The organism is Spongiimicrobium salis (genome assembly GCF_043678055.1).
Taxonomy (GTDB): domain Bacteria; phylum Bacteroidota; class Bacteroidia; order Flavobacteriales; family Flavobacteriaceae; genus Spongiimicrobium; species Spongiimicrobium salis.
On the sequence record NZ_JBHEQA010000006.1, the window covers coordinates 1 to 57,671 of the forward strand.

The window sequence follows — 57,671 nt, forward strand, 5'->3', positions numbered from 1 at the left end:
CTAAAAGATTAAAAATTGTAATTTTTGCTCTCATTTTTACTAAAATAATTAAGATTAAAAAATATTGCTGGTAACGGCTTCGGCTATGATTAGTACGGGAATTAAAAGTAGTGAACTTTTGATCGGGTACTGAGCCAAAACTTTTTGTTTATTTTTAGTTTTTATTTCAAAAGCCAAATCCAAAAGGTTTGGCGGTGTTTGTTGATATTCTAGCATTATAAATTAAGCAGCCTAACCCTTATTAATTATAGGCATTGTTAGCCTTTCGTTATTTTCTCAGTTATTCCAAGTATTAAATAATACCAACCTCAAACAAAGTAATTATTGTTGCAAAAGTTACCCAAGGAATGATTGGAAAAATTAGCCAAGCCGCAGTTTTCGATTTTTTGAGGACTCGGAAAAAAACATATGATGAAAGAAAAATGGCAAAAACGTTTCCGATAAAGCCTCCAATTACACTTCCAATAGCTAAAGAATAAAACGGATAACACAGACAAGAAATAATCAGAATATCAATTAATACGAGATTAGAATTTAGTTTATAGTTTTCCGATTTTCCAATAATCCATCGAGATATGGCCAGAAATGTAAACCAGATTGTCCAGACGAGGCCAACAACCCACCCTGGAGGAGTAAATGAAGGAGTTTCAACAATTTTTTCTGGAGAACGAGTACTCCATTCTAGGCTGAAAATTAAGCCGTTTATTAAAATGACACCTCCGACTACTAAAAGTAGATTGAAAATAAGAGACTGCCTGTTAGGTTTGTTGAATAGTATAGTCATAGTTTTCTTGAGTTAAATATAAGTTACTTTTATTTAGTCCTTTCTAAAATTTAATTTATTCGTTTCTCAATGAAGGCTAACGGTCTCGGCTATGATTAGTATGGGGCCTAAAAGTAATGAACTTTTGATTTAGCACTAAGCCAAAACTTTTTGTTTGTTTTTAATTTTTTGTTTCAAAAGCCAAATCCAAAAGATTTGGCGATGATAGCTGATGTTTCAAATTTATAGATTAAGCGCCAAAACCTGTATTAATTATAGGCATTGTTAGCTACAGTTTTTATTTTTAATCCCCTTCGCCTTCCGGGACAATCACAAAAGCCCATTCCGCTTCATCTGGAACTCCGTATTTCTCTAAAAATTCTCCTCCAAGTCCGCTAACTTGAGATTTTTCATCCTCTATTTCAAGTCCGTAGGTTTCTCCGAACATGAATTTTATGCCATTGTTTAATTCAAGTGTATCAGTGTCCACTAAATTAAAAACTTTAAATTCGTTCGGTTGTATTTTCAGTTTTTCTGAAACTTGAATTCCCTTCGATGTCTCATTGAAAATAAACACCTTGTAGGTTTTTCCAGTTTTCTCGTATTTAGCTGGAATTATTGAAACTTCATTTCCTTTTTGGATAAAGACATTTCCGTGTTCATCTGTCCATCTTTCTTCTTTTTCCATTTCCACTGGGTCAAATCCGTACATAAATTTATTCAACTGTCCATTCGAGCTTTCCAGTCCAACTATGTCCATTAATTGCTCAATATAAACACAAATCATTTCTCGGTTTTCCGTATCTAATTCCAGATAGTTTTCTCTAAATCTTGAAATTCCAATTCCAATCTGTTCTTGATATTCTTTGTCAGTTGGATTTTCCGATTCTGCAACGTTTTTAAAGTCAGATGCAATTTGATTGATTTTCTCTGTGAAAATTGATCGCATTTTTTCATCTGCTATTCCTGGATAATAATTTGGATAGGGTTGAGCAACAAATTTTTTCTTTGCAATGAATTCCGCAAATTGCTCATTAGCATTTTCAAGTGTTTTCACTTCAATTGCTTTTTGTCCGCAAGCAAATAAGGTTAAAAAAAGTATGAAAATTTGAATGTGTTTCGTAATTTCTCAAATTGTAGGTAACGGTCTCGTATAAGAATAGTAGCAGATTTACAAGCAATAACTTTTCGGCTAACACAGACCTTTTTTATATTTACTTACTTTCGTTTCAGCGATTAAACCGCTATTATTTTTATACATTGTTGGCAACTGGCTTTTTTCCGTAGTTAGCTCTGTCAACCTTTTCTTTATACATTTTTAGTCCAGCAATTTGTTCCGCCGTTTTATTTTCAGGCGATTCCAATTTTGCTACGAAAGATTTAGGTAATTTCAAATGATTATTCATTGGATGAAGTCCTGTAATATTTGGATTTCTAGAGTAATTTGTTTTCTTGTGGCTAATTTTATAATCGTTCGTGATAATTTCTAAAATCTGTGGAATTTTGTTCTTAAAATCTTTTGCAGAGGAAAAAGTCATATCATCAACGAATGATGTAAAAGTTGCATTGTTTTCTTTTGCAAACTCTTGTAATATATCTCCAGTTTTGATAAAAACTAAATTAGCCAAAGTTGAAGAAGTTGGTGCTCCTTGTGGAATTCTGCCTTTATAGGTCGTTAACTTTGTTAGAAGGCTTGAAACCTCTGGTGAAAACCCTTGACTTACGAACATTTTGAAAACAGCTTTATTAGTTATAGATGGAAAAAAATCTTTTAAATCTGTTGTGAATTTATATTTTTTTCCTTGGTGCTGTTTGGCGTTTGCGACGTTGTCTTTTCCTTTTACAGCACCAAACGCATAACTAGGCATTTCAATTTTGTTCAGAATGTTTCTGTGTATTCTAGTCTGAATTATTTTTAATCTTTTTGTGCTTGGATTTATTATCCTTTTTTTAGGTTCTCCTTTTGCATCTAATTTTGGTTTACCAAACTTATCTTTTTTAATTTCAATTTTCTCTCTGTAGAAATTGTCGACATTATTGAGAATTGAATTTATCTCTTTGATATCCACTTTTAAAGTAAAGGCTAGATGCTTTGGTGTGTTAATCATTGAGTAGTAAAAAATTGATTTATCAATGATTTTACCGAAGGTGCAATTATGTTGAAAGCATCTTCTTTTTCTGGACTAATATCGTCACTATCTATTGATAGGAAAAATAGAATAGGCAAAGGTGTTTCTAATTTATTCGATATTGTTTTTAAAGTCGAAAGGTTAGGTTCCTTGTTGTTATTCTCAATCTGTGATAAATAGGCTTGGGTAATATCGCAGAGTTTCGCAAACTGGTTTTGTTTTAAACCTTTTTGTTTTCTAATTGATTTTATTGCTAATCCTAAATCCATATGTTATGTATTTGAAAAAATTTATGGGGTGTCAGATCAGAAAATGTTCGGGAAATCATCAAAATTGGTAATTACTCGGTTGAGTAAATCAATTCCTTTGAAAACTAAACTCCAATCTATAGGCTTTTTATCGCTTTCTTTTTTAGAGTTTTCTAAATATCTAATTGCATTAGATAAATGAACTTTTTCTTCATCCGAGAATGAACAACGGTTCTCAGAAAGGATAGTCCTTATACCAAGTATAAGACCATCAACGTGTTGATAATTGTGTTTTTTACGCATATCTTTTATGTATTTAATTAAAGGCAATATCGCCTTGCTACATTTGCAATACGCTTGTAATTAAATCCAATATGCGTTGTTCACATTATCACCCCAAAATTATTCCTTGCTACTTAAAATAAATGTGTCATAAAGACTTTTAGCAAGTTATCAGTTTTATTCATTTCAGGTTGACTTCAAGCGTTTTTAGGGGTTTTCCTAAATGCATCTTTCCAGCTTTCCTTATTGAATGACTTCGTGTTTTCAGCGTTTGCCTAAACCGAGTTTCATCGTCGTTCTCTTTTCAGAGCGCTACGTGTCGTCGCCAATAGAACCATAATTGGTTGTGTAACTTAATACACTTTAGTAGTTTGGATATTAATTACTACAATTTTCAATACTCTTTCAAAGAACTTATGATGCAAAGATAAAAGTTATTTTGGATTCTCCAAAGAAAATTAGAAAAAATATTACTGTGAGTATATAAAAATAATGAAATAATATTCTTTAGGAAATAAATAGTTTGTGATTAGTTACGATTTTCAGCTTGTTGCCAACTTGTTTATATAGATGTAAAATACATCGATATACACCCCAAATGGGTATGTAACTGATGAAAATACATATTTTTTATTTTATAGCTCAAAATCGTCAAATGGATTTTTAATGTTATCTAGATTTGTACTACTCACATGCGTATAGATCATTGTAGTTTTTGGGCTATTATGGCCTAAGAGTTCTTGTATATATCTAATATCTGTGCCATTCTCCAATAAATGGGTGGCATAACTATGTCGTAGTGTATGTAAAGTAACACTCTTTTTTATACCAACTTTAACAAGAGCACGCTTTAATACCTGTCTAGCGCTTATGGCGGAATATTTTACGTTATTCACACCTTTAAAAAGATAGTCATCTGGTTTGTACGCTTCAATATAACGAATCAACAAAATTTGCATACGTCTAGGAATGGGGACATATCTGTCTTTTTTCCCTTTTCCTGATTTTATATGGGTAAATCCCCTTTCGAGATTTAAATCCTTGACCCTGATGTTCAAAGTTTCGCCAATACGTAAACCACAAGAATACAACATGCATAGAAGGGCCTTGTGCTTTAAGTTGGATATGGAAGCTAAAATGTCCTGAATTTCCCTTATACTAAGCACAATAGGTAATTTTGATTGCTTTTTAGGACGTTCTAATTTGCCAGGGAGTATAGTTGCCATGTCATAGTAGCTATACAAGAGTTTTAAAGCACTTATGGTTTGATTCTGATAGGTATGTGAAAAATCATTGGCAAGGATATAGCGCGTATTATAATCCTCAACTTCTGCAATGGAAATATCTTCAATAGATTTGTTGTTGTGAAAACCAAAAAATAGTAAAAGCATACTTTCATAAGTCTTAATGGTATTGATACTATATCGTTTTTGATACATCCATTTTTTCAAGACATTAATATGGTGTATTACATCTGGTCTTGGGTTTTCTTTAATTTTTATTTTTTTGGACCTGTGAACTTTGTTCACATTGGATTTCTGTTCAAATAAGGCGCTATAATCTACAAAGTATTTTCTCTTTCTCAAATAAAGGAATAGCTTGTTGGTGGTTTGTTTCGAAAATGGAATATAAAAAGACTTCAATACGGTACTCCATCGGATACCTTGAAAGTTTTTTACATATTCTTTGACCTCAGGATGATACGGAAAGTTAATCAGGAGTAACTCTTGATGTTTAAAATTGATTTTGGATAATGTAATTGTGATATTCATTTATATAGTAAATATACGAAATAAATAAACATGAAATCGCTTATATTCGTTAATCATCAAAAAGTGTTTTAGGCGGGGAGAACAGGAATACCGTATTCCGGCAATGAAGAATAAACCTTTTAAAAACAAAAAATCCTAACCATAGTTATGATTAGGATCTTGTACTCGAGATGGGACTTGAACCCATACGGACTAATGTCCATTGGATTTTAAGTCCAACGTGTCTACCAATTCCACCACTCGAGCCCATTACTGCTAGCTGGAGCAGTCGTAAACTAATGAGCGAAAAAAGGGATTCGAACCCTCGACCTCCACCTTGGCAAGGTGATGCTCTACCCCTGAGCTACTTTCGCCTGTCTTCTGAACGTGCATCTTTAACAGATGCGGATGCAAATTTAATACAATTCTAGAAAGTGCAAAAGGATTTTTCAAGGAAAAGAAGAAAACTTTTTGCCTTTAGGAACTTGCTTTTTTAGTATTACTGATTAATCTTTTGATCTCATTCAACTTCATTAAGGCCTCTACAGGCGTTAAGGTGTTGATGTCCAAATAGGTAATCTCTTCCCGAATTTGCTCTAATAAAGGATCGTCCAAATTAAAGAAACTCAATTGCATCTCGTTTTGTGCTACCTGCAATTTATCCGTCAGCTCCTCACTGGAATGCGATTTTTCCAATTTCTTAAGGATCTTATTGGCTTTTTGGATGACTTGCTGTGGCATTCCCGCCATTTTGGCCACATGGATCCCAAAACTATGCTCACTGCCACCGGGGGTCAATTTCCGAAGGAAGAGTACTTTGTCTTTCAATTCTTTTACGGAAACATTGTAATTTTTAATCCGTTCAAAGGTGGTGGCCATTTCATTGATTTCGTGATAGTGCGTCGCGAATAGAGTTTTGGCCCTGGCCGGATGCTCGTGCAAGTACTCGGAAATGGCCCAGGCAATGGAAATCCCATCATAAGTGCTGGTACCCCGCCCAATTTCATCCAATAGCACCAAGCTGCGCTCGGAGAGATTGTTCAGGATAGAAGCGGTTTCGTTCATCTCCACCATAAAGGTAGATTCTCCCATGGAAATATTATCACTGGCACCCACTCGGGTAAAAATCTTATCCACAAAACCAATGGTGGCCGATTCTGCAGGCACAAAACTTCCCATCTGTGCCAAGAGCACAATAAGGGCAGTCTGTCGTAAAATGGCCGACTTACCACTCATATTAGGGCCGGTAATCATAATAATTTGCTGTTCCTCACGGTTCAGAACAAGGTCATTGGCAATATAAGTTTCCCCTAGGGGCAATTGTTTTTCAATGACCGGATGCCTCCCGTTTTTAATAGTGATGGCCGTGGAATCGTTCAATACTGGGGCCACATAATTGTTTTCTTTTGCCAATTGGGTGAAACCACAGAGGCAGTCCAATTGGGCAATGCCCTGGGCATTTTGCTGTACGGCCGTAATATGCTCCTGCATCCATACGATCAATTGCGCAAAAAGCTGTTGCTCCAAACTCAGTATACGTTCTTCGGCGCCCAATATCTTGGCTTCGTACTCTTTTAATTCTTCCGTGATATAGCGCTCGGCACTCACTAAGGTCTGCTTGCGGATCCATTCCTCGGGTACTTTGTCCTTATGGGTATTGCGAACTTCAATATAGTAGCCAAATACATTGTTAGAAGCTATTTTTAAGGAACTGATTCCCGTTCTGGTTGTTTCCCGCTCTAGCATTTTGTTGAGGTAGTCCTTGCCAGAAAAGGCCAAGCCCCGCAACTCATCCAGCTCTGCAGAATAACCTTCGGCAATGGTACTGCCTTTAAGAATATTTACAGGCGCTTCCTCGCTGATCATTTCCTTGATTTTGGAACGCAAGGCTTCACAGGAATGCAATTGCTCCCCAATACCTTGCAAGGCAGGGTCTGTACTCTGTACCGCCAATTGTTTTATGGGCACCACGGCTTCCAATGAATTTTTCAACTGCACTACTTCTTTTGGACTTATTTTTCCCGTGGCCACTTTGGAAATCAGCCGCTCCAAATCCCCGATCTGTTTGATCCAATGCTGTAATTTTTCCAAATGCTCTTCCTCGGTCATTAAGTGGGCAATGACCTTATGCCGTTCCTGTATTTTTTCCAAATGTTTTAGGGGGAGGGCCAACCAACGCTTTAAGAGGCGTCCGCCCATAGGGGAAATTGTCTTATCGATGACATCGATAAGGGTTACGGCATTGGGATTCGTGGAGTGATAGAGTTCCAGATTTTTAATGGTAAAGCGATCCATCCAGATATAATCCTCATCGGCAATACGCTCAATGCGATTAATATGTTGCAACTGCTTGTGCTGGGTCTCTGCAATATAGTGCAATGCGACTCCGGCAGCTATGGTCCCCTGTTTTAAATGGGCTACACCAAATCCTTTTAAGGTAGTGGTCTTAAAATGTCCGGTAAGCATTTCCAAGGTATAGTCTTCCTGAAATACCCAGTCTTCCATAAAGAAGGTGTGGAACTGAGATCCAAAGACCGCTAAAAATTCTTTTTTATGAACCTTGGACAACAAGACTTCGTTGGGCGCAAAGTTTTGTAATAATTTGTCGATTTGCTCAGCGGTTCCCTCCGCTACTAAAAATTCCCCAGTGGATATATCCAAAAAGGAAACCCCTATTAATTTTCTTCCAAAATGAACGGCACAAAGAAAATTGTTGCGCTTGGAATGTAAAATGTCATCGTTTAAGGAAACCCCGGGAGTGACCAATTCGGTAACACCACGCTTTACAATGGTCTTGGTCTGTTTTGGGTCTTCCAACTGATCGCAAATGGCCACCCGTTGTCCGGCCTTTACCAATTTGGGCAAATAAGTGTTGATGGAATGATGCGGAAAACCGGCCAATTCCGTCTTTTCGCTGCCATTGTTCCGATGCGTTAGGATAATACCTAATATTTTGGAAGCCTTTATAGCATCCTCGCCAAAAGTTTCGTAAAAATCCCCAACGCGAAACAAGAGCATAGCATCAGGATATTTGGTCTTGATGGTATTGTACTGTTGCATTAAAGGGGTAACCTTCTTTGTCTTTTCTTTTTTTGCCAAAATAATATACTATTGCGATTCCATAACTTCCGTGTATTTTTGCCCAGAAATTATCTTAAAACGAATGTAATATTTTCTGAAAACGCATCAAACTGTTGTTGATATTTGAGGATAACTTTGTGTGCTTTACCGCCAGGGAATAGAAAAGGAAAAGGAGTCATGCGAAAATTAAAGAATGCCGAATTGGATCGCTTAACCGTTGAGGAATTTAAGGCCGTGGAAAAAACGCCTTTGGTTTTGGTGTTGGATAATATCCGTAGCTTAAACAATATTGGGTCTGTTTTTCGTACGGCCGATGCCTTTCGCGTTGAAAGAATATACCTTTGCGGTATTACGGCGACCCCTCCGCATAAAGACATTCATAAGACGGCTTTAGGGGCAACGGACAGTGTTTCCTGGGAATACCGCGAAAGTACCTTGGAATTAATTCAAGAACTCAAGGCTTCGGGATACACCACATTGGCAGTAGAACAGGCAGAAAACGCCCAAATGCTGCATGATTTTCAAGTAGCAAGAAAACAAAAGTATGTATTGGTCTTTGGAAATGAGGTCAAGGGCGTGGCCCAAGAAGTGGTCTCCGCATGTGGGCAAGTACTGGAAATTCCGCAACAAGGTACCAAACACTCTTTGAACATTTCGGTAAGTGCCGGGGTAGTGGTCTGGGATCTTTGGTCCAAGCTGCAACGGCAAGGATAACCATAAAAAAACCCAACCGAAGTTGGGTCAACAAGTATAGTCTGAATTTGGTTGGTTTGTCTATTTACCAAGGGGAGCGCCTCAACATCACACCACATGATGTCTCGAAATACGGAAACGAAAATGCTCGTTTCTACAATGCAATAAAGAGATTATTTTTGATAGAAACAAAGAAAAATGCTAAAATTTTGTTAATGTGGAAGGTTGACGGCAAATTCCAGTAGCTTATCGAGAATAAAATTATAGTCCTTTTCGTGGGCCACAAAATCCAATTCACTGATGTCGATCACCAAATTATTCTTTTCGGGATAACTCTTGATAAAGTCAAAATACCCTCGGTTAATTTTTTCTAGATAGTCAGGAGCAATATTCTGTTCGTACTCCCTTCCCCTTTTTTTAATGTTGTCCAACAATCGTGCGGTATTCTGGTAGAGGTATACGTAAATCTTTGGTTTTTTTACCTCTTTGTACATCAGATTGAACAGTTTTCTATAGAGGGCAAACTCCTCATCCTGTAAGGTGATCTTGGCAAAAATCAAGGACTTGTAAATATCATAGTCGCTGACCATAAAGCTCTTAAAGAGATCGTACTGACTGGTGTCGTCCGAAAACTGTTGGTAGCGATCGGCGAGAAAGGCCATTTCCAAAGGAAAAGCATACCGCCCGGGGTCTTCGTAAAACTTCGGCAAAAATGCATTGTCGGCAAAACGCTCCAATACTAATTTTGCATTAAATTCTTCAGCGATCTTTTTCGCCAAAGTAGTTTTTCCAGCACCGATATTTCCTTCTATGGCAATAAAGTTCAAGTGCGAAAATAATTCGCCCGAATTACGGAATAACTGGTGTTCCGTACGTTCCAATACGCTCTTGTCGCGGCATTCCTGGATGAGGTTTCTTGTGTCTTTTGCCAATATAGGATGATAGAATTGTGGGGCAATATCGGATAAGGGCTTCAACACAAATTTCCGATACTGTAACTCGGGATGGGGAATGACCAGATGGTCCGATATCACTACTTCATGGGCATAATAGAGAATATCAATATCAATGGTCCTGGGTTGGTAACCTTCTTCCTCATAACGAATGCGTCCCAACTCCTTTTCTATGCGCAATACCTCTTCCAATAAGCGTTGCGGCGATAGTGTGGTTTCCAAAGAAAGACAAGCATTGTAAAAATCTTCCCCTTCAAATCCAAATGCGGGCGTCTGGTATATGTGGGATAAACGCATCACCTCCCCAAGGCGATCATGGATAAGGAATACGGCCTTCTGTAAGTTGTTCAGCTTATTGCCAAGATTGCTCCCGAGGGATAAATATACCATGCTAAAAATTCTTCTTATATTGAAGAAACAAAATAAGTAAAAGAATTTCACATTAGTTATCTTTACCTCTTAATAATAATCAAAAATTAGAATGAAATTTCTTGGAAATGTATTGGCCTCTATTTTAGGGGTGCTCATTGCTTTTGGAATCCTGTTTTTTATGTTTCTGATCTTTGTTTCCCTATTGGGGAGCCCAGATGATAGTGCAGTAATCAATAGGAACTCGGTCTTGGAGCTGCGGGTTGAAGATGCGGTCAATGATTATGTGGGCAATGCTACAGATGATCCTTTCTCTGGATTTTTTGATGACTCACAGGGATTGGATGAGATCATACATGCCATTCAGATTGCAAAAGAGGATACGAAGATCAAAGGGATAAGCATCAATAACAATTTCCTGATTGCCGGCTTGGCACAGACACAGGCCATAAGAAATGCTTTGAAAGATTTTAAGGAGAGTGGTAAGTTTATCTATGTCTATGGCGATATCTACACGCAAAAAGATTACTATCTGGCCAGTGTTGCCGATCAAATCTATATCAATCCGGTAGGCGGAATGGATTTTAAAGGATTGGCTTCGGAAGTATTGTTTTTTAAGGATTTACAGGAGAAGACAGGGGTTAAGATGGAAGTGATTCGTCATGGCAAATATAAAAGTGCCGTAGAACCTTATTTGGCCAATGAGATCAGTGAAGCCAATAGAACCCAAATTAAAGAACTTATTGGTTCCTTATGGAATTCGATGTTGGAAGATATTTCGGAAGATAGAGATCTTAGTATTGCAGATTTAAATGGAATTGCCGATACCTTGGGTGGAAGGACCCCGGAATTGGCGAAGGCCTCGGGCTTGATAGATGATATTGTCTTCTATGACGAATATGAAGCCAAGATCAAAAAAGCGATGGATGTGGACGAGACTGATGCCATAAGCTATACCAGCCTTAAGGATTATATTTCCTATGCCAATACCAAGAAGGTCTATAGTGGTAGGGATAAAATCGCTATTGTATATGCCCAGGGAGAGATTTTGTATGGGGAAGGAGGCCCCAATACCATTGGGCAGGGGATTATTAATCGCGCCTTGATCAAAGCGCGGGAAGACGATCGGGTCAAAGCGGTAGTGCTGCGGGTGAATTCCCCAGGGGGGAGCGCCTTGGTGTCCGATGTGATCTGGAGGGAAGTAGCCTTGACCAAAACCGTAAAACCTGTAGTGGTTTCCATGGGCGATGTGGCGGCCTCGGGAGGCTATTATATTGCCGTGGGTGCCGATAAGATATTTGCGGAGCCAACCACCATTACCGGGTCCATTGGGGTGTTTGGTACCATTCCCAATATGAGCGAATTGGCCGGAAGAATAGGGGTGAATGCAGAACAGATAGGAACCAATAAGAATGCGGTGGACTATTCCTTGTTTGACCCCATGACCGATAATTTCCGGGCCTTGATCCAAGAGGGAATCGAGGAGACCTATCAAACTTTTTTAAATCGTGTGGCCCAAGGTCGTAATATTACTGTAGAAGAGGCAGATGAGGTGGCTCAGGGACGGGTATGGAGCGGCGTAGATGCCCAGCGCTTAGGCTTGGTCGATGAATTAGGGAGTTTGGATGATGCCATTGCCGAAGCTGCGAATATGGCCGGGTTGGATACCTACGGCATCCGAAGCTATCCAAAATACAAATCGGCCTTCGATGAATTTATGGAAGATTTTGCAGGAGCCAGTGTAAAAACAAAAGAGCGTTTCATTGAAGAAGAAATAGGGTCTGAACTCTATGGAATCCTAAAAGACATGAAAGCGGCCATGAATCAAAAAGGAGTTCAGGCCAGAATGCCATTTAGCTTGAGAATTCAATAAATTTGGGGATGACGGATAAAGATAAGCGTTTGGCCCATAAAATATACTTGTATTTAGGGGCTTTGTTCATCACCTCCTTGGTTGTGGGCAATCTTATCTTTCAAAAGTTTATTTATTGGCAGCCTTTTGGAGATATCTCGGTCCTTGGAGCTCCCTTATTCGAGGTCTCTGTGGGCATATTGCCTTATCCCATTACTTTTTTGATTACCGATTTGATTTCTGAGATTTTTGGGAAGAAAAAGGCCAATCAGATCGTAACTGCTGGGATTTTTGCGTCTTTCTTTTCCATGGGGATCATTCTATTGGGCGATTTGGCCCCGGCTATAGCTAACTCTCCGGTAGATGATGCGATTTTTAGTAAAGTATTTGCCTTGTCCCCAATAGCGGTATTGGCTTCCATGATCGCCTATCTTTTGGCGCAATACGTAGATATAGCGGTCTATCATTTTTGGAAACGCCTTACCAAAGGGAAGCATTTATGGTTGCGAAATAACGGATCTACCTTTTTATCACAGTTTATAGACACCTTTACGGTAGTACTGCTTTTATGCACCTTTAAGGTGTTGCCCTGGAGTCTTTTTTATGGATTGGTGGTCAGCGGTTTTATTTTTAAGATTTTTATAGCATTTCTGGACACCCCTTTTCTGTATTTGTGCGTATATATCATAAGAAAACGATTTCATTTGGAAATTGGAGAGGAAATCGATTTGGAAGCATAATAATCGCATCCTTTTTTTAGTTCTTATCAAACACACACAACAGCAACAACATGAAAAAGAAAAAAAAGAAGAAAAAGAAACTCCTAAAGCGTATCGGTATAGGGGTTGTACTGTTTTTGATCGTATTGATTTCAATCCCCCTTTTCTTTAGCTCCAAGATTGCCGATATCGTTAAAAATAAAGTGAACAATAGCGTTCATGCCAGTTTCGATTTTAGTGCTGCGGATGTCAGCTTATTGTCCAATTTTCCACAGGCCACATTGACTTTGGAAGACATTTCTTTGATCAATAAGGCTCCCTTTGCAGGAGATACCTTATTTGCGGCAAAACAGGTAGAATTGAAACTCTCCATAGGTGAACTGTTCAAGGGAGCCGATGACCCTATCGCCATTAAAAGCCTGAATGTGGACGCTGCTGTACTTTCTATATTGGTCAATGAAGAAGGCAGTGCCAATTACGATATTGCCAAAGATGAGGGAACGGCAACAGAAATCACTGAGGAAGATAGTGCATCGGGGAATTTTATCTTTTCCATGGAATCCTATGCGATTAGTGATGCTACCATACGATATGAGGATGCGGCTTCTAAATTGGTCTTTGAGCTATTGGAAATGCAACATACAGGAACTGGAGATCTATCTTTGGAGAAATCGGAGTTGGATACCCAAACGGAAGCCCTGATTTCTTTTGAAATGGATAGCACCAATTATTTGAATAAACATAAAATACAATTGGATGCCCTGATAGGAGTCGATTTGGCCGAGAGCAAATATTCCTTTTTAAAGAATGAAGCCTTGGTGAATCAACTGCCCTTGGTTTTTGACGGTTTCATACAACTCCATGAGGATCATCAGGAAGTGGACATTCGTTTTAAAACACCTTCTACAGATTTCAAAAATTTTCTGGGGGTAATTCCAGAGGCTTACTCCCAAAATATAGATAATGTGGAGACTACGGGCAATTTTGCAGTGAATGGCAATTTCAATGGCATTGTGGACGACACCCATATTCCGAAATTCAATATTAAGATTAAATCTGACAACGCCTCCTTTAAATATCCCGATTTGCCCAAGGCGGTACGGAGTGTATATATCGATACCGATATTGTAAATGCTACGGGAATTACGGAAGATACGTATGTGGATATGAAGCGCTTATCGTTTAAAATTGACGAGGACCACTTTAATATGACTTCCAGAATCGCCAATCTTTTGGGGAATACCCAGGTAAATGCACATGTGGATGCGATCATGAATTTGGCCAAGCTTTCCCAAGCCTATCCCATGCCCGAAGATTTAGGGTTAAAAGGGATTCTAAATGCCGATGTGACCACTAGTTTTGACATGAATTCGTTGGAACAAAAGGCCTATGGAAATACAAAGGTAGAAGGGCAGTTGGGATTGAAGGATTTTGAGTATGCTACGGAAGAATTACTGCATCCGGTACAAATCAATACTACTTCGGTGAGCTTTACGCCACAACGGGTAAGTTTGAATGAGTTTGATGGGAAAACGGGACAAACCGATTTTCAAGCAAAAGGAACCATTGATAACCTCTTAGGGTTTTTATTCAATGATGAGAAGGTGGAAGGGAACTTTGATTTACGTTCGGATACTTTTGCCCTGGCCGACTTTATGGTGGAAGAGGATGCGACTGCGACTACGGAAAGCGAAACTTCCCAAGATACTGAAACGACCACAGCTCCTTTGGAAAGTATAAAAATACCTTCATTTTTGGATTGCACCATTAAAGCTTCGGCCAATAAGGTGTTGTACGATAATTTAACCTTGGAAAACGTTAGTGGTAATCTTGTGATCAAAGATGAAAAAGCGGTCTTGTCCAATATGACTTCCGCAATTTTTGATGGGAAGCTTTCCTTTGGAGGCGAGGTATCCACTAAAAAGGAAACGCCCACTTTTGCCATGAAATTGGGGATGGACGATTTTAAAATTGGGGAGACCTTCAAGGCCTTGGCTTTGTTCGATGCTTTGGCACCTATTGCCAATGCCTTAAGAGGCAGATTGGATTCTGATATTGAAATCTCGGGAAATTTAAAGGATGATTTAACACCCGATTTGGGTTCTATCTCTGGAAATGTCCTGGCAGAACTCTTAGGGGCCAGTGTAGATGCGGATAAGGCAAAAGTGCTTGCGGGCCTGAGCAGTAAATTAAGCTTTATTGAACCGGAAAAGCTAAATCTAAAGACCTTGAAAACCATATTTTCTTTTTCGGATGGGCAAGTAAAGGTGAACCCTTTTACGGTAAATTATCAAGATATCGCTATCAATGTATCCGGAAGCCATTCTTTTGATAAACAATTGAACTATGAAATGGTCTTGGATGTTCCTGCAAAATATCTGGGATCCGAAATAAACGGACTCATTGCCAAGATAGATGATAAGGATTTGGATAAGCTTACGGTACCCGTTAAAGCAAATATTGGAGGTGGGTATACCAATCCAATGGTACAAACAGATCTTACTTCGGGCGTAAAGAATTTAACGGCACAGCTCGTGGAAATTCAGAAGCAAAAATTACTGAACAAAGGAAAAGACAAAGCAACGGATCTGATCACAGGTATCTTGGGCGGAAATAAAAAGGATAGTACTGCAACCGAGGGCAAGAACGAGGTAAAAGAGACCCTAAAAGGCCTGCTGGGAGGCGGAAAAAAGAAAGATACTGCAGAGAAAGAAGAAGGTGCCGCAAAAAAGATCATTGGAAATCTCTTTGGAAAGAAAAAGAAGAAGAAAGATACGGTACAGTAGACCATAAAATCCTAGAAGGGAGTCTTGATGGTATTTAGACGAAATCCTTAGAAATTGTACGGGACTTAGAAGATGAAATTGTATTTTAGAAGTCAATTGCAAAGCGTGGAACTAGATGAGTTTTTTAGCTAAACTTTTTATCAATAATAGAGTGATCAATGTGCTGGATACCAATATACAGTTTTATCAGCAGGTAGATTATAGTACGTTGCAACCAGAATCTATCCCCAATGGTGGCTTGTTTACCATAACGATAGAAGCGGATGGCGCTGCGGATCTTCTGGGCTTGGCCCTATCCCCAGATACGATGAGCCGGGGGTATATCCGTTTTTATAAGCGTGATGGTTTCTCTAAATTAACGGACTATGAATTTTTTGATACCTATGTGGTGCAGTACGAACGCCATTTCAGAGCTTTTTCCGGAACACCCGCTACAGATACGTTTACCTTCTCTCCCGGAATTTTGCGCATAGGTGATATGGTCTTCGAAAAATCATGGAAAGTAACCGATTTAAACAATTATGCAGCACCCACTGCTCTAGAACCTGAGATGGAATCCGAGAAAAGCCCTAGGATTGTAGACTATTATATTACGGATAATATGAACAATCGGATCGAAAAGGCAGAAATAGGGGAGACCATTTTTCTCAATATTAAGACCAAAGATATGATCGGAGAAGATATGACCATCAGCCTTAACGATCAAACGGTAGATTTTAAGTATCAAGGAGAACTGCTTGCCGACGATACGCTTCGAAATATTCAAGTGAAAAAGGATATGGAGAAAATTGAACTGGAAGTAGTAGCGCAACAGAAAGAAGACCTCTGAGTCTACCTATTTTAGGGCATCCGCAATGAAGTAGATGCATTGAATGAGTAAAATACCCACAACGCCTCGAAGAACACCCAAAAGAATAAGTGGCCGTACCTTGCGTCGGATAAAAAAATAATCCAGCAATATAAAAAGAGGAATGGCGATCAAGCCAACAATACTACCTACCCATAGCGCAATTTCGTCCCAATCAATGTAGTAGCGAATCAAGAGTATAGAGGTGATTAAAATCACCATACTCCATAAACAATAGGTGAGCCAGGTCTTCATCGTTGATATCCGGGATTTTTACCAGAACCAAAGGCGGCTCTGAGCTGAGATTCTACATCAGAATACAACATTTTGTGACTCAAACTATGGGAAACCGTTGCCAAATACGGAAGACTCCCGGGTTTCGGGTCAAGTTTTTCATTTTCTTGATCCGCCGTGGTGACCAGGTCCGCATGAAATTCTTGCATCAATCGCCGGTATACGACGAAATTTCGCTTTAAGGCTTTTGCCTGCCGGTCCGTCTCCTTGGTAATTACCCATTCCAATTTATTGATTCCATCAATAATGGGAGTAAGGGTGTCCGGTGGGGCAAGTTGACTAAGCAACCGCATAAGCAGTTCTCTTATGGCATCGGGTCTATTTTCTTTGACACAGTTTTCAATACCGGAAATAAACTGGTCGTATTCCGCTTTTTTGTTTCTACTATCATAGGCGTCATGTGTAAAAATAGGAACCGGGATAATTTCACGTGCCCCATTGACCTGATTTTCGGGAGTCCAGCTCGTATCATCGATACGATCGGTAATCCCTGTGCCCCCAGGGCTTGAGATACGGTCCAAAAGGCCAAGGAGATAGCTGTCCTCAACACCATTTTCTATGGCAAAAAATCGATTCGCAATTCGTAAGACACCCAGAAAATCAAAATCCTCAAAAAAGGCATCACGATCATATCCTCCTGCACGATTGGCGCGATTCCGCTGGAAGATAGGCCTTTGTGTACTGGCCCATCCTAGAATTTCACCAAGACGTGCCAACAATTCTGCTTTCTGGTTGGATAACACCCCGGTATCTTCAAGTTGGTTTACATAGGCAATGATCTTTTCAAAAAGTGCTTCGATGCCTTCCAGCAGATTTGCTGTTTGGGTCCATAGGGGAGGGCCTTCGGTGGTATTGTCCAACCGGCCCCTAAAGGTTCCCAAGGCTGAGAAAACGTCAAAATCCGTAGCCTGGATGGTCTCAATGGCATTTTTAAAATCACTGCTCTTGAAATTAGAAAGCAAAACCTCTAAGTTTTTCAAGCTAAAATCGGCCACAAAACGTTGCGTAATGTCATATTCATTATGCACATTGATAATTTTACAATCAGGATGCAGTTTGTTAAGATTCAATTGATGTTGTTCCTGAAAAAAAGGAGTTGACAAGTAGGTAATACTTTTTACGGACCACTGTTGGGGGAAGTTTTCTGCAGTCGCAATGATCTCTGTAAATTGATTAATGACATTGCCACCATGGGAATGCCCTATGAGGTGCAGAAACACTTCTTTGTCGGTCCATCCGCTATACACCCTTAGAAAAAGATCCAATAACCTTTCTGCGGCCCGAGTTCTGGCTTCATGATTGTTATCTCCAGACCAACTAAAAAAACTATCTTCAATATGGAGGTCCAAATATTGTGGTTTTAATGCCTTAACCTGGCTCCACAGATTGTTAAGATCTCCATTTTCTCCTTGCCAGTAGGTTTTATTGGCTTGATGATTTGCAGGCACCGTATTAATGGGGTCCGTTGTACCCGCAACGAACATTACAATATCTTTTACCTCTAAAATGTCTACACTGGCCGATCGCTCCTGGCCCGCAAGCTGTAATTTAAACGTATGTTTACCCATAGCCTTATAAATATACAGCTATTTTAAATGGAAAAATAGGTGGGATTAAATTATTCGTTAAACCGTAAAAGGTTTTGAAGGAAGCTTTTAGGTTAAGCCTATGCCAACATATAAGCCTTCGTTTGCCCTAATGTTAAATACGGTATTGTCTTCAAAAATGAGGTATTGCCCCTTTATTCCTTTTAATATACCTGCATACTCCTGTGCTTTGACCAAGTTTAAACTTTTAACTTTTTCCGGATATTGCAAGACCGGAAAATCTAAATGGGTTTCTCCATTTTCCTCAATAAAATAGGCCTTTGCTTCTTCTGGGATATACGCTTTTAGGGTGTTTCGCCAAGTGATGAGGTCGGCATCTTCTATGGAATTGGTCAACATTTTGCGCCAATTGGTCTTGTCGCTTACATGTTCTTTTAGGGCAACTTCGGTGATGCCGGCCAAATATCTATTGGGGACTTCCACAATTTCAATGGCCTCATGTGCGCCTTGATCGATCCAACGTGTAGGCACCTGGGTTTTACGGGTTACCCCCACTTTAATATTACTGGAATTGGCCAAATACACAATATGGGGTTGCAATTGCACTTTTTTTTCGTAGGCCAGATCACGATCTTCCTTGTCCAAATGCGCCGTGCTCAGTTCTGGTCTCATGATCCAATCGCCGGCAGAGGGAATTTCAAAAAAACAACTTTTACAAAAACCTTGTCGGTAAATAGGGCGTTCCCTTCCACAATTTAAGCATTGGTATTTTATAAAATGCAGCTTTAACTCCTTATTCAATAGTTGGTTCATATGTAAAAAATCTTGCTCAAAAACCAAATAATACTGAATGGGAGAACCCATTTCACTCTGCATTTTACGTAAAACACCTTCGAACTGCATAAAAGCTTTATATTTATTAATGAATCAATTTGAAAATGATAACTTTTAAAACTATTTTTAGCTAAACAAATCCAACTTTAAAAACCTGTATAAAACAGGGTAAAGATACCTAAAATGCCAATACCATTATTCAATTCAATAGCTTCTTGGCTGTTAAAAAAGCGCTATCACCAAATAGAACTTTTTTTAAAGTATCCTGCTGAGGTACAGGAAGAGGTATTGCATCAATTGGTTTCCACAGCCAAGGATACGGAAATGGGAAAGCGTTATGAATTTGATACCATCAACAATTATCGCATGTTTGCGGATAGGGTTCCCATTCAGAATTATGAGGAAGTGGAATCCATGATCGAAAGGAGTAGAAGGGGAGAGCAGAATATTTTTTGGCCTACGGGTATAAAGTGGTTCGCTAAGAGTAGTGGTACCACCAATGCTAAAAGCAAGTTTATCCCTGTAAGTTCCGAAGCTTTGGAAGATTGTCATTATAAATCGGGGAAGGACTTATTGTGTCTTTACTTAAATAATAATGAAAACTCACAATTATTTACGGGAAAGAGCTTACGCTTGGGGGGAAGTAAGGAACTCTATAAGGACAACGGAACTTTCTTTGGCGATCTTTCCGCAATATTGATAGACAATATGCCTTTTTGGGCAGAATTGAGCAGTACCCCGAGCAATAAGGTATCCTTGATGAGTGAATGGGAGATTAAAATGAAGGCCATCATCCGGGAAAGTATACAGGAAAATGTCACCAGTCTTGCCGGAGTACCTTCCTGGATGTTGGTACTTTTAAACAATGTCCTGGAAGAAACGGGTAAAGAGCATCTATTTGAAGTTTGGGAAAACCTGGAAGTGTATTTTCATGGGGGAGTAAATTTTGCACCTTATAAGGGGCAGTATGAAAAATTGCTTCCCAGAAAGAACTTCAATTATTATGAAATCTACAATGCGTCCGAAGGCTTTTTTGCGATCCAGGATAGAAACAATGCAGATGATTTGTTGTTGATGTTGGACTATGGCATTTTCTATGAGTTTATTCCTATGGATAGTTATGGTACGCTAAAACAACAGGCCATTCCTTTGTGGGAAGTGGAAATTGGAAAAAACTACGCCATAGTCATTACTACGAATGCCGGGCTCTGGAGGTATAAGATAGGAGATACCGTACGTTTTACGTCTACGGCTCCTTATCGCATTAAGATTACAGGAAGAACAAAACATCATATCAATGCCTTTGGGGAAGAATTGATCATTGAAAATGCGGAAGAAGCCCTTAAAAATATCTGTGTAAAGACCGGAGCGGAAATAAAGGACTATACGGCAGCACCTATTTTTATGTCGGGCAAAGAAAAAGGAGCACATGAATGGATCATAGAATTTAGAAAACCTCCTGAAGAATTGGCCTATTTTACGGAATTCTTGGATAATGCGCTCAAATCATTGAACTCCGATTACGAGGCAAAACGCTACAATAACATGACCCTCAAAATGCCCATGGTACATATTGCCCGGGAAAATTTATTCTACGATTGGTTGAAATCCAAAAACAAATTGGGAGGGCAACATAAAATCCCCAGATTGTCCAATGAACGGGAGTATGTCGAAGAATTACTTCGGATGAACAAATAAAATTGAAAATTTCACGTTTTATCTACATATTGAACCGTAGCTTAACCAGAACCAACTTATAATTATTTATTATGGCAGAAAGATTAGTGGTAATCTCCGATATGTGGGGAGCCAAAAAAGGTTTGTGGATTACTTCATACTTAGGGTATCTGCAACAGTATTTTGATATTGTTTTTTATGATTGTCAACAATTGGCAAATATCAATATCACCGTAGATTCCGCAGAGAATTTACATCAAGAGTTTGTGAATGGCGGTATTGATACGGCTGTGGCACACCTCCTAAAAAAAGAAACAGAACCCAGTCATTATTTGGCTTTTAGTACTGGAGGAACTATTGCTTGGAAAGCAAGTCTTCGGGGATTGCCTATGAAGTCCTTGTACAATGTTTCGGCTACGAGATTGCGAATGGAGGAAGAGTTGATCAAAACCCCCGTGACCTTGATGTATGGAGAGAACGATAGCAATAGGCCAACCCAAGAATGGGCAGATAATCTGGAAACATCAATGGAACTCATTCCAAATTTTGGGCATGAACTCTATACGGATGAAAAAATCATCCAGAAAGTATGTAAAGATTTACTAAGTAGAGTCTTTAACATACAATACCAGAGCTAAGACGCATCTATTAATGTCCTATAAAAAATAGGCCCGTATTTCTATGCAAATACGGGCCTTTATATTTTAATTGTTCGTTATGGTACTACTTTAAGAAACGGCTTTCAGTTTCTTAATGGTATCATAGGATAATTTTTCTTCAGCATAGGCTTTCGATACTTTGAACACTTTATCGTCACTACTGGGCAATTCAAACATCGCATCGGTAAAAATGGCTTCACAAAGAGATCGCAATCCTCTTGCGCCTAATTTATATTCCACCGCCTTCTCTACAATATAATCCAAAGCCTGATCGGTGATACTAAAAGCGATATCATCCATGGCAAACAGTTTTTCGTACTGCTTAATAATGGCATTTTTAGGTTCAGTAAGTATAGCACGCAAGGTTTTCTTGTCCAACGGATTCATATGCGTTAATACAGGAAGACGCCCAATGATTTCCGGAATTAAACCAAATTCTTTTAAATCTTTGGGAATGATATATTGTAAAAGATTGGTGTTGTCCATGGCATCTTCCGCTTTGGAAGCACTATAACCCACCGCTTGCATATTGAGACGCTTATTGATAATGCGTTCAATACCATCAAAGGCGCCACCGGCAATAAATAAAATATTTTCTGTGTTGACCTCTATGAATTTCTGGTCTGGATGCTTTCTTCCTCCTTTCGGGGGAACATTGACCACTGTACCTTCCAATAACTTTAAAAGACCCTGTTGTACCCCTTCACCTGAGACATCTCTGGTAATGGAGGGATTATCACTTTTCCGGGCAATTTTATCGATTTCATCAATGAAAACAATACCGCGTTCCGCTTTTTCCAAATTATAGTCGGCGGCCTGTAGCAAACGGGTAAGAATGCTCTCTACATCTTCGCCAACATATCCGGCTTCGGTCAATACCGTAGCATCAACAATGGCTAAAGGTACATTTAGCATCCTTGCAATAGTTTTGGCCATAAGGGTCTTTCCGGTTCCGGTTTGACCCACCATCACAATATTACTTTTTTGAATTTCAATATCGTCCTCCTTGGAATGTGGCTGAAGCAATCTTTTGTAATGATTGTATACTGCCACGGACATCACCTTTTTAGTCCGCTCCTGTCCAATAATAAAAGTATCTAGGAAACTCTTGATATCCAAGGGCTTTTTTAAGACCAATTCTGAAGAAAGATCCTGACTTTTGGACTGTTTGGATTCTTCGGCAACAATGCCATGTGCTTGCTCAATACATCGATCACAAATATGTGCATCCAAGCCTGCAATCAAGAGATTGGTTTCCGGCTTTTTCCTTCCACAAAAGGAGCATTCTAAATTTTCCTTGGCCATACTGTAGCAATTACTAAGTGCTGTATCAACGGAACTATTCCCGTCTTACTTTTTAAGGTGTATTGCAATAACACCCCTACCTTAACGTAGATTTGTCGAAATTAGTTCTTTTCCCTTACTAAAATCTCATCGATCATGCCATATTCCTTGGCTTGGTCGGCTTTCATCCAATAATCCCGATCACTGTCTTCACTCACTTTTTCAAAACTTTGTCCGGAATGATTGGAGATAATTTGATAAAGTTCATCCTTTAGTTTTAGGATTTCCCGGGCTGTTATCTCAATATCACTGGCCTGTCCTTGGGCACCTCCTAAAGGTTGGTGGATCATAACACGGGAATGGGGAAGTCCACTTCGTTTTCCTTTTTCACCCGCGCATAGCAATACAGCTCCCATAGAAGCTGCCATTCCTGTACAGATGGTAGCCACATTGGGCTTGATGAACTGCATGGTATCATAGATTCCCAATCCGGCATATACACTGCCTCCGGGGGAATTGATGTAAATTTGGATGTCTTTGTTGGCATCTGCACTTTCCAAAAATAACAATTGCGCCTGTACGATATTGGCCACTTGATCATTAATGCCCGTACCTAGAAAGATAATGCGATCCATCATCAATCTCGAAAAAACATCAAATATGGCAATGTTCATCTGGCGTTCTTCAATAATATTGGGCGTCATGTTCGTAGGGTACATGCTGCTCATTATTTTATCGTAGTAGGTGCTGCTTATGCCTTGGTCCTTTATAGCAAATTTCTTGAACTCTTTTCCGTAATCCATAGGTTTTTGTCAAATTTTTGATAAAAAAAAGGTGCTAAAAAACAACCGTTTTAAAGCACCGTAAATATACTTATTTTATTTTGGAAAACTTACCCATATACTTCTTTCACGAAATCCTCGTAAGTAACTTCCTTTAATTTTAAGTTTGCTTTTTCCTTGTACAATGTAATAAGTTTTTGACTCATTAATTGTTCCGATAAGCGTTTCACCTCATCTTGATTGGAAAGTACTCTGGTAGCAATGTTATCCAATTCCTCCTCTTGAGGATTTAATTGGCCGTATTGTGCCATTTGCGATTTAATAAAGCCTTTGGCGAATTCTTTCAATTCATCAAACTGTACCTGTAAATCGTGCTCTTGAATAATTTTGCCTTCGATCAATTGGTAGCGAAGTCCTTTTTCGGATTTTTCAAACTCTTCATTGGCTTCTTCCTCGGAAAGTGGATTTTCCCCGGTCATCTGAATCCATTTTTTTAGGAACTCTGTGGGAAGGTCAAATTTGGTATGCTCAATGAAATACTCGGTGATATCATTGAGTAATTTTTGATCGGATTGCTGTACAAACTGACTTTCCGAATCTTCTTTGATTTTTTCCTGCAATTCTTTTTTGGAAGTAACCGTATCTTTTCCGAACAATTTATCGAACAACTCCTGGTCCAATGCGGCAGGTTCTCTTTCATTGATTTCTTCAATAGTAAAAGAAACTTCAATATTCTTTACATCGTCCTCTTTATCTTTGGAAACACCTAAAGCGGCCGTAAGCATGAAATCTTCTTTAAAAAGCCCTTTTGTTTTTAAGGTCACTACATCGCCCACTTTTTTTCCAACAAGACTGTCCAACGATTTTTTGCTCTTGATCTTATCCAGTTCTACCGTAGTTTTATGGCTGATCTCTTGATCTTCATGGGCAAAAGTCCCTGTTAACTCATCTTTTTTGCCGGCTTCCGTTTTGTTGACCAATTTGCCATATTGCTTCTGGATACGGTCAATTTGCTCGTTCACCATTTTGTCATCCGCAATAATCTTGTAATGCGTAATGGCTTTCTTGGATTTAAGGGCAACTTCAAAATCAGGGGCCAAGCCTAATTCAAACTCAAAAGCAAATTCTTCAGAGTCCCAATCAAAATCATCACGCTGTTTTGGAAGGGGATTTCCAAGAACGTCCAATTTTTCCTCGGTAAGGTATTTATTGAGATTATCTTGTAAAAGCTTGTTTACTTCATCGACCAAGATCGCCTTTCCATATTGTTTTTTAATCAGTCCCATGGGAACTTGACCTTTTCTGAAACCAGGAATATTGGCCTGTTTTCTGTAATCTTTTAAAATGGAATCTACCTTTTCTTGATAGTCATCCTTTGTAATGGCGACTTTTACAACAGCATTTAATTCGTCAATCTGCTCTTTTGTGATATTCATCTCTATAACTAAATTAGTAAAATGGGATGCAAAAGTAGCATATTTTATGAAGTTCGGCAAGTTTTTAGAGGACAGGAACTTAAAAGAATAGCTTACTTCTTTTTATCCTCTTTAAGTAGGGAAAACAAAATGGATTGTAAAAACGATAATGCCAAGCTAAAAAGTAAGGCCCAAAGAATACCGTCTACCTGAAAACCTCGAATAAAATAATCGGCCAGAAGAATGATAATGGCATTGATGACCAATAGAAAAAGACCTAGTGTGACAATGGTTACAGGCAGGGTCAATACAATAAGAACCGGCTTTACAATAAAATTCAATAGACTTAAGACTAAGGCAACAATGATAGCGGTAGTATAGCTATCCACACCAACACCGGGCAGTACTTTAGCCAGAATAACTACGGCTAAAGCGCTTAATAAGGTTCGCAATAAAAATTTCATAAGTCACTGGTTTTAGGGTATAAAAAAAGGTGTCTATACCTAGACACCTTTAAAATTACATATTTATTCTGTATTAATTGACATAAAGTCCGGTAAAAGCCAATGGATTAACCGGCGGCAAATTGGAGCCATACCTTTCATTGATGGCTTCGGTAAAGAGATTGGCAATCAAAGCATAACCTCTTGGGGATGGGTGAACGCCATCCAAAGAGAAACCTCCTCCAGTAGCATAGGTTGAGGTTACCGTACTTCCATCTGCCAATGGAACTCCAGACACATCTACAACATCCAAGAAACTTGCAGCATCTACCAAGGCCACATTAAACTGTGTCGCCAAAGCAGCTATGGTTTGATTGAAAGCGGTTTGCGCCGTGGTAATGGAAGCCTGCTCTTCTGGAGTCAAGACCCACTGATCGGCCAAAGGAACGGAAACACCGTTTATCAATGTAGGATTGCTAGGGTCTACAAGTGTCCCTATAATTGTTTGTGCCGTAAAGACAATAAGATCTTCCGCTGTAGTTTGCCTTAAATTGGGCAAAGGTATTGGGGTTGCACTAAGATCGGTTAAATCTTCATCTTCCATTAACATCGCATTTTGACCTTCTTGGAAAACAATGGTACGCTGTGCTACTTCCTCCGGAGTAAGCAATCCATTTGCCGCTGCTAATTGCAAACCGCCATTATAAGCAGCAAAATTGCTATTGAGCAAAGCTGCGGTTCCAGCATCTAAGGGCACCGCATTAAAAGGTACGGTAGTGAAGAAAGGAAGTGAAGTTACATTAGGTAAATTGGCAACAGCGCCTCCGGCACCATTTGCGGTAAGCGTCTGTAGCAATTGTGTATATACACCACCAAAAACCGTGGGGTCTGTAATATCGTTTGGACCATAAGATGCAGGATTTAGGTTCCCTAGCTGATCTACACCAGCACCACCTGAAGTAGCAAAACTTAGAATGTCGTTATTCCCGATCCACAACGTGAAGAAAGTAGGGTTTTGCGCAGCAGCATCTCCAAGAATTGTAGCATCTTGTGCACTGGCAAATCTCGCATAATAGGGGTTGGCCAGGCCAACAGGGATTCCTGCAAGACTACCGTATCCAGGAAGTAATAGGTGAAAACTTTTTGCACCGGGCACTCCCATATTATTAAAGGGTCCCGAAAGAATATTGGATATTTCCGTGCTTCCCGTTCCTGAAACAGGCACAGGGGCAGGAGATCCAGAAGCAAAAGATAAAATCAATCGATTACCAAAAACAGGCTGTCCGTTTAAAGTGGCACCCCCTAGATTATCGGCCATAAAAGGAATAGTAAAAGCGCCTCCACCCGCTAAGGCAAAATTGCCCGCCAACATATTGGGGAAAGATGCGGTTTGCCCATCCACGAATAATGCGGAATCCGAGAATCCGGCAGTGAGCGAATTTCCAACGGCTACATAGTTGGAGAAATCTGCGGATCCGGAAGTGATTTCCACCGGAGGGGGCGTTGGAGCAACCGGAGTGGTTGCCGGACCATCATCATCACTACACGAAACAAAAGCAAGTCCAAAGCAAGCTAACAGTGCATAAATCTTTTTCATTATGGGAATTTTTGAGTTAATTTTTTTTAAAACAACTGTTAATACAGCGTTAATTCCAAAATTAACCAAAATTATGACACTTGCAATAAGATGGGCAAAAAAATTATGCATGCATAATAAAACAGTCCAAATATTATGGATTTAGGAATGCTATGGATTTTTCGAAAAACTGCTTGGGGTTTTCGGCATGGAGCCAATGCCCAGCCTTGTCAATGGTTGCTATGGTCGCTAGCGGAAAATGGCGTTCTATTTCTGCGGTATCCGCAGCGACGATATATTCAGATCGATCCCCCCTAAGGAACAAACTCGGGCCTGTAAAGCGATCTGTAGTACCAATATTTGCACCTATTTCTTCCATTTTAGTGCTTAGTACGGCCAAATTAAATCGAAATCCGAGCACCCCTTTTTCCACCCAATATAAGTTTTTGAGTAAAAATTGTCGAATCCCAAAATTGGGGATATGTTCCGATAAACGTTTATCGGCTTCGGTTCTTGAACCAATTTCGTGTAACTGAAGGCTAAGCAATCCATCTATAATATCTTGATGGTGCGGAGGGTAGAATTTAGGAGCGATATCGGCAACCACAAGCTTTCTGACCCGATCGGGGGCGCTACAGGCCAAGTGCATAGCCGTTTTTCCGCCCATAGAATGGCCAATAACATCTGCATTGGAGAGGCCATAGTGCGTCATGTAGCGTTGAACGTCCTCTGCCATGAAATCGTAATCAAAATCTTCCGAATGAAAACTTTTTCCATGATTTCGCTGATCGATCAAATGTACCTCAAAGCCGGATGCGGCATACTGGTTTCCCAAGGTCTTCCAATTATCGGACATCCCTAGAAAGCCGTGTAATATGATCAAAGGCTGGCCTTCGCCTAGAATTTTGGAATGTAAAAGTGTCATTATTGTAATCGATTTAAATACATATTCACTACATTTTCTATGCCCAGATAAAGAGATTCACATATCAAGGCATGCCCTATGGAAACTTCTTCCAAATGCGGGACCCGTTCCTTGAAAAAGGTAATATTGTCCAAGTTCAAATCATGTCCGGCGTTAATGCCCATGCCCAATTGATGTCCCAAAGTGGCCGCTGCACTAAAGGCTTTTACTTCATCATGATTACCCGTAGCGTAGGCTTTGGCATAACTTTCGGTATATAATTCGATCCTGTCCGTACCCGTTTTTGCAGCGCCTTCGATCATTTTTAAATCGGTATCCACAAAAATGGACGTTCGGATATGCTGTGCTTTAAATGTGGCGATAATATCTGTTAAGAATTGTTGATGGCTTATAGTGTCCCATCCCGCATTTGAGGTGATGGCATCCATCGCATCTGGCACCAAGGTCACTTGGGTGGGTTTTATTGCTAAAACCAAATCAACAAATTTTTGGATCGGATTCCCTTCAATATTGTACTCTGTGGTGACCAATTTTTTTAAATCCCGGGCGTCCTGATAACGAATGTGTCTTTCATCCGGTCTAGGGTGAATGGTAATGCCCTGTGCACCATAAGATTCTATGTCCGCAGCCATTTTGAGCAAATCAGGGGTGTTGCCGCCACGTGCATTGCGCAGGGTGGCTATTTTGTTGATGTTAACGCTAAGTTTTGTCATGTGATACGATTCCTCGATGAACGAGATTTAAATGTTTAGACACTTGTGTCTACATGTTATATAAATTCTTTTTATAAATTTCTCATGGGTTTGCCCCAAGGTGGTTTCCCTTAAAACCGCTGCAAAAATACAAATTAGGCATGCCTTTTGATATTTATTATTAGTATTTTGCGACAGAATTAGAAAGTTATGCAGATTCAATCACATATTATTAAGAACATTCCCGTATTTAAGGTGGAAGACCCTATGAAAGATGTCATACAATTTTTCAAAAATACTACCTATTCCCATGTGGCAATTTGCGAAAATGGGGTCTTTTTGGGACTATTGGGAGAGAATGACCTGGAAAGCTTTGAAGAAGATCATAAAATTGAGGATTACCGCTATAATATGGAAACTTTTTCCGTTCAAAAGGAAACTTCGTGGTTGGATGTATTGGAGACTTTTGCCAGAAATGAAGCCAATCTTGTGGCCGTATTGAACGAACATCATAAAATTGTTGGATATTATGATCTTACGGATATCGTTGGAGTATTCATAGATACCCCGTTTTTTACAGAACCTGGTGGTATTTTGGTTTTGGCTATTGGCGCAAAAGATTATTCGTTCAGTGAAGTGGCCCAGATCGTGGAGAGCAATAATGTTAAGCTTTTAGGTGGTTTTATAACCGCTACGCAAAACGACGTGGTAGAAATTACCATTAAGATAAGTGCTTCCAACCTCAATGAGATCATCCAAAGTTTTAGGCGATACAATTATACTATTGTCTTTGGAAACAATGACGATCAATTTATGGAAGATTTAAAGCAGCGATCCGATTATTTGGACAAATACTTAAATGTCTAAGCAAATGAAAATTGCGATTTACGGTCAAACCTATCAGGACAATGCATTGGAATACGTTCTGGAGCTTCTGGATGAGCTTGTAAAAACAGAGGCCAAAGTGTGCTTTGAGGCCGTTTTTTATGAATACATTGCCAAATTCCATGATCTGGATGCCTATGATACCTTTACGGAAACGGAGGGGTTGGATGCTTCATTTGACATGTTTGTTAGTTTTGGAGGAGACGGTACCATACTTCGAGCCACCACCTATGTGAAGGATATGGGTATTCCTATAGTTGGTGTAAATACGGGGCGTTTGGGATTCTTGTCCACATTTAAGAAAGAAGATGTTCGGCGCATGGTGCAAGAATTCATTGCAGGGGCTTACACTATTGTAGAGCGAAGTTTGGTAGAACTTTGTCCAAATTCTGATGTCACGGAATTTGGGAATCTCAATTTTGCCTTGAATGAAATCACGGTCAGTAGAAAAGATACGACGTCCATGATTACGGTAGAAACCTATTTGAACGATGAGTATTTGACCTCTTATTGGGCAGATGGGGTGATCGTATCCACTCCTACGGGCTCCACGGGCTATTCCTTGAGCTGCGGCGGCCCTGTAGTTGCGCCTACTGCAAAATCATTGATCATTACCCCCATAGCACCACATAATCTCAATGCAAGACCTCTGGTGATATCGGATGAAACGAGAATACGATTGAAGGTCTCAGGTAGGGAAGATACCCATATGCTTTCATTGGATTCGAGAATAGCGACATTGGAAAATGGAAAGGAGTTGATCCTTAAAAAGGCGAACTTCACCATTAAAATGATCGAATATAATTCGGAGAGTTTTTTAAAAACACTTCGGAATAAATTATTATGGGGTGAAGATAAGCGGAATTGATCCTAAGGTTAAAACAATAAATGATGCTAAAAGTTGTTTATCAAGAGAGAACATGAATATAATAAATATGTAGGTTAAGCTACTGAAATTGTTATATTTGCAAACTTTTAGGAATTCATGAGATTATTTAGTGTAGTAATTCTTGTATTTGTTATAGGTGAAATGAGCGCTCAAACCTATGAAATTGGGGCTTTTTTGGGCGGAACCAATAATATTGGAGATGTAGGAAGAACAAATTATATATTGCCCTCGGGCATTGCTTTTGGTGGTTTGTTTAAATGGAATAAAAGTAAGCGTTATGCTTGGAGAGGAAGTTTGATGTATGGTAATTTTACAGCAGATGACAGCAAGTCGGACATCGCTTCCAGGGAGCAAAGAGGATTTGAGATCAAGAATTCTATTTTTGAGGTATCGGCAGGTTTAGAGTTTAATTTTTTGGAGTACAACCTGCACAAATTAGGCCCGGCCTTTACGCCGTATCTATATACGGGAGTTACGTATTTTAGATACGACTTTAATTATTTTGATACTGCAATAGGGGAATTGCAAAATTTGGATCAACGCGATGGATCTTTTGCCGTTCCGATGATAGTGGGCTTTAAAGCCCGCATCAATAATGAGTTGATATTAGGGGCAGAAATTGGGGCTCGGTACACGTTTACCGATAACCTCGATGCCAGCAATCCGGAAGGTTCAAATTTTGAGCAATTCCGTTTTGGAAATATTTTTAGTGACGATTGGTACGTTTTTTCAGGGTTTACATTAACGTATACCTTTGGAAGGACACCTTGTTCCGATTGTTTCGAGTAATACTGTTATGAACACTATAGAGGATATTAATGAAGAAAAAATGCCTGCGCACATTGCCGTAATTATGGACGGTAATGGGAGATGGGCGAAAGAACGTGGTAAACTAAGGGTATTTGGTCATGAAAATGGCGTAAATGCGGTTAGGGCCACTGTCGAAACCTGTGCCAAACTAAAATTAAAATACCTTACTTTATACGCTTTCTCTACGGAAAATTGGAATAGACCCAAGCTCGAAGTAGACACATTGATGCGCTTATTGGTGTCTTCCCTTAAAAAAGAGTTAAAAACTTTTACAGAAAATAATATCAAATTGAATACTATAGGCGATATTGATTCCTTGCCTAAGAAAGCCCATAAGGAGCTTGTTGATGTTATTGAGAAAACAAAGGAAAATACAGGGATGACCCTGACTTTGGCATTGAGTTATGGCGCTAGGGAAGAGATAAAAAATGCGGTAAAAGCCATAAGTATCAAAGTTAAAAATAATATAATTTCTCCAGAAAATATTGATGAAACCATTATTAATAACCATCTTTACACGCATGACTTACCCGATGTAGACCTACTTATCCGTACCAGCGGCGAACATAGAATCAGTAATTTCTTACTATGGCAAATAGTATACGCAGAATTATATTTTATTGATGTATTTTGGCCCGATTTTAGTGAACATCATTTGGTGAAGGCAATTATAAATTACCAGAATAGAGAACGAAGATTTGGAAAAACTAGCGAACAACTTAATTAAAGGTATGAAAAGATTCATATCTCCTCAATTCATAACCACAACCTTAATCCTTCTTTTTACACTTTCTGTCACTGCGCAGCAAGAAGCTGCGTATCAAAATGGGAAAAAATATATTTTAGGGGGATTAACCGTTACAGGATTACAAAGTTATAATGAACAGACCGTAAAAACCTATACCGGATTACGTGTAGGACAATCCATTACCGTGCCAGGGGAGGAGATCAGCGCTATTATTACCAAACTCTGGGGCTTGGAGCTTTTTAGTGATATTGCCTTCTACGAAACCGATGTTCAAGGAGACAAGATTTTTTTGGAACTGAACATTATAGAACGCCCATCTTTGGGCAATGTTACCCTCTATGGAGTGAAGAAAAGAAAGATCGATGATATCCTAAAGGAAACCGATCTTAAAAAGGGGAAGAAAATCACAGAGAGTCTTATTGCGAATACCAAAAATTACCTTAGGAATAAATATAAGAAACAAGGATACTTAAATACCAAGGTGAGTATTGCGACGGCTAAAGATACCTCACAGACCGCCAATGTGGAGAACATGGTGATCAATGTAAAAAAAGGCGACAAGGTAAAAATCAGAAAAATAAGTTTTGAGGGCAATGAGAAGCTCTCCGACAAGAAACTACGAAAAGCCTTAAAGAATACCAAGCAAAAGAAGTTTTATCGCATCTTTAAAAAATCCAAATATATTGAGGAAGATTATCAGGACGATTTAGATGCCCTGATCGATAAATACGCTGAAAGAGGGTATCGCGATGCGAGGGTCATCTCCGATACGATCGTCAATGTAGACGAAAACAATATTGACCTTAAATTGAAGGTAGAAGAAGGAAACAAGTACTACTTTGGAGATATCAATTTTGTTGGGAACACCGTCTATACGGATAGGGCTTTAGCGCAACAATTAGGAATTAAAAAAGGCGAAACCTATAATGGGGTTTTGTTGAAAGAACGTATAGCGGACGATACGAAACCAGATCCACGTGATGTCACGAGTTTATATCAAAATAATGGATACTTATTTTCGACCATCAATCCTGTTGAAATCTCTGCTCAAAATGATACTATAGACTTTGAGATTCGCATTATTGAAGGAAAAGAGACCTTTTTGGATCATGTTACGGTGAAAGGAAATGAGAAGACAAACGATCATGTAATTTTTAGGGAACTACGGACTCGTCCTGGTCAAAAATACAACAAGGCAGATATTATCCGTAGTATTCGCGAAATTGGCGCCTTGGGCTTTTTCGATGCGGAGAATGTAACTCCTGATATCCAAAACCCAAATCCAAATGAAGGAACGGTAGATTTGGCCTATAATCTTGTAGAGTCCGGAGCTAGCCAAATAGAACTGCAAGGTGGTTTTGGAGGAGGAGGATTTATCGGGACCTTAGGCTTGTCCTTCAGTAATTTCTCGATCCAAAATATCTTTAATGGGGAATCGTATAAACCGGTACCATCGGGTGACGGGCAGAATTTTGCCTTGCGATTACAAGCCAGTAGAACTTTCCGCGTCTATAGTCTTAACTTTTCTGAACCCTGGTTAGGAGGAAGAAAACCTGTGCGATTTAACCTTTCGTTCTCCAGAACGCAGCAATTCCGTTTTGATTTTACCACAAGGGATATCGATAGAAACCAACAGTTTTCCATTACGGGAATCTCACTTGGATTGGCAAAAAGGGTGCAATGGCCCGATGATTTCTTTACCGTATCACATAGCTTGGGATATCAACTCTATAACTTTAGAAACTTTACCACGGGATTATTCAACTTCGGAAACGGGAAATCCAATTCCTTGAGTTATACCTTCGGACTGTCCAGAAACTCTATTGGAGGAGGTAGAATATATCCAAGGTCTGGATCTGAATTTACCATTACGGCCAAAGCCACACCACCATGGTCATTGTTCAGTAATAAGGATTTTGGTCCCATTCGTGAGCGAAGTGAGGAACTTCAGGAAATCCGTACCACACGCCCTTTGACAACTTTGGAAGGAAATGAGCTGGAATCCTTGGAAGAAGAGCGTTTTAACTTATTGGAATTTTACAAAATCAAATTCAAGGGAGATTGGTATACTCCGTTGACATTGGACAATAAGTTAATATTAAGAACCAATGCTGAATTTGGTTTCTTGGGGAACTATAACAATGATATTGGTAATGTTCCTTTTGAACGTTTCTTTGTTGGTGGAGACGGTTTAGGAAACTTCACCCTGGATGGTAGGGATGTAGTACAACTTAGAGGATACGACAATTTAGCCTTGACACCAACAGACCCATTGACGGGACAGCAAGAAGGGGGAGTGGTGTACAATAAATTCTCCCTGGAATTGCGATATCCGCTCACTTTAAAACCTTCTGCTTCTATCTACGGCCTTGCTTTTTTAGAAGGAGGAAACGCTTTCAACAATTTTCAGGAATTTAATCCGTTTGAAATAAAGAGATCGGCCGGAGCCGGTGTACGTATCTTTTTACCTGCATTTGGGTTATTGGGAATAGATTTTGGATATGGTTTTGATACTGATAGAAATCCTAGATCAACTGGAATTAGTGGATGGCAAACGCACTTCATTATTGGACAACAGTTTTAATTACGGAAAATCAGTTTGACATAATTCATAGTTTTAATTTATTTTTGGAACATAAAAAGTGTGGAATACAAAGAAATGTATGCGTATAGATTCCATGAAATCAATGTTTTTTAATTTTTAAAACATTGATTTTTAGAGGTTTAATTATTTTGGCACGATATTTTCTATATACAAAAACGTAAATAAAATGAAAATAAAAGTTCTTTTAGTTATAGCAGCTGTGATGGTTTCGTTCCAGAGCTTTGCGCAACGTGGAGCTAGGATTGCTTACATTGATATGGAGTATATCTTGGAAAATGTAGAAGAATATAGAGAGGCAACGGACCAGTTGGAGAACAAAGTGCAGAAATGGAAAATTGAGATTGAGCAGAAACAGGGTGTGGTAGAGCAGATGAAGAAAGATTTGATGGCAGAAAAAGTGCTGCTTACCAATGAACTCATTGCAGAACGGGAAGAAGAAATTCAGGTGCTGGAGAAGGAAATGTTGGAATATCAACAAGATAGGTTTGGGCCTCAGGGAGATTTGGTCGTGCAGAAACGTTTATTGATACAGCCCATACAAGATCAGGTTTTTAGTGAAGTACAAAAGATAGGAGCCAATAGAAAATACGATTTTATTTTTGATAAATCAGCAGATGTCGTAATGTTGTACTCTCAAAAAAGACACGATATCAGTGATTTGGTTCTTAGGGCCATCTCAAGAACGCGAAAAATAAGTGCTCCTAAAAAGAAAAAAGCAGCCAAAAGATTGGAAAAACTGCAAGGAGAACCAGAAAAAGAAGTAAGTGAGGCCATAAAAGAACGGCAAGCCAAGTCTAAAGAGGTGCAAGATGAGAAAGCCAAGACAGCGGAAGATGAACGTGCCGCCAAGCTTAAATTGAGAGAAGAGCGCAAAAAAGCGTATGAAGCACGAAGAAAGAAATTGTTGGAAGAAAGAGAGGCCAAAAGAAAGGCGAAACTAGAAGCACGTAAGAAGAATAGTAAAAAGAAGGAAGAGGAAAAAGAAGAAACAGAAGAAAAAGAAGAGGGTACTAAAGAATAAAATGAAAAGAGTATCTCTTATATTTATAATTAACTCTAAATTTAACACTCAAAATTAATTAATCGCAAGTAATGATGAAACAAGTAAAGAGAATAGCAGTTGCATTAATGGTATTCGTAGCAACAACGAGCTATGTGAATGCGCAAAAAATTGCACATATCAATGTAACCCAACTTTTGTCTGAAATGCCGGAGATGATTGCAGCACAGGCCGAATTAAAGAAATTACAGGAAACCTATGGAGCAGATATTCAAAGTTCAATAACAGAATATCAGAACAAGGCTACGCTTTACCAAAATGAAGCACCTTCCAAATCCAAAGAGGAAAACGAAAAAAGATCTATTGAACTTCAAGGAATAGAGAAAAACATTGGTGCCGCACAACAGGCAGCGCAAGCGGAATTCCAGAAGAAACAAGGAGAATTGTTCGAACCCATTTCCAAAAAAGCAAAAGAAGCCATTGATAAGGTGGCCGCAGCTTTAGGATATGATTATGTTATGGACGCTACCCAAGGTCAAGGATTGATCGTAGCTAAAGGGAAAGATATCCTTCCTGAAGTGAAAAAAGAATTAGGGTTCTAGAAAAGTACCTTATTTTAGAAACTAAAAAACCACCCGAGTGAGGTGGTTTTTTTATTTTTACGGTATAATGATTCAGCTATCCCAAAAACAGACAATAGAAAATGTACAATAAGCCTATTGGTGTCTTTGATTCCGGAGTAGGAGGTACTTCCATATGGCAAGAGTTGTACGAAGCCTTGCCCTATGAGGATACCATCTATTTGGCAGATAGTAGAAATGCCCCTTATGGCGCGAAATCCGCTACGGATATTTTGGCCTTAAGTATTAAAAATACAGAACTATTGTTGCAGCGGGATTGTAAAATCATAGTGGTGGCCTGCAATACGGCGACTACAAATGCCATTGATTATCTCCGAAAAAATTACACCGTTCCGTTTATCGGCATTGAACCGGCGATCAAACCCGCCGCAATGCATTCCGCTAGTAAGACAGTTGGTGTCTTGGCAACCAAGGGTACTTTATCCAGTGCTTTGTTCCACAGTACAGCAAAACTCCACGCTCAGGGAATCACGGTATTGGAACAAGAAGGATTGGGCTTGGTGCCCTTGATCGAGGCGGGTAAGATTCATGCTGCGGAAACCCGCGACCTGCTACAAAAATACCTGGCTCCTATGTTGGAGCAGGGAATAGATTATTTGGTGTTGGGGTGTACACATTACCCTTACCTTATCCCGGTTTTAAAAGAATTGCTCCCAAAACATGTAAGAATTATAGATTCAGGAGAGGCCGTTGCACGGCAAACCAAGGCAATATTGCAAAAGCATAACTTGTTGAGAACGACAAAACATCAAAGTAAGCATCAGTTTTATTCCAATACCGATACTACGGTGTTAGCTCAGTTTTTGAAAGAAGTGCAAGCCGATTTTACCGTATCTTTTTGCGATTTCTAAGGCAAAGGTGCATGCTGGGCTAAGGGGCTATTTACACTCCTTTTTTTACATAGGTAAGATATGTAAAAGCATACTGGTGTCTTTCATCCTTTGGATGATGCTCCTCCGCTGTCAACTTCCAGATGTCGGTATCTACTTCAGGAAAAAAAGTATCGGCCTCATTAAAAGTACCATGAACGCGGGTCAGTTCTAATTTTTGAGAGATTTCCATGCCCAGGGCATATATTTCACCTCCGCCAATAATATAGGCCTGTTCTTCCTCTGAAACTAGAGCAATCGCACTTTCCATACTATGCACCACCAGACAATCTGGAAAATCTACCGTATACTCCTGATCTCTTGTTACAATAATGTGCGTCCGTCTGGGTAAGGGCGATGGCAAGCTCTCAAAGGTCTTTCGTCCCATAATGATCGTATGGCCCATAGTCAAGGTTTTAAAGCGCTTAAAATCATCGGGAAGGCGCCATAAAAGATCATTGTCTTTTCCCAATGCATTATTTTCACCGGCTGCAGCGATCATGATCAAGCATACGGCTTCTTTACTGGAATTTATATCTGAATCTTGCGATTTTATTTGGGGTTTAGCGCACATTGAATACCTATATTTGTGGTAAAGATACAGTAAATCATCAGTAGTTGCCTTATGGAAATAACACATGCGATAAAAGAGTTCCCTATACTAAAACAACGCCTATATTTAAATACAGCAGCCTCGGGTATACTCTATGATAGTCTTTTGGAATGGCGGCAGGAGCACGATTTGGATTATCTGATCAAAGGGAGTCTTCTGAAGGAAAAAAGCAGCGCCTTTAGCGCGGATGTGAAAACAACGGTCGGAGAATTTTTTGGATGTAGCACGGAAAATTTGGCTTTGGTTCCCAATTTTTCCCTAGGCCTGAATATGCTCTTGGAAGGTTTGGATAAAAAACATAGGGTTTTGCTATTGAAAGACGATTATCCTTCAGTGAACTGGCCCTTTGAGACAAGGGGTTTTTCTATTTCCTATCTTGAAGTCAGTGCACATTTGGAAGAACGCATCGCCGAAATGATCCTTGCCAATGGGATTACGGTATTGGCACTTAGTCTAGTGCAGTATATTAGTGGTATCCGTATTGATCTTCAATTTTTAAAACAATTGAAAACCGCACATCCAGATCTGATTATTATTGCTGATGGAACACAGTTTTGCGGTACAACCGACTTTAATTTTGAAGACTCCGGTATAGATGTGTTGGGTGCCAGTGCGTATAAATGGTTGTTATCGGGCTATGGCAATGGCTTTATGCTTTTTAAAGATTCCCTAAAAGAAAAACTTCAGGTGAAGGCTATAGGGTATAATGCTGCAGATACCATGACTTCTAGGAGGGAGGAGGTTCGTTTTTCCAAGCATTTTGAACCGGGACATTTGGACACGCTGAATTTTGGTAGCCTACAGTTTTCTTTACAATTTTTAGGGGCTATTGGGAAAGCTAAAATAGCGGCATGCCATAAGGAGTTATCGGCAATGGCAAAGGAAGAATTCAAAGCATTACAACTTCTGGATGTGATGGTAGTGGATCGAAAAAGCCACAGTACGATTTTTAACCTTAAAGGAGACGAGTTGCTTTTTCAAAGACTTTCCGAGCACAATATCGTTGCTTCTAAGCGGGGAAATGGCATTCGGGTGAGCTTTCACTTTTATAATACCTTAAAAGATATTGAAAAGCTTGTAAGAATCCTTAAAAATTGAGATTTGTTTTTTCTTACCTCCGTAAAAAAATAACTGCTTTTTTATGAAAGTAAACATATTGTGAAAAGGATTTTACGAAAATGATAAATCTTCTGTAACGAATTGCATAACAGCGGTTTTATATTTTGTTTTGTACCCATATTAAATACAATATTATGGGGATTGCAAAGCAATATTTAAAAACAAAGCCTGTATGTAAAGTAACCTTTACGGTACCGGCTGAAGAAGCAGAAAAAGTAGCTGTTGTAGGGGATTTTAATGACTGGAACCCACAAAAGAGCGTGCTTAAGAAATTAAAAAACGGAACCTTTAAGGGAACTGTTGACCTTCAGAAAGAAAATTCATATGAGTTTAGATACCTCATTGACGGCAATTATGTAAATGATGCCGAAGCTGATCGTTTCCAGTGGAATGATTATGCGGGTGCAGAAAATGCTGTATTGGAATTATAAAAAAAAGGAGTGACCAATGGATTATTTTTCAACGGTCACTCCTTTCCAAAAGGCAACTCTGCCTTTTAGCTGTCTTGCCAATTCACTGACTTCCGGATAATACCATGCCGCATCAGGATTTTGCTTTCCATTGACGTCCAAGGTATAATACGAAGCTTTTCCTTTCCAAGGGCAAACCGTATGCGTACTACTTTCTTTAAAAAACTCCTTTTTGATACTATCGGCAGGAAAATAGTGATTGTTTTCCACAACTACAGTTTCATCACTTTCTGCGATGATCGTACCGTTCCAAATTGCTTTCATGGGATATAAATTTAGGTGTTGTATTATTTTTTCTTAAAGACGTAATTTTTATAGAATCCTTTACGATCCGTAAACTCGGTGACCACGGCTAAGCTGGACTGTTCCGCAAGCCAATGGACCACGGTATCATCATATTTTTGGGATATTTCGGTATGGATAGTCTCCCAAGCCCTGAAATCAACGACCAGATCTAATTTCTTAATGTGGACCGTTTGTGCTTTTTTGGAAACCAAATAACTTTTTGCAGTACCAGTTTCCGGGTCGTATACTTCCCAATGCAAAAATTGATCAGGGTCAAAATTGGCTTGAAGCTCCCTATTGATGCGAACCAAAATATTTTTATTGAAGGCTTCCGTAATTCCAGTACTATCATTGTAGGCATCCAATATGGTCTGCGGATTTTTCTTTTGGTCAAACCCCATAAATAACAGATCGTCCTTCTGCATAAGCTCCTGAATACTTTTTAAAAAATCAATAGCTTGTTCGTGCAATAAGTTTCCAATGTTAGAACCCAAAAAGAGAATCACTTTACGGCTGCCAGGGTCTGCGTTTATGGTTTTCAGAGCCTCAAAATAGGTGCCCTGCATGGGAGTTATAGCAACCTCCGGGAAATTCAAATGAACTGATTCTTCCAATTGGTCCAGTACATTTTGGCTAATATCAATTGGAAGGTATTGAAAGGGGATTGAATTTTGGGATAGGTATTCTAGTAAGATTTTAGTTTTCTTTCCATCACCTGCACCAAGTTCTATCAGATTAAAAGAATTGGACGCTTTTGAAAATAGGGCCGCTATTTCTTCTTTGTGCTCCTGGAGAATATCAAACTCACAATTGGTAAGGTAATATTCTGGCATGGCCATAATATCCTGAAAAAGGGCATCCCCTTTTTTATCATAAAAATATTTAGACGATAGATGTTTGGGGTAAGCGGTTAATCCTTGAAGGACCTCTTCCTCAAATTGACTCTTGAGCACAGTACTGCTATTTTCTTGCATGTTTTTGATTGAATCTGACTTATTTGGCCAACCGTAAACCGGTAAATTGCCATCTTAAATTTGTTTGGAAAAAATTTCGGTAGGTCGATCGGGTATGTCGTGTCGGAGTGGCCACCGATCCCCCGCGAAGCACTTTTTGATTCACCATAAACTTGCCGTTGTATTCTCCTAGTGCACCCGGCGCTTTGGTGTAGTTTGGATAAGGTAGATAGGCACTTTCCGTCCATTCCCAACGTTTCCCCCAGGGGAAATGGGCTTGCGCAATCTCCCATTCAAATTCAGTGGGGAGCCGAAGTTCCTTCCATTGTGCATAAGCAAATGCTTCAAAATAAGAAATATGGGTAAGCGGGGCCTCGGGAATCACCTTTTGCAGGCCATTCATGGTGTAGTGATGCCATATGCCATCAATTTTATGCCAATAGAGCGGAGCACTGACCGCATTTTGATTGACCCAATCCCATCCTTCCGCATGCCAGAGATCAAATTTTTGGTATCCTTGGGCTTCAATAAACCCTATAAATTCTCCATTGGTGACCAACCTATTGGAAATCTGATAGGAGTGCACATAGACCTTATGTACTCCCGTCTCATTATCATAGCAAAAATCACTGCCTTGATGCCCTATTTCATATATACCTTCATCAATACTGATCCAATCCTGCGGATGCTCTTCAATCTCGTGTTCTTTAAATTTTTCGGAATACTCGGGAAGTAGTGGGTTGTTCCCTAAAATATACTTGATATCCGTAAGCAGCAATTCTTGATGTTGTTTTTCGTGATGGATACCAATTTCCAATAAGTCCTGAAGTGCAGCAGATTGGTCAATGCCAAAGAACTTTTCCATGGCATTGGTAACATATGTTCTGTACTCATAGACTTTTTGTACCGAAGGTCGGGATAGATTTCCGCGATCGGAACGTACTACGCGTTTCCCAACGGTTTCGTAATAACTGTTGAATACAAAAGAAAAATCGGCATCAAAAATTACATATTCGGGTGCATGTGGTTTTAGGATGAATTCCTCAAAAAACCAGGTGGTATGGCCTAAGTGCCATTTGGGAGGGGATACATCTACCACGGGTTGAACCACATAGTCCTCAATTTCGAGAGGAGCGCATATATCCTCGGTCTGTTTTCGGGTTTCCAAAAAGAAATCCAAAAGTGTAGCTGTAATGATCATGTATTTAATTATAACCCTAAAGATACTGAAAATATGCCTTTTTGGGTGGTATGGACAAGCAGGGGGAATGTTAAAGTGGATTGCGAATTCATAGGTATCACTGTTTTAGGGAGATAAGAAAGAAAAGGAAACTTGGCTATAGCAGAAGCTGATATGGCTATTAAGAATGATCGTAAGCAACAAGGGATATCTTGTTTTTCCTCAAAAAACTTGTTAACACGAAAAGGTTATATCTAAAATAAGTTTTTTCTTACTATTTGGGAATTGATAACTTTAATGAATATCGCAAAAACTGCGATTGAATAGAACTGTAAAATAACAAATCATGAAAAAAAATGCCTCTTTTTTACTGTTATTGCTGTTTTCCCTGCAAATGGGGATTGGGCAATTACGCGAACTGCCTTTTATTTGGGAAAATGCGACGGTGTATTTTGTGCTGACCGATCGTTTTGAAAATGGAGATCCTTCCAACGATTTTTCGTACGGTCGGCAAGACGATGGAGCTCCTTTACGGAGTTATCAAGGGGGAGACCTCCAAGGGTTGATCAATAAGATCAACGAAGGTTATTTCGATGAACTTGGAGTGAACGCCATTTGGATTACGCCTCCTTATGAGAATATCCATGGTTCCACCGACGAGGGCGTGGGACAAAATTATGCCTTTCACGGGTATTGGGCCAAGGATTGGACCACCATTGACCTTAATTTGGGTACTGAACAATTATTTCAAACTTTTGTGGATACGGCCCATGATCATGGGATACGGGTAGTCATGGATGTGGTATTGAATCATGTAGGGCCAGATAATCCTGCAGACGAGCCATGGCCCAATGATTGGGTGCGAAGAGATCCCACTTGTAATTTTCAGGGCCCTGGAGGAACCATTCCTTGTGAGTTGGTAGACAATTTACCGGATATCCGTACGGAGAGCAATGCCCCGGTCTCCCTTCCACAATGGTTGTTGGACAAATGGAGCAATGAAGGAAGAAGAGCCGAGGAGGAAGCAGAATTGAATGCCTTTTTCAATCGTACGGGATATCCAAGGGCACCCCGCTTCTATATTATAAAGTGGTTAACGGATTATGTACGAAAATATGGTGTGGATGGGTTTAGGATAGATACCGTAAAGCACGTGGAAGAATCGGTTTGGGGCGAATTAAAAACGGAAGGTCTTTTGGCTTTACAAGAATGGAAGTCCAATAATCCTACGAAAAAATTGGATGATCGGCCTTTCTGGATGACTGGAGAAGTATTCAACTATTTTGCCCTGTCCATGCAACGTACCTTTACCGGCGATGGCTTTAATGTAGACTACTTTAACAATGGTTATGAGAACCTGATCAATTTCGGATTCCGATTTGATGCCAATAATGGTTTAGAAAGTCTATTCTCTAGCTATAACAATTTGCAACAAAACCAATTGGGCGCGGGAAACAGTGTGATGAATTTTTTGGCGAATCACGATACCCAGGAAGTTTTTGATCGCAATAGAATCCGAACTTTCGAAGCAGGAACAAAGCTTTTATTGTCCCCAGCTACGGCACAATTGTACTACGGCGATGAAACGGCCAGGACCTTAACACCGGGAGGAGGGGTGGAAGGAGATGCCACCCTGCGTTCTTTTATGAATTTTGGTGATCTACAAGACCCCAATTCCGTAGCCTCCTTGACACTTTTGCACCATCAACGCATTGGCAAGTTCAGAAGGGAGCATGTTGCCGTTGGAGGTGGGATACATGCCTTGGTGCAAAATACACCTTATGCTTTTAAAAGGGAATACAATAAAAATGGACTCAATGATAAGGTATTGGTCTATACTGGAAATGATGGGGATTTCAATACCTCCCTCAATCTTTTTAATTTATGGCCAGACGACACAGTGTTGTTGGATTATTTTTCAGGAAATACGGCTACGGTAAGCAACAATACGGCCAATTTCAATACCAATTTTGGTTTGGTGCTGATAGGAGAGCCTTTTCAGTCCGTAACGCCCCAACCCCCAAACTCCTATGTTATTAATGTAAAGAAACCCCAGGATTGGAATGAGATCAATGCGTATTTCTTCAATAAGGCGACCAATAGCACTTTGGGGGGGACGACAGATTTTCCGGGAGAAGTTACAAGCCTATTGACGGGAAGCAATATATGGTACACCTATACCTTGACGGTTCCGGCCGGAGTAGATCCCAATGATGTGGGCATTGTGTTTAATAATAGGAACAATGGCAGCCAGAGCGTGGATCTTATGCGCAATCGGGAGGGTTGGTTTGAATTTACCAGTGGAGGAGCCCTGAGGAATGGTTTTTGGTCGGACAATTGTCCTTCAGAATGCCCCGACACTACCACCACAGACACCTTTAGGGTATTTGCCCAAAAACCTGGGGATTGGAACACCATTTTTGCCTATACCTTCAACACAGCACAAAATAGTACCTTGGGAGGAACTGCGGATTGGCCGGGACAACAAATGACGAAATTGGCAGGCACCAATGCTTGGTATTTTTACGATGTGGTGCTTCCAGAAGGGGTGTCCTCTTCTGAAATAGGTCTGGTATTGAACAATGGGAATAATGGGAGTCAGTCTATCGATCTTTTTAGAGATCGGGAAGGGTGGTTCAATTTTACTTCGGGAGGAAGTGTGAGAAATGGAAATTGGAACGACAACTGCACGTTTGATTGCCCCAGTGCAAGTCTACAGACCAATATAGCACCAAATTCAGAAAATGGGATTATTGTTTTTCCAAATCCCATAAGTGGAAATGGCAGCATGGCCATACAAATGGAGAAGGTTATGCCTGTTAAGATTGTTATCTATGATCTTTTAGGGAGAGAAGTAAAGACGGTTTACGATGCCGTAATGCCTACAGGAACCAATACCGTGAAATATGGACTACGGCAATCCGGAACCTATATTTACAATGTTATCATTGGTACAGAAAAGTATAGCGGAAAACTTGTGGTGAATTAACAAGAACTTAATTATACCTGTATGTATTTGAGCGCGGTAGCATTACTGCGCTCAAATAAACTATTTTTTGTACTGGAGAAAGCTTTAGACCGCAACAACACCTTTGATATGTGGATGAGGGTTGTAATCTGTTAAGGTAAAATCATCAAAAGTGAAATCAAAAATATTCCGTACCTCCGGATTGAGTGTCATTTTGGGCAAAGGACGACAATCCCGACGCAATTGCAATTCCACCTGCTCCATATGATTGTTGTAAATATGGGCATCTCCAAAGGTGTGGATGAAATCTCCGGCTTCATAGCCACAAACTTGTGCCATCATCATCGTAAAGAGGGCATAGGACGCAATATTAAAGGGAACCCCCAAAAAGATATCTGCACTTCGTTGATACAATTGGCAAGAAAGTTTGCCATTGGCCACATAAAACTGAAAAAAGGCATGGCATGGTGGAAGAGCAGCCTTTCCATTGGCTACATTTTCAGAAAAAGAAACGGAAGTATCCGGTAATACACTGGGATTCCAGGCCGAAACCAGCATTCTACGACTATTGGGATTGTTTTTTAGGGCGTGGATCACTTCTTTGATCTGATCGATTTCCTCACTGTTCCAATTGCGCCATTGATGCCCATAAACAGGACCCAAGTCTCCATTTTCATCGGCCCATTCGTTCCAAATACGCACTCCATTTTCTTGAAGATATCCTACATTGGTATCTCCTTTTAAAAACCATAACAATTCATGAATGATAGATTTTAAATGTAGTTTTTTGGTAGTGACCATGGGAAAACCTTCACTGAGGTCAAAGCGCATTTGATATCCAAATACACTTTTGGTGCCTGTTCCCGTGCGGTCCCCTTTTTGGTTTCCGTGTGCAATGACGTGTTCTAATAAATCGTGATACTGCTTCATGAATTTTTATATATTACCCGATTTTCGGTCTTCAAAAATAGCAAAAGCAATATAGGGGATAAAAAGAAGTTACCAATAATTATCAACGGTTTCCAAGAATATTGAAATCAGAAAAAAAGGAGATTTATCCTAATATCATCCCAGCAATCGTAGCCGATAATAAGGAGGCGATAGACCCTCCTAAAACGGCCTTTAGTCCAAATTCCGATAGGGTTTTTCGCTGTCCAGGTGCCAAGGAACCTATACCGCCAATTTGAATACCGATAGAAGCAAAATTGGCAAAACCGCAAAGCATATAGGTGGCCATGATGATGGACTTATTATACGCTAAATGGGTGGAGTTGGCCACATTTTTTAAGTCGGCCAATTGAATATAGCCAATGAATTCACTGGCTGCCAGTTTAATTCCCAACAATTGTCCCATTAAGGAAATGTCTTCTGAAGGCACTCCGATCAACCACATTAAAGGCGCAAAAACTGTCCCTAAAATGGCTTCTAAGGAGAATTTTTCATAAGTAGTGTTTTCGGCCATCCAGCTATTTAGGGTTGTGATATCGCCAATCCACCCAAAAATACCATTGAGCATGGCAATAAAGGCAACAAAGACCAATAGCATGGCCCCCACATTAACGGCAAGCTTTAAGCCTTCGGTAGTTCCATTGGCGATAGCATCTAAAATGTTGGCTCCAATTTTTTCGGAGGAAACTTTTACTTCGGTATTGATGGCTTCGGTCTGTGGGTATAGTATTTTTGATATGACAATGGCTCCTGGAGCGGCCATCACCGAAGCAGCCAATAAATGCTTGGCAAAATAGAGGCGTAAGACTTCATCATCGCCCCCTAGGAAGCCAATATAGGCGGCCAATACGGCCCCAGCCACTGTGGCCATTCCTCCTATCATCACCAATAAGATTTCGGATCGGTTCATTTTCTCCAAATACGCCTTGATCAACAAGGGGGCTTCGGTTTGTCCCAGAAAGATATTGCCGGCAATGCTTAAACTCTCTGCTCCTGAAATTCCAAGGGACTTGGTGAGTAACCAAGCCAAAGCTTTTACAACACGTTGAATAATGCCCAAATAGAAGAGCACAGAGGTCAGGGCGGAAAAGAAAATAATGGTGGGCAGTACTTGAAAAGCGAAGATAAAGCCAAAAGTATCCATATCCACCACAAGACCTTCAAACAGGAATTTACTACCTGCCCGGGTAAAGTCGAGCACTTTGACAAAAACCTTTCCAATACTATCAAATACGGTTTCAACAAAAGAAACCTTTAATACTCCAATGGCGATAATCAACTGTATGGATAATCCTATACCTACGGTTTTCCAATTGATGGCTTTTCTATTGGCACTGAATAAAAAGGAAATTAAGATAAGCATAGCCATACCTAAAACACCTCGCCATAAGCTATTCACGGAAAAACCCTCATTGGGAACCACTTCAGTGACCGCTTTGGGAATATCATTGAGGGTGGTGGCCTCTTGAATACTATTAATTATAGGTTCTTGGACAATAACATCTTGGGCAATGGAAGGAAATGTGATACATAGAGCGAACAGAAAAATCCAAATGCCTTTTTTCATAGAATGTAAAGATGGGTTAGTTGCGTTTGGAGATTTCGTCCCGCAGTTTGGCCGCTTTCTCATAATCTTCATTATTCACGGCTTTTTCCAGTTCTTGATGCAATTCCTCCAAAGTAAATTCCTGATAACCATCAGTGGCACCAGAATCTATAGGAACCGTTTCCCCTTCCTGTAAGATCTCATCAACCATAATACTATCATCATTCTCTTCCTTGTCCTTATCCTTAGAGGAGAATTTTAAGAAAATACCGGCCTTGTCCAAGATGGTTTTATAGGTGAAAATAGGGGCGTTGAAACGTAATGCCAGGGCAATGGCATCACTGGTTCTAGCATCGATGATTTCTTCTATCTTGTCCCGTTCACAAATAATACTGGAGTAAAATACTCCATCGACCAATTTATGGATGATGACCTGTTTTACAATAATATCGTAGCGATCTGCAAAATTTTTAAAGAGATCATGGGTCAAGGGACGGGGAGGTTTTATCTCTTTTTCCAAAGCAATGGCAATGGATTGCGCTTCAAAAGCACCAATGACAATAGGGAGCTTTCGGTCTCCTTCCACCTCATTCAAAATAAGGGCATACGCACCATTTTGGGTTTGGCTGTATGATATTCCTTTTATTTTTAATCTTACTAAGCTCATATAACTCTTTAAAGAAAAAAGGGCTGTTTAAATAAATAGGGGCCGTCCTAGGTATTTAAACAGCCCTTCAAGGGCACAAATTAACAAAAATTAAGCGTTCTGTGCTTTAAATTCTTTTAATTTTTCGATGAGCTTCGGTACAACTTCAAAAGCATCTCCTACAATTCCGTAATCCGCTGCTTTGAAAAATGGAGCTTCTGGATCGGTATTGATTACCACTTTTACCTTGGACGAACTTACACCGGCCAAATGTTGAATGGCTCCGGAGATACCAATGGCAATATATAAATTACTGGCTACAGGTTTTCCTGTTTGCCCTACGTGTTCTCCATGGGAGCGCCATCCTAAATCGGAAACGGGCTTGGAACAAGCTGTGGCCGCACCTAAAACATCAGCAAGTTCTTCGATCATTCCCCAATTTTCAGGGCCTTTAAGACCTCTACCTCCAGACACAACAATATCTGCATCGGCAATAGTAGCTTTTCCTACTACTTTATCGATTTCTACAGATTTTGTAGAAAAATCATTTTCGGACAAGGCAGGAGAAAAAGCCTCGACACTGGCATCCACAGGATTTTCAACAGCACCAAAAGCATTATTGGAAACACCTATAACTTTAGTCTCCGCATTGATCTGTGTCTGAGCAAAACCTTTATTACTAAAGGCCGTTCTTTTCACTACAAATGGACTTGTGCTTATTGGAGCGGCCACTACATTGGGAACATATCCTGCTTTTAAAGCTCCTGTCAATAAGGAGGCTAAAAACTTAGTGTCCGCACTAGAGCTAAGAATAATGGTAGAGGCAGCTTCCTTTTCAACAGCCTGGGCAATAGCATTACTGTAGGCTTTTGCATTAAATATTTTTAAACTATCATCGGAAACATGCACTACTTTAGAAGCCCCATAAGCGCCCAGACTATCACCAGCTTCCACATTAAAAGCAATGGCGGTAACTGTTGTGCCCAATTGTTGTGCAACCTCATAGGCATAAGAAGTTACTTCAAAAGCATTTTTTTTGAATTTTCCGTTTTCTGATTCTGTATATACTAATACTGACATATTATTTTATATTTTAAAACCAACTGCCAAAATCAATTCGGGCATCTGGAATTTAAGACTTTTCTTTTTTTAGATCACTTTGGCTTCGTTGTGCAATAAATCTACCAATTGATCAATATTGGCAGCATCAACCAGGGTAACCGCACCCTTGGGAGCAGGTTTTTCAAATTTGGTATCTTCAGTGGCTTTAAGGGCATCTACGGGCTCAACAACCGTTAATGCTTTTTTTCGGGCCATCATAATACCTCTCATATTAGGGATTCTTAAATCACTTTCTTCTACTAGACCTTTTTGCCCCCCAATAATCAGGGGTAAACTTGTTTCTATCTTTTCTTTACCACCATCTATTTCCCTTAGGGCCGTAGCCGTAGTACCTTCTACATCTAATTGAATGCAGGTGTTTACAAAATTGATGTCTAAAAGCGTGGACATGATGCCAGGGACCATTCCTCCGTTATAATCTATAGACTCTCTTCCCGCGATAATAAGGTCATACCCCCCGTTTTTTGCTACAGCTGCCAATTGCTCGGCAACAAAGAAACCATCGGTGGGTTCTGCGTTAACTCTAATGGCGCCATCTGCTCCAATAGCTAAAGCCTTACGTATGGTAGGTTCCGTACCTACAAGTCCAACAGTGGCCACATCTACGGTAGCACCCTGTTTTTCTTTGAACCACATGGCACGGGTAAGTCCAAATTCATCATTGGGATTAATGACAAATTGTACGCCATTGGTGTCAAATTTAGTGTCTCCATCGGAGAAATTTATTTTAGAAGTAGTGTCGGGTACATTGCTGATACAAACTAATATCTTCATTTGCTGTTTTTTTTAATTCAAACGGATCATTTTACACCGCTTGCTATACATTGTCGTTAATGGATTCATTATCATTACAGAAAATAAATCCGATACTATTTAGGATTTCGTAATAATTTATACTGCTTTTTAAAAAGCGATCAAAGATACGCAATATTTTTCAAATTTACTATGCGTGCATAGTAAATTTGAAAAATATTTTTAAGCTTACCCACTATAGATTTGATATATATTTTCCTATTTTTGCTAGCGTTTTGAGCATTTTTTATATAGATAGAGCACAGATAGATGAAAACATTACAATTTAGGGAAGCCATAGCTGAGGCCATGTCCGAGGAAATGAGAAAAGATGAGTCCGTTTACTTAATGGGCGAGGAAGTTGCCGAATATAATGGAGCGTACAAAGCTTCGAAGGGAATGTTGGATGAATTTGGCCCGGAACGGGTATTGGATACTCCAATTTCGGAATTGGGATTTTCTGGTATTGCTATTGGTTCTGCCATGAATGGTAATAGGCCTATTGTAGAGTTTATGACGTTCAATTTCTCCATGGTGGGTATTGATCAAATTATCAATAATGCGGCTAAGATTCGCCAAATGTCCGGTGGGCAATTCAACTGCCCTATAGTTTTTAGAGGACCTACCGCTTCTGCGGGACAATTGGCAGCAACCCATTCCCAGGCATTTGAAAGTTGGTATGCCAATTGCCCAGGTTTAAAAGTAGTGGTTCCCTCCAACCCAAAAGACGCGAAAGGATTATTAAAATCGGCCATTCAAGATGACGACCCCGTAATTTTCATGGAATCGGAACAAATGTATGGCGATAAAGGAGAAGTTCCGGAAGGAGAATATATGATTCCTCTGGGCGTTGCAGATATTCGTCGTGCGGGAGAAGATGTGACCATTGTTTCTTTTGGTAAGATCATAAAAGAAGCCGACAAGGCGGCAGAAGAACTTCAAAAAGAAGGAATCAGCTGTGAAATTATTGATCTTAGAACGGTGCGCCCATTGGATTATGATGCGGTATTGAACTCGGTGAAAAAAACGAATCGTTTGGTGGTATTGGAAGAAGCCTGGCCTTTTGGAAATGTGGCTACGGAGATTACCTATCATATACAATCCCATGCCTTTGATTATTTGGATGCCCCTATAGAAAGAATAAACACTGCCGATACTCCAGCACCCTATTCTCCAGTATTATTGGCAGAATGGTTGCCCAATCACAATGACGTGATCAAGGCTGTTAAGAAAGTGTTATATAGATAAGGAAAACCATTTCCGAAAAGTATCTTCGCTTCGCCAACATTTGTTGGCGAAGTTTTTGTTTAAAAAAAAGGGTACGCTATTTGATAGGAATTTTACGTTAAAACAAACTAATGACGATTTACTGCTTTACGGTTCCTATTATAGGGCTGTAAAGATGTAATATATACAGACAAATGAAAAAATTCCTTTTTCCCCTATTCCTCTTATTTTCTTGTATTGCCATAGCCCAGAGTAAAGTAAGTGGCATCGTAGTCGATGAAACAGGTTCTCCTGTGGCTTTTGCCAATGTCCTTTTTAAAAACTCTACCGAGGGAACCATTACCAATGATAATGGTCGTTTTTATATGGAATCGGACAATACCCATAGTACTTTGGTGGTCTCTTTTATAGGTTATGAGACCCAGGAAATTCCATTGACATCCAAAGTGACCTATAAAATGAGGATTGTCATGAAGGAATCTAGCGAACAACTGGATGAGGTGGTGGTCTATACCGGGAAGCAGTCCAAGAAAAATAATCCGGCTATTGATATTTTGCGAAAAATATGGGCAAAGAAACGACAGAACGGGGTTCGAAAATTTAAGCAATATGCCTATGATGAATATGAGAAGATCGAGTTTGATCTGAATACCATAGACAGCTCGGTAATCAAAAGCAAGATATTCAAAGGCTTGGAATTTATTTTTCAAGATTTGGATACGTCCCGAATTACGGGAAAAACCTATTTGCCTATTTTCCTGACAGAAACCTTTTCCAAGGTGTATGGTGACAATGTATTGAATACCATGAAAAAGGAAATCGAAGGCAGTAAAAACTCCGGTTTTAGCAATAATCAGGCAATAACCGCTTTTGTCCAGGATTTGTATTCCGACTATGACATTTATAATAATTACTTGAAGTTTTTTGACAAAAGCTTTACCAGTCCCTTGTCCCGAACCGGAATCGATACCTATAATTACGTGTTGTCGGACAGTACTTATATCGATAATAAATGGTGCTATAACATTATCTATTACCCCAGGCGTAAAAATGAGCTGACCTTTAAAGGAGATTTTTGGGTGAACGATTCCACCTTTGCCATTAAAAAAATCAACCTAGAAGTTACTAAAAGTGCCAATATCAACTGGGTGAAGGAGATTTATATTGAACAGGAATTCGATGTGGTAAACGATTCGGTCTTTTTATTGAAGCGCGATTATATGTTGAGCGATTTTAGTTTAAATAAAAAGGAGAAATCCAAGGGTATCTATGGGAAACGGACCACGGTCTATAACAACTATAAATTTGATGAGGAAAAATCCAAAAAGTTTTATAAAAACGTAACGGATCCGTATCGACCAGAGATTTTTGCCAGAGAGGACGATTTCTGGAAAAATAACCGTTTAGAGGCCTTGAATAAGGATGAAAAGGGAATATATAAGTTATTGGATACCCTAAAAACGGTACCTAAATTTAAGACCTACTACAATATTGTGAGTATCCTTGGGTCGGGTTATGTAGAAGTGGATAAATGGAACCTGGATCTAGGGGATATTTATAGTGTTTTTGGGTTTAACGATGCCGAGGGAATTCGTTTAAGGGCTGGGGCACGGACTTATTTTGGACAAAATGACCCCTGGCGTTTGGAAGGGTATCTGGCCTATGGGTTCGATGATAAGAAATTTAAACATGGTTTTTCGGCAAAATGGCTATTGGATCGTAAAAGCCGATTAATTGTTTCGGGGGGAAATCGAAGGGATGTGGAACAGCTGGGGCTCAGTCTCACCGCTACTAATGATGTTTTGGGAAGAAGTATTGCCTCTTCCTCTGTATTGACCGTTGGTGCCAACGATCGTTTGAGCAATATTAATTTGAGCACTTTTAACATAGAAGCAGAACCCTTATCCAATTTTAGGGTGCGCTTGGGAAGTTCGTACAAAACTATAGGCTCGGCCTTGCCCGATGCCTTTAGTCTGGATTATATAGATTCGGAATCCCCAACCGGAATTTCATCGGAAGTTTCCCAATTTGAATTAAATACGATATTGGTCTATACCCCTGGAAAGAAAACCATTGGGTATGGGGTAGAACGGGTGAATGTCAATGATGACTTTAGCACCTTGCTTGTCAATTATACCCGAGGAATCGACGGATTTTTGGGAAGTGATTTTAGTTATGATAAATTACAGTTTTCGTATACCCAACCCTGGCAGATTGGAGGTTTTGGAAGGTTGTTGAGTACCGTTGAGGTTGGAAAGACCTTTGGAGAGGTGCCTCTGAGTCTCTTGAATGTGATTCCTGGAAATCAAACCTTGTTTTCCTTATACAATACCTTTCCTAATTTGGATTTTTATGAATTTGTTACGGATACCTATGCCTCGGTACATTTGGAGCATAATTTTAATGGACGTTTATTCTCTAGGATTCCATTTTTACGAAAATTAAACCTTAGGGAAATTGTAGGCCTTCGCGGTGCATGGGGTGATATTTCGGCAGAAAATATTGCATTGAATGCGCCTTCCAATATTGTACTTCAAGCGCCCAATGATCAGATTTACTGGGAATATTCTTTTGGCGTGGGTAATATCTTTAAGATATTTAGAATCGATTTCAATTTTAGGGGTAATTATTTGGACAATCCCAATGCCCGACCGTTTAGCGTTACCGGTTCCTTTGGATTTAGTTTTTAAGTATACTGTCTTTCAGAAACATAGCCAATGGTTTATTTTTGATCCTTATCTTGGTTGAAAAGATACATCCTTAATGTTTTATTAAAGTCTGAGCCTAATTTTCCGTAAAAAATCGAGTATCTTTGCGCCCCAATTATAGAAAAGATGACAAAAGAAGAAATTACATCCTTTGATGTATTGATAGAAATCCCAAAGGGAAGTAGAAATAAATACGAATACGATTTTGAATTGAAAAAGATACGATACGATCGTATGATCTTCTCTTCGATGATGTATCCAGCAGATTATGGTTTTGTTCCAGAAACCTTGGCGTTGGATGGAGATCCCTTGGATGTATTGGTATTGGTGACAGAACCAACTTTCCCGGGCTGTGTTATGGAAGTAAAACCTATTGGCGTATTCCATATGGCCGATGAAAAAGGTCCGGACGAAAAAGTAATCTGTGTTCCAGTATCCGATCCTATCGCGAATAGAGTTTCGGATTTGAGTGAGTTGAATCCACATTTGATCAAAGAGATCGAACACTTCTTTAAAGTATATAAGGATTTGGAGAAGAAAAAAGTAGATGTAGGTGGTTGGGGAGATGTCCATGAGGCCAAAGAAATTATCGTAAAATGTATAGAACGTTTTAAGAAAAGTGATGTTCCGACGAAAGAAGTCAGCATAAAATAATACCGTCCAAATGGAATAGGATAAAAAAGCAATATCATGCAAGTGATATTGCTTTTTTTTTTCTATTTGATTTTACTACATTAGCGACCCTAAATATTTAACAAGAGAATTCATGGAGTCATTGATGATTTATATGCCAATTGTAATGGCAATATTAGGTTTAGTTTACATGCTGATAAAGCGGTCTTGGGTAATGAAACAGGATGCTGGAGATGGTAAGATGAAAGAAATTTCTGATTACATCTACGAAGGAGCTTTAGCCTTTTTAAAAGCAGAGTATAAACTTCTTGCCATTTTTGTTTTGGTGGTCAGTATTTTACTGGCAATTGTATCGGTTATTGTACCTACAACGCATTGGCTTATTGTCATCGCTTTTATTTTTGGAGCATTCTTTTCTGCCTATGCAGGAAATATAGGAATGAAGATTGCTACTAAGACCAATGTAAGAACCACACAAGCCGCAAGAACTAGCTTGCCCAACGCCCTTAATATTTCCTTTGGTGGAGGTACGGTAATGGGCTTGGGAGTTGCAGGCCTTGCCGTATTGGGACTTACCGCTTTCTTTATTTTCTTCTTTCATTTTTTCATGCACGGTACTTGGACTTCTACAGAAGACATGACGATTGTATTGGAAACGCTCGCAGGATTTTCCTTGGGTGCAGAATCTATTGCATTATTTGCCCGTGTAGGTGGCGGTATTTATACGAAGGCCGCCGATGTTGGAGCTGATTTGGTAGGAAAGGTAGAGGCAGGAATACCAGAAGATGATCCAAGAAACCCAGCGACTATCGCAGATAACGTTGGTGATAATGTGGGAGATGTAGCAGGAATGGGAGCCGATTTATTTGGGTCATACGTAGCAACTGTTTTAGCTGCTATGGTATTGGGGAACTATGTGATCAAGGATATGGGAGGAAGTATTTCCGACGCTTTTGGAGGTATAGGTCCTATTCTGTTGCCTATGGCCATTGCAGGTGCGGGAATCATTATTTCTGTGATAGGAACCTTTTTGGTAAAAATAAAAAGTAATGATGCGAAAGAGAAGCAAGTAATGGGGGCTTTGAACATAGGGAATATCACCTCAATTGTTTTGGTGGCCATTTCTTGTTTTGCCCTATGTACATGGATGTTACCTGAAACCATGAAAATGGAATTCTTCGGAGAAGGATTGAAAGATGTTTCTGCTATGAGCGTATTCTTTGCCACATTGGTCGGTTTGATCGTTGGAGGAGTAATTTCTTCAGTGACAGAATATTATACTGGTTTGGGTAAAAAACCAATCTTGGAAATTGTACAAAAGTCAAGTACCGGAGCAGGAACTAATATCATAGCAGGTTTGGCCACGGGGATGATTTCTACTTTTCCATCCGTATTATTGTTTGCAGGTGCCATTTGGGCGTCCTATGCTTTTGCCGGCTTCTACGGTGTTGCTTTGGCGGCATCGGCAATGATGGCCACTACGGCGATGCAGTTGGCGATTGATGCTTTCGGACCTATTTCAGATAATGCTGGGGGTATTGCTGAAATGAGCGAACAAGAGCCTATTGTAAGAGAGCGTACAGACATTTTGGATTCTGTTGGAAATACAACGGCAGCAACGGGAAAAGGATTTGCCATTGCTTCCGCAGCATTGACTTCTTTAGCCTTATTTGCGGCCTACGTTACCTTTACGGGAATCGATGGGATCAATATCTTTAAAGCTCCTGTATTGGCCATGTTGTTCGTAGGAGGAATGGTGCCGGTAGTATTTTCTGCTTTGGCCATGAACGCTGTAGGTAAAGCAGCTATGGAAATGGTATACGAAGTGAGAAGACAGTTTAAGGAAATTGCAGGAATCATGGAAGGTACCGGAAAACCGGAGTACGACAAATGTGTGGCAATTTCTACACAGGCTTCCCTTAAAGAAATGATGTTACCAGGATTACTGACTATAGGTTTTCCTTTACTGATTGCCTTTGTGCCTTTGGCTTTTGGAATGGATAATTTGGCCATTGCCGAAATGTTGGGAGGCTATATGGCTGGAGTAACAGTTTCTGGAGTTCTTTGGGCCATCTTCCAGAACAATGCTGGCGGGGCTTGGGATAATGCTAAAAAATCTTTTGAAGCAGGTGTTGAAATCAATGGAGAGATGACCTATAAAGGATCGGAAGCACACAAAGCTGCTGTTACTGGAGATACTGTTGGGGATCCATTTAAAGATACTTCTGGACCTTCTATGAATATTTTGATCAAGTTAACCTGTTTGATCGGCTTGGTAATCGCGCCTATCTTAGGAGGACATACAGAATCCGGAGTCGCTGAATTGGAAAATGACGCTATGGAAATTCAAATGACGGAAACTGCAGATAAAGTAGTTGCCCATGATGACAAGACCATGGTATTGGAAATGAACTAACTATTCCTATCATAAATGCAAAAAGGGTATCTGTAATGGATGCCCTTTTTTTATGCTATTCTGTGAGCTGATCTAGTAGCCGATAGAGATGTGGTTTGATCAATTCGGGTCGCTTCCAGGCAATTTCATGACCGGTATCGGGAGTAGTAATGATCGTAATATTAGGGAATGCCTTAGCCGTATAGTCTACATTTCCATAAGGAACAATATCATCTTGGTCTCCATGGATATGGATAATGGGAATATTGACATTGGACCAATCTTTTTCCAATAGGGCCAATTCTTGGGCATGTACTGTTTTTTCGTCCCCGGCCACACGATATCCTGTAGGGACCAACCAACGGGTAGCCCACCATTGGGTTAAGCGGGAAGCCCATATTTTCTTCTCTTGTTCAGGGTCAATGGCTGGTGATATCATTACAATAGCCTTGATATTTTGGTTTAGCGCTGCGATTTCTGCAACCAAAGGTCCACCATAGGAGGAACCGATCAAGATGACATTCCTAAAGTCATTGGAATGTATCAATGCGCTCATTAGCTGTGCCTGTTGTTGTATGGAGGGCATAGCTTTACCAAAATTGGAGTAGCCATAGCCAGGGCGATCTACGGCATGCATATTTGCTTTTTGGGCCAAAAGCGTATCGGTCAGATAACCATTCCAAGCGGATAGGGAGCTAGGGGAACCATGAAAAAATACAAGATCAATGGTATTTTCCGATTTTTCAATATGTTGTATTCTGATGTTCAGTTTTAAACTATCGACCTCAAAATATGAAATCCGTGTAGGAATCTCCAAACTGTTGAAATGTTCTGTGATTTCAGTATCAGAAGAGCGCCATTGCAGCACCGTGCAGGATACGTTCATAGCACCTACCAAAAGAAGAGAGAAGAACTGTAATACCACACGAAATTTCAAAATACAGGGAATAAAGATTATACTTTATCATCTTTGTCGCGAAATCGGAAAGACCTTAATCGCGGGTAGTACTATAATGTG

At 39.7% G+C, this 57,671-nt stretch carries 50 protein-coding genes and 2 tRNA genes; 22 read left to right on the plus strand and 30 right to left on the minus strand.

The genetic code is table 11. The features are described 5' to 3' along the window. Positions 1–292 precede the first annotated feature (292 nt). From ACEXOE_RS20225 to mutS, 9 genes are all read right to left on the minus strand, one after another. A complete protein-coding gene (locus tag ACEXOE_RS20225) occupies positions 293–784 on the minus strand; it encodes a tryptophan-rich sensory protein (protein ID WP_394750681.1) in 492 nt (163 codons plus the stop codon). Positions 785–1,067: 283 nt separating this feature from the next. Next, the gene (locus tag ACEXOE_RS20230; protein WP_394750682.1) at positions 1,068–1,820 is read right to left on the minus strand and encodes a DUF4844 domain-containing protein; all 753 of its coding nucleotides are present in this window, start codon (positions 1,818–1,820) and stop codon (positions 1,068–1,070) included. 196 nt (positions 1,821–2,016) lie between these two features. Then, positions 2,017–2,871 (minus strand): reverse transcriptase family protein, encoded by an 855-nt coding sequence (locus ACEXOE_RS20235; protein WP_394750683.1) that lies wholly within the window; start codon positions 2,869–2,871, stop codon positions 2,017–2,019. Then, positions 2,868–3,161: a helix-turn-helix domain-containing protein gene (locus ACEXOE_RS20240; protein ID WP_394750684.1), complete on the minus strand. Its 294-nt coding sequence runs from the start codon at positions 3,159–3,161 to the stop codon at positions 2,868–2,870. The genes ACEXOE_RS20235 and ACEXOE_RS20240 overlap by 4 nt, the downstream gene beginning before the upstream one ends. Positions 3,162–3,197: 36 nt before the next feature. Continuing rightward, positions 3,198–3,443, minus strand: a complete 246-nt coding sequence (locus ACEXOE_RS20245; protein ID WP_394750685.1) for a hypothetical protein — start codon at positions 3,441–3,443, stop codon at positions 3,198–3,200. 614 nt (positions 3,444–4,057) lie between these two features. Then, complete coding sequence (locus ACEXOE_RS20250; RefSeq protein WP_394750686.1) at positions 4,058–5,194, minus strand: tyrosine-type recombinase/integrase; 1,137 nt, start codon at positions 5,192–5,194, stop codon at positions 4,058–4,060. Positions 5,195–5,356: 162 nt separating this feature from the next. Beyond that, a tRNA-Leu gene (locus ACEXOE_RS20255) sits at positions 5,357–5,440 on the minus strand. 35 nt (positions 5,441–5,475) lie between these two features. Continuing rightward, positions 5,476–5,547, minus strand: a tRNA-Gly gene (locus tag ACEXOE_RS20260). Positions 5,548–5,650: 103 nt separating this feature from the next. After that, the gene (gene mutS, locus ACEXOE_RS20265; protein WP_394750883.1) at positions 5,651–8,233 is read right to left on the minus strand and encodes a DNA mismatch repair protein MutS; all 2,583 of its coding nucleotides are present in this window, start codon (positions 8,231–8,233) and stop codon (positions 5,651–5,653) included. 198 nt (positions 8,234–8,431) lie between these two features. On the opposite strand from mutS, the gene ACEXOE_RS20270 reads away from it, so the two are divergent. Then, positions 8,432–8,968 carry an RNA methyltransferase gene (locus ACEXOE_RS20270; protein ID WP_394750687.1) on the plus strand — a complete coding sequence of 179 codons (537 nt, stop codon included), beginning with the start codon at positions 8,432–8,434 and terminating at the stop codon, positions 8,966–8,968. 191 nt (positions 8,969–9,159) lie between these two features. Here the strand turns inward: ACEXOE_RS20270 and folK are convergent, their stop codons facing one another. Further along, positions 9,160–10,290, minus strand: a complete 1,131-nt coding sequence (gene folK, locus ACEXOE_RS20275; RefSeq protein WP_394750688.1) for a 2-amino-4-hydroxy-6-hydroxymethyldihydropteridine diphosphokinase — start codon at positions 10,288–10,290, stop codon at positions 9,160–9,162. 91 nt (positions 10,291–10,381) lie between these two features. Between folK and sppA the strand changes: the two genes are divergently transcribed. The 4 genes from sppA (at position 10,382) to tssD (ending at position 16,455) form a co-directional block, all read left to right on the plus strand. Further along, the gene (gene sppA, locus ACEXOE_RS20280) at positions 10,382–12,142 is read left to right on the plus strand and encodes a signal peptide peptidase SppA (RefSeq protein ID WP_394750689.1); all 1,761 of its coding nucleotides are present in this window, start codon (positions 10,382–10,384) and stop codon (positions 12,140–12,142) included. Positions 12,143–12,150: 8 nt separating this feature from the next. Continuing rightward, entirely contained in the window at positions 12,151–12,861 is a 711-nt protein-coding gene (locus tag ACEXOE_RS20285) for a queuosine precursor transporter (protein WP_394750690.1), read from the plus strand. A 50-nt stretch (positions 12,862–12,911) separates the two neighbouring features. Next, the gene (locus ACEXOE_RS20290) at positions 12,912–15,626 is read left to right on the plus strand and encodes an AsmA family protein (protein ID WP_394750691.1); all 2,715 of its coding nucleotides are present in this window, start codon (positions 12,912–12,914) and stop codon (positions 15,624–15,626) included. Positions 15,627–15,741: 115 nt separating this feature from the next. Beyond that, a complete protein-coding gene (tssD, locus tag ACEXOE_RS20295) occupies positions 15,742–16,455 on the plus strand; it encodes a type VI secretion system tube protein TssD (protein ID WP_394750692.1) in 714 nt (237 codons plus the stop codon). A gap of 6 nt (positions 16,456–16,461) precedes the next feature. Here tssD and ACEXOE_RS20300 read toward each other — a convergent pair whose 3' ends face one another. The 3 genes from ACEXOE_RS20300 to ACEXOE_RS20310 form a co-directional block, all read right to left on the minus strand. Beyond that, the gene (locus ACEXOE_RS20300; protein WP_394750693.1) at positions 16,462–16,728 is read right to left on the minus strand and encodes a hypothetical protein; all 267 of its coding nucleotides are present in this window, start codon (positions 16,726–16,728) and stop codon (positions 16,462–16,464) included. Continuing rightward, the gene (locus ACEXOE_RS20305) at positions 16,725–18,335 is read right to left on the minus strand and encodes a hypothetical protein (RefSeq protein ID WP_394750694.1); all 1,611 of its coding nucleotides are present in this window, start codon (positions 18,333–18,335) and stop codon (positions 16,725–16,727) included. Before ACEXOE_RS20305 ends, ACEXOE_RS20300 begins: the two co-directional genes overlap by 4 nt. An 87-nt stretch (positions 18,336–18,422) precedes the next feature. Next, on the minus strand, positions 18,423–19,217 hold the full coding sequence (locus tag ACEXOE_RS20310) for a DUF2797 domain-containing protein (RefSeq protein WP_394750695.1): 795 nt from the start codon (positions 19,215–19,217) through the stop codon (positions 18,423–18,425). A 114-nt stretch (positions 19,218–19,331) separates the two neighbouring features. Between ACEXOE_RS20310 and ACEXOE_RS20315 the strand changes: the two genes are divergently transcribed. Together ACEXOE_RS20315 and ACEXOE_RS20320 are read left to right on the plus strand one after the other, a co-directional pair. After that, on the plus strand, positions 19,332–20,846 hold the full coding sequence (locus ACEXOE_RS20315; RefSeq protein WP_394750696.1) for a GH3 auxin-responsive promoter family protein: 1,515 nt from the start codon (positions 19,332–19,334) through the stop codon (positions 20,844–20,846). 71 nt (positions 20,847–20,917) lie between these two features. Next, positions 20,918–21,463 (plus strand): alpha/beta fold hydrolase, encoded by a 546-nt coding sequence (locus ACEXOE_RS20320; RefSeq protein WP_394750697.1) that lies wholly within the window; start codon positions 20,918–20,920, stop codon positions 21,461–21,463. A gap of 90 nt (positions 21,464–21,553) precedes the next feature. On the opposite strand, the gene clpX is transcribed toward ACEXOE_RS20320, so the two are convergent. The 7 genes from clpX to ACEXOE_RS20355 all read right to left on the minus strand — a co-directional run bounded on the left by clpX (position 21,554) and on the right by ACEXOE_RS20355 (position 28,622). Continuing rightward, the gene (gene clpX, locus ACEXOE_RS20325; protein WP_394750698.1) at positions 21,554–22,789 is read right to left on the minus strand and encodes an ATP-dependent Clp protease ATP-binding subunit ClpX; all 1,236 of its coding nucleotides are present in this window, start codon (positions 22,787–22,789) and stop codon (positions 21,554–21,556) included. Positions 22,790–22,890: 101 nt separating this feature from the next. Continuing rightward, positions 22,891–23,571, minus strand: a complete 681-nt coding sequence (gene clpP, locus ACEXOE_RS20330; RefSeq protein ID WP_394750699.1) for an ATP-dependent Clp endopeptidase proteolytic subunit ClpP — start codon at positions 23,569–23,571, stop codon at positions 22,891–22,893. 89 nt (positions 23,572–23,660) lie between these two features. Beyond that, entirely contained in the window at positions 23,661–24,986 is a 1,326-nt protein-coding gene (gene tig / locus ACEXOE_RS20335; RefSeq protein WP_394750700.1) for a trigger factor, read from the minus strand. Between the two features lie 92 nt (positions 24,987–25,078). After that, positions 25,079–25,429, minus strand: a complete 351-nt coding sequence (locus ACEXOE_RS20340) for a phage holin family protein (RefSeq protein WP_394750701.1) — start codon at positions 25,427–25,429, stop codon at positions 25,079–25,081. 73 nt (positions 25,430–25,502) lie between these two features. Then, entirely contained in the window at positions 25,503–27,005 is a 1,503-nt protein-coding gene (locus ACEXOE_RS20345) for a G-D-S-L family lipolytic protein (protein ID WP_394750702.1), read from the minus strand. A gap of 133 nt (positions 27,006–27,138) precedes the next feature. Beyond that, positions 27,139–27,909: an alpha/beta fold hydrolase gene (locus tag ACEXOE_RS20350; RefSeq protein WP_394750703.1), complete on the minus strand. Its 771-nt coding sequence runs from the start codon at positions 27,907–27,909 to the stop codon at positions 27,139–27,141. Continuing rightward, entirely contained in the window at positions 27,909–28,622 is a 714-nt protein-coding gene (locus ACEXOE_RS20355; protein WP_394750704.1) for a pyridoxine 5'-phosphate synthase, read from the minus strand. The genes ACEXOE_RS20350 and ACEXOE_RS20355 overlap by 1 nt, the downstream gene beginning before the upstream one ends. A gap of 189 nt (positions 28,623–28,811) precedes the next feature. On the opposite strand from ACEXOE_RS20355, the gene ACEXOE_RS20360 reads away from it, so the two are divergent. The 8 genes from ACEXOE_RS20360 (at position 28,812) to murI (ending at position 37,030) form a co-directional block, all read left to right on the plus strand. Beyond that, complete coding sequence (locus ACEXOE_RS20360) at positions 28,812–29,468, plus strand: CBS domain-containing protein (RefSeq protein WP_394750705.1); 657 nt, start codon at positions 28,812–28,814, stop codon at positions 29,466–29,468. Between the two features lie 4 nt (positions 29,469–29,472). After that, complete coding sequence (locus ACEXOE_RS20365; protein ID WP_394750706.1) at positions 29,473–30,354, plus strand: NAD kinase; 882 nt, start codon at positions 29,473–29,475, stop codon at positions 30,352–30,354. A 117-nt stretch (positions 30,355–30,471) separates the two neighbouring features. Next, complete coding sequence (gene porG, locus ACEXOE_RS20370; RefSeq protein ID WP_394750707.1) at positions 30,472–31,164, plus strand: type IX secretion system protein PorG; 693 nt, start codon at positions 30,472–30,474, stop codon at positions 31,162–31,164. A 7-nt stretch (positions 31,165–31,171) separates the two neighbouring features. After that, a complete protein-coding gene (locus ACEXOE_RS20375) occupies positions 31,172–31,912 on the plus strand; it encodes an isoprenyl transferase (RefSeq protein WP_394750708.1) in 741 nt (246 codons plus the stop codon). 4 nt (positions 31,913–31,916) lie between these two features. Further along, complete coding sequence (locus tag ACEXOE_RS20380) at positions 31,917–34,517, plus strand: BamA/OMP85 family outer membrane protein (protein WP_394750709.1); 2,601 nt, start codon at positions 31,917–31,919, stop codon at positions 34,515–34,517. Between the two features lie 187 nt (positions 34,518–34,704). Next, positions 34,705–35,559 carry an OmpH family outer membrane protein gene (locus ACEXOE_RS20385; protein ID WP_394750710.1) on the plus strand — a complete coding sequence of 285 codons (855 nt, stop codon included), beginning with the start codon at positions 34,705–34,707 and terminating at the stop codon, positions 35,557–35,559. A gap of 74 nt (positions 35,560–35,633) precedes the next feature. Beyond that, a complete protein-coding gene (locus tag ACEXOE_RS20390) occupies positions 35,634–36,140 on the plus strand; it encodes an OmpH family outer membrane protein (protein WP_394750884.1) in 507 nt (168 codons plus the stop codon). Positions 36,141–36,241: 101 nt separating this feature from the next. Continuing rightward, the gene (gene murI / locus ACEXOE_RS20395) at positions 36,242–37,030 is read left to right on the plus strand and encodes a glutamate racemase (protein WP_394750711.1); all 789 of its coding nucleotides are present in this window, start codon (positions 36,242–36,244) and stop codon (positions 37,028–37,030) included. Between the two features lie 31 nt (positions 37,031–37,061). Here the strand turns inward: murI and ACEXOE_RS20400 are convergent, their stop codons facing one another. Further along, entirely contained in the window at positions 37,062–37,550 is a 489-nt protein-coding gene (locus tag ACEXOE_RS20400; protein WP_394750885.1) for a dihydrofolate reductase, read from the minus strand. A 123-nt stretch (positions 37,551–37,673) separates the two neighbouring features. On the opposite strand from ACEXOE_RS20400, the gene ACEXOE_RS20405 reads away from it, so the two are divergent. Both ACEXOE_RS20405 and ACEXOE_RS20410 read left to right on the plus strand, forming a co-directional pair. After that, positions 37,674–38,759: an aminotransferase class V-fold PLP-dependent enzyme gene (locus ACEXOE_RS20405; RefSeq protein WP_394750712.1), complete on the plus strand. Its 1,086-nt coding sequence runs from the start codon at positions 37,674–37,676 to the stop codon at positions 38,757–38,759. A gap of 155 nt (positions 38,760–38,914) precedes the next feature. Beyond that, complete coding sequence (locus ACEXOE_RS20410; protein WP_394750713.1) at positions 38,915–39,211, plus strand: isoamylase early set domain-containing protein; 297 nt, start codon at positions 38,915–38,917, stop codon at positions 39,209–39,211. A 21-nt stretch (positions 39,212–39,232) separates the two neighbouring features. Here the strand turns inward: ACEXOE_RS20410 and ACEXOE_RS20415 are convergent, their stop codons facing one another. From ACEXOE_RS20415 to egtB, 3 genes are read right to left on the minus strand one after another with little or no spacing between them, the layout of a single operon-like run. Next, on the minus strand, positions 39,233–39,514 hold the full coding sequence (locus tag ACEXOE_RS20415) for a DUF427 domain-containing protein (RefSeq protein WP_394750714.1): 282 nt from the start codon (positions 39,512–39,514) through the stop codon (positions 39,233–39,235). A gap of 23 nt (positions 39,515–39,537) precedes the next feature. Further along, complete coding sequence (gene egtD, locus ACEXOE_RS20420; RefSeq protein WP_394750715.1) at positions 39,538–40,509, minus strand: L-histidine N(alpha)-methyltransferase; 972 nt, start codon at positions 40,507–40,509, stop codon at positions 39,538–39,540. 19 nt (positions 40,510–40,528) lie between these two features. Next, positions 40,529–41,689, minus strand: a complete 1,161-nt coding sequence (egtB, locus tag ACEXOE_RS20425; protein WP_394750716.1) for an ergothioneine biosynthesis protein EgtB — start codon at positions 41,687–41,689, stop codon at positions 40,529–40,531. Positions 41,690–42,014: 325 nt separating this feature from the next. Between egtB and ACEXOE_RS20430 the strand changes: the two genes are divergently transcribed. Next, positions 42,015–44,657: an alpha-amylase family glycosyl hydrolase gene (locus ACEXOE_RS20430; protein WP_394750717.1), complete on the plus strand. Its 2,643-nt coding sequence runs from the start codon at positions 42,015–42,017 to the stop codon at positions 44,655–44,657. 84 nt (positions 44,658–44,741) lie between these two features. Here the strand turns inward: ACEXOE_RS20430 and ACEXOE_RS20435 are convergent, their stop codons facing one another. The 5 genes from ACEXOE_RS20435 to ACEXOE_RS20455 all read right to left on the minus strand — a co-directional run bounded on the left by ACEXOE_RS20435 (position 44,742) and on the right by ACEXOE_RS20455 (position 49,672). Beyond that, complete coding sequence (locus tag ACEXOE_RS20435) at positions 44,742–45,566, minus strand: thymidylate synthase (protein WP_394750718.1); 825 nt, start codon at positions 45,564–45,566, stop codon at positions 44,742–44,744. Between the two features lie 124 nt (positions 45,567–45,690). Beyond that, positions 45,691–47,151 (minus strand): NupC/NupG family nucleoside CNT transporter, encoded by a 1,461-nt coding sequence (locus ACEXOE_RS20440; protein ID WP_394750719.1) that lies wholly within the window; start codon positions 47,149–47,151, stop codon positions 45,691–45,693. Positions 47,152–47,167: 16 nt separating this feature from the next. Next, positions 47,168–47,797 carry a bifunctional nuclease family protein gene (locus ACEXOE_RS20445; protein WP_394750720.1) on the minus strand — a complete coding sequence of 210 codons (630 nt, stop codon included), beginning with the start codon at positions 47,795–47,797 and terminating at the stop codon, positions 47,168–47,170. Between the two features lie 90 nt (positions 47,798–47,887). Beyond that, complete coding sequence (locus tag ACEXOE_RS20450; RefSeq protein WP_394750721.1) at positions 47,888–48,856, minus strand: electron transfer flavoprotein subunit alpha/FixB family protein; 969 nt, start codon at positions 48,854–48,856, stop codon at positions 47,888–47,890. Between the two features lie 69 nt (positions 48,857–48,925). Then, on the minus strand, positions 48,926–49,672 hold the full coding sequence (locus ACEXOE_RS20455) for an electron transfer flavoprotein subunit beta/FixA family protein (protein ID WP_394750722.1): 747 nt from the start codon (positions 49,670–49,672) through the stop codon (positions 48,926–48,928). A gap of 288 nt (positions 49,673–49,960) precedes the next feature. On the opposite strand from ACEXOE_RS20455, the gene ACEXOE_RS20460 reads away from it, so the two are divergent. The 4 genes from ACEXOE_RS20460 to ACEXOE_RS20475 all read left to right on the plus strand — a co-directional run bounded on the left by ACEXOE_RS20460 (position 49,961) and on the right by ACEXOE_RS20475 (position 56,674). Then, positions 49,961–50,938: a pyruvate dehydrogenase complex E1 component subunit beta gene (locus tag ACEXOE_RS20460; RefSeq protein WP_394750723.1), complete on the plus strand. Its 978-nt coding sequence runs from the start codon at positions 49,961–49,963 to the stop codon at positions 50,936–50,938. A gap of 173 nt (positions 50,939–51,111) precedes the next feature. Beyond that, on the plus strand, positions 51,112–53,607 hold the full coding sequence (locus tag ACEXOE_RS20465) for a DUF5686 family protein (RefSeq protein WP_394750724.1): 2,496 nt from the start codon (positions 51,112–51,114) through the stop codon (positions 53,605–53,607). A gap of 144 nt (positions 53,608–53,751) precedes the next feature. Next, positions 53,752–54,279 carry an inorganic diphosphatase gene (locus tag ACEXOE_RS20470; protein ID WP_394750725.1) on the plus strand — a complete coding sequence of 176 codons (528 nt, stop codon included), beginning with the start codon at positions 53,752–53,754 and terminating at the stop codon, positions 54,277–54,279. A gap of 112 nt (positions 54,280–54,391) precedes the next feature. Further along, positions 54,392–56,674: a sodium-translocating pyrophosphatase gene (locus ACEXOE_RS20475; protein ID WP_394750726.1), complete on the plus strand. Its 2,283-nt coding sequence runs from the start codon at positions 54,392–54,394 to the stop codon at positions 56,672–56,674. Between the two features lie 55 nt (positions 56,675–56,729). Here ACEXOE_RS20475 and ACEXOE_RS20480 read toward each other — a convergent pair whose 3' ends face one another. Continuing rightward, entirely contained in the window at positions 56,730–57,590 is an 861-nt protein-coding gene (locus tag ACEXOE_RS20480) for an alpha/beta fold hydrolase (protein WP_394750727.1), read from the minus strand. Between the last annotated feature and the right edge of the window lie 81 nt (positions 57,591–57,671).

Excerpts from the sequence above, each read along its gene's own strand:
- ACEXOE_RS20225 (WP_394750681.1), bottom strand. The coding sequence starts at position 784 with ATGACTATACTATTCAACAAACCTAACAGGCAGTCTCTTATTTTCAAT.
- ACEXOE_RS20235 (WP_394750683.1), bottom strand. The coding sequence starts at position 2,871 with ATGATTAACACACCAAAGCATCTAGCCTTTACTTTAAAAGTGGATATC.
- ACEXOE_RS20240 (WP_394750684.1), bottom strand. The coding sequence starts at position 3,161 with ATGGATTTAGGATTAGCAATAAAATCAATTAGAAAACAAAAAGGTTTA.
- ACEXOE_RS20245 (WP_394750685.1), bottom strand. The coding sequence starts at position 3,443 with ATGCGTAAAAAACACAATTATCAACACGTTGATGGTCTTATACTTGGT.
- ACEXOE_RS20250 (WP_394750686.1), bottom strand. The coding sequence starts at position 5,194 with ATGAATATCACAATTACATTATCCAAAATCAATTTTAAACATCAAGAG.
- mutS (WP_394750883.1), bottom strand. The coding sequence starts at position 8,233 with ATGCAACAGTACAATACCATCAAGACCAAATATCCTGATGCTATGCTC.
- ACEXOE_RS20270 (WP_394750687.1), top strand. The coding sequence starts at position 8,432 with ATGCGAAAATTAAAGAATGCCGAATTGGATCGCTTAACCGTTGAGGAA.
- folK (WP_394750688.1), bottom strand. The coding sequence starts at position 10,290 with ATGGTATATTTATCCCTCGGGAGCAATCTTGGCAATAAGCTGAACAAC.
- sppA (WP_394750689.1), top strand. The coding sequence starts at position 10,382 with ATGAAATTTCTTGGAAATGTATTGGCCTCTATTTTAGGGGTGCTCATT.
- ACEXOE_RS20285 (WP_394750690.1), top strand. The coding sequence starts at position 12,151 with ATGACGGATAAAGATAAGCGTTTGGCCCATAAAATATACTTGTATTTA.
- ACEXOE_RS20290 (WP_394750691.1), top strand. The coding sequence starts at position 12,912 with ATGAAAAAGAAAAAAAAGAAGAAAAAGAAACTCCTAAAGCGTATCGGT.
- tssD (WP_394750692.1), top strand. The coding sequence starts at position 15,742 with ATGAGTTTTTTAGCTAAACTTTTTATCAATAATAGAGTGATCAATGTG.
- ACEXOE_RS20300 (WP_394750693.1), bottom strand. The coding sequence starts at position 16,728 with ATGAAGACCTGGCTCACCTATTGTTTATGGAGTATGGTGATTTTAATC.
- ACEXOE_RS20305 (WP_394750694.1), bottom strand. The coding sequence starts at position 18,335 with ATGGGTAAACATACGTTTAAATTACAGCTTGCGGGCCAGGAGCGATCG.
- ACEXOE_RS20310 (WP_394750695.1), bottom strand. The coding sequence starts at position 19,217 with ATGCAGTTCGAAGGTGTTTTACGTAAAATGCAGAGTGAAATGGGTTCT.
- ACEXOE_RS20315 (WP_394750696.1), top strand. The coding sequence starts at position 19,332 with ATGCCAATACCATTATTCAATTCAATAGCTTCTTGGCTGTTAAAAAAG.
- ACEXOE_RS20320 (WP_394750697.1), top strand. The coding sequence starts at position 20,918 with ATGGCAGAAAGATTAGTGGTAATCTCCGATATGTGGGGAGCCAAAAAA.
- clpX (WP_394750698.1), bottom strand. The coding sequence starts at position 22,789 with ATGGCCAAGGAAAATTTAGAATGCTCCTTTTGTGGAAGGAAAAAGCCG.
- clpP (WP_394750699.1), bottom strand. The coding sequence starts at position 23,571 with ATGGATTACGGAAAAGAGTTCAAGAAATTTGCTATAAAGGACCAAGGC.
- tig (WP_394750700.1), bottom strand. The coding sequence starts at position 24,986 with ATGAATATCACAAAAGAGCAGATTGACGAATTAAATGCTGTTGTAAAA.
- ACEXOE_RS20340 (WP_394750701.1), bottom strand. The coding sequence starts at position 25,429 with ATGAAATTTTTATTGCGAACCTTATTAAGCGCTTTAGCCGTAGTTATT.
- ACEXOE_RS20345 (WP_394750702.1), bottom strand. The coding sequence starts at position 27,005 with ATGAAAAAGATTTATGCACTGTTAGCTTGCTTTGGACTTGCTTTTGTT.
- ACEXOE_RS20350 (WP_394750703.1), bottom strand. The coding sequence starts at position 27,909 with ATGACACTTTTACATTCCAAAATTCTAGGCGAAGGCCAGCCTTTGATC.
- ACEXOE_RS20355 (WP_394750704.1), bottom strand. The coding sequence starts at position 28,622 with ATGACAAAACTTAGCGTTAACATCAACAAAATAGCCACCCTGCGCAAT.
- ACEXOE_RS20360 (WP_394750705.1), top strand. The coding sequence starts at position 28,812 with ATGCAGATTCAATCACATATTATTAAGAACATTCCCGTATTTAAGGTG.
- ACEXOE_RS20365 (WP_394750706.1), top strand. The coding sequence starts at position 29,473 with ATGAAAATTGCGATTTACGGTCAAACCTATCAGGACAATGCATTGGAA.
- porG (WP_394750707.1), top strand. The coding sequence starts at position 30,472 with ATGAGATTATTTAGTGTAGTAATTCTTGTATTTGTTATAGGTGAAATG.
- ACEXOE_RS20375 (WP_394750708.1), top strand. The coding sequence starts at position 31,172 with ATGAACACTATAGAGGATATTAATGAAGAAAAAATGCCTGCGCACATT.
- ACEXOE_RS20380 (WP_394750709.1), top strand. The coding sequence starts at position 31,917 with ATGAAAAGATTCATATCTCCTCAATTCATAACCACAACCTTAATCCTT.
- ACEXOE_RS20385 (WP_394750710.1), top strand. The coding sequence starts at position 34,705 with ATGAAAATAAAAGTTCTTTTAGTTATAGCAGCTGTGATGGTTTCGTTC.
- ACEXOE_RS20390 (WP_394750884.1), top strand. The coding sequence starts at position 35,634 with ATGAAACAAGTAAAGAGAATAGCAGTTGCATTAATGGTATTCGTAGCA.
- murI (WP_394750711.1), top strand. The coding sequence starts at position 36,242 with ATGTACAATAAGCCTATTGGTGTCTTTGATTCCGGAGTAGGAGGTACT.
- ACEXOE_RS20400 (WP_394750885.1), bottom strand. The coding sequence starts at position 37,550 with ATGATCGCTGCAGCCGGTGAAAATAATGCATTGGGAAAAGACAATGAT.
- ACEXOE_RS20405 (WP_394750712.1), top strand. The coding sequence starts at position 37,674 with ATGGAAATAACACATGCGATAAAAGAGTTCCCTATACTAAAACAACGC.
- ACEXOE_RS20410 (WP_394750713.1), top strand. The coding sequence starts at position 38,915 with ATGGGGATTGCAAAGCAATATTTAAAAACAAAGCCTGTATGTAAAGTA.
- ACEXOE_RS20415 (WP_394750714.1), bottom strand. The coding sequence starts at position 39,514 with ATGAAAGCAATTTGGAACGGTACGATCATCGCAGAAAGTGATGAAACT.
- egtD (WP_394750715.1), bottom strand. The coding sequence starts at position 40,509 with ATGCAAGAAAATAGCAGTACTGTGCTCAAGAGTCAATTTGAGGAAGAG.
- egtB (WP_394750716.1), bottom strand. The coding sequence starts at position 41,689 with ATGATCATTACAGCTACACTTTTGGATTTCTTTTTGGAAACCCGAAAA.
- ACEXOE_RS20430 (WP_394750717.1), top strand. The coding sequence starts at position 42,015 with ATGAAAAAAAATGCCTCTTTTTTACTGTTATTGCTGTTTTCCCTGCAA.
- ACEXOE_RS20435 (WP_394750718.1), bottom strand. The coding sequence starts at position 45,566 with ATGAAGCAGTATCACGATTTATTAGAACACGTCATTGCACACGGAAAC.
- ACEXOE_RS20440 (WP_394750719.1), bottom strand. The coding sequence starts at position 47,151 with ATGAAAAAAGGCATTTGGATTTTTCTGTTCGCTCTATGTATCACATTT.
- ACEXOE_RS20445 (WP_394750720.1), bottom strand. The coding sequence starts at position 47,797 with ATGAGCTTAGTAAGATTAAAAATAAAAGGAATATCATACAGCCAAACC.
- ACEXOE_RS20450 (WP_394750721.1), bottom strand. The coding sequence starts at position 48,856 with ATGTCAGTATTAGTATATACAGAATCAGAAAACGGAAAATTCAAAAAA.
- ACEXOE_RS20455 (WP_394750722.1), bottom strand. The coding sequence starts at position 49,672 with ATGAAGATATTAGTTTGTATCAGCAATGTACCCGACACTACTTCTAAA.
- ACEXOE_RS20460 (WP_394750723.1), top strand. The coding sequence starts at position 49,961 with ATGAAAACATTACAATTTAGGGAAGCCATAGCTGAGGCCATGTCCGAG.
- ACEXOE_RS20465 (WP_394750724.1), top strand. The coding sequence starts at position 51,112 with ATGAAAAAATTCCTTTTTCCCCTATTCCTCTTATTTTCTTGTATTGCC.
- ACEXOE_RS20470 (WP_394750725.1), top strand. The coding sequence starts at position 53,752 with ATGACAAAAGAAGAAATTACATCCTTTGATGTATTGATAGAAATCCCA.
- ACEXOE_RS20475 (WP_394750726.1), top strand. The coding sequence starts at position 54,392 with ATGGAGTCATTGATGATTTATATGCCAATTGTAATGGCAATATTAGGT.